The sequence below is a fragment of the Marinobacter sp. genome, from assembly GCF_041690455.1.
GTDB lineage: Bacteria > Pseudomonadota > Gammaproteobacteria > Pseudomonadales > Oleiphilaceae > Marinobacter.
Window position 1 is genome coordinate 1 of sequence record NZ_JAWLHI010000026.1, and the last position, 44,323, is coordinate 44,323.

Below are 44,323 nucleotides of genomic sequence, written 5' to 3' on the forward strand. Positions count from 1 at the left end.
CGTAAACTTCGGGCCGGGTGTAGTGCGGACAATCCAGCAATCCATCGGCAAAGGAATCCTGCTCTGCCGACTGCGCATGACCCAGCGCTCCGGGGATGAGGCGTGTCACCGCATCAACAACGACCATGGCCGCCAGTTCGCCACCGGAAAGAACAAAATCACCCAGTGACACTTCCCGATCGACTTCCGTCGAGATCAGGCGTTCATCAACACCCTCGTAGCGCCCCGAAACCAGAATCAGTTGCTGCTCCTCCGCAAGGGATTCAACAACAGACTGAGTCAGGGTTTCTCCCTGGGGCGACAGGTAAACCACACAGGCTTTACCAGGTGCCGCCTCCCGAGCCGCATGAATGGCATCCCGCAGGGGCTGTATTTTCATCAGCATACCGGGACCGCCACCGTATGGCCGGTCGTCTACCGTGCGGTGACGATCATGGGTAAATTCCCGGGGGTTCCAGCTCTCGAAGGTCAGCAGACCTTCCCGAACCGCCCTTCCGGTTATCCCGTAATCCGTAACCGCACGAAACATTTCCGGGAACAGACTGACAGCGCCAATCCACACCCGTCAGAACTCCGGATCCCAGTCAACAACCAGCCGGTTGCCAGCCAGATCCACTTCCCGGACGACCTGATCCGGCAGATAGGGAATCAGCCGCTCGCGCTGGTCTGCCGAGTCCCGGGTGGCGCGCACCACCAGGACATCGTTGGACCCTGTTTCCATAAGGTGATGAACCTTGCCCAGGTTCAACCCCTCAACCGTGAACACCTCCAGGCCTTCCAGCTGGAACCAGTAGTATTCGCCACTGGGCAGCTCCGGCAACTCTGCCGTCGGAACCAGGATTTCTGCGCCACTGTAGGTGCGCGCAACTTCACGGTCATCAATACCTTTAAGCCTGACGACGATCCCCTGCCCCTGGCGGCGACCCTCCTCAAGCCTGGCCGGAACCCTCTTACCGTCCAGGACCAGCGTCCAGTCCCGGTAGTTAAGGATTCCTTCCTTGGGGTCAGTGTAGGAAAAGACCTTTAGCCATCCCTTGACCCCAAACACCGAGGTAATCCGGCCGATCACAGTTTCCTGCGAATTCTGTGTCATGCCATAAACCCCGGCTTCAGTACTTCTTACTCAGCAGCCTTCAGCAGCTGGGCAACGCGCTCGCTGGTCTGTGCGCCCTGACCGAGCCAGAATTCGACACGATCACGATCAACACGCAGACGCTCTTCCTGGCCGCGTGCGACCGGGTTGAAGAAACCAACGCGCTCAATAAAACGACCGTCGCGGGATTTGCGGCTGTCGGTGACTGTCAGATGGTAGAACGGGCGCTTCTTGGAGCCGCCACGAGCCAAACGGATTATTACCATTTCGACCAATATCCTGTTCTGTTGTACGAACTTTGTACGATTCACGCCCGCCGGAGACGGCTGACGCGAAGACCCATACTCGAAAGGGGCGCTATTCTATGCTAAAAAAGCGCCAAAGAAAACAGGGAAACCAGCTGTTTCCCCGTTTTCGGCATAAGGCTTTTTACATACGGCCAAACGGGGGCATCCCGCCACCGCCGCCGGGCGGCATCATACCACCCATGCCACGCATCATGTTGGCCATTCCGCCTTTCTTGCCAAACTTTTTCATCATCTTCGACATCTGCTTGTGCTGCTTGAGCAGACGGTTCACATCCTGGATCTGGGTGCCGGAGCCCGCCGCAATACGACGCTTGCGGGAGTTATTGATGACATCCGGGTAGCGGCGCTCCTTCGGCGTCATCGAGCAGATGATGGCTTCCATCTGGCCCAGGGACTTGTCATTGACCTGCTGCTGGGCCATCTGGGCCATTTGCCCCATGCCCGGAAGCTTGTCGAGCAGACCGCCAATGCCGCCCATGTTCTTCATCTGCTGCAGCTGATCCCGGAAATCCTCGAGATCAAAGCCCTTACCCTTCTTGATCTTCTTGGTGAGCTTCTGGGCCTTCTTCTGGTCCAGCTTGCGCTCGGCCTCTTCAATAAGAGACAGCACATCGCCCATACCCAGAATCCGGGAAGCTACCCGATCCGGATAGAACGGCTCCAGGGCATCGGATTTTTCGCCGACACCAAGGAACTTGATCGGCTTACCGGTGATATGACGGACCGACAGGGCAGCACCACCCCGGGCATCGCCATCGGTCTTGGTCAGTACGACACCGGTGAGCGGCAGGGCGTCGTTGAAGGCCTTGGCGGTATTGGCCGCGTCCTGGCCGGTCATGGAGTCGACCACGAACAGGGTCTCGACCGGCTTGACCGCCCGATGCAGGCGACCGATCTCGTCCATCATCTGATCATCGACGTGCAGACGACCGGCAGTATCGAGAATCACTACATCTATATGCTTCTTGCGCGCGGCACCAATTGCACCCTCGGCAATATCCACCGGGTCCTGGTCGGCGCTGCTCGGGAAGAACTCGACCCCCACTTCGCCGGCCAGGGTCTCCAGCTGCTTGATCGCGGCCGGACGATAGATGTCGGCACTGACCACCATCACCGATTTCTTCTGGCGCTCTTTAAGGAAGCGGGAGAGTTTGGCCACCGTGGTGGTCTTACCCGCACCCTGCAAACCCGCCATCATGATCACGGCAGGCGGCTGAACCGAGAGATTGAGGGACTCGTTGCCCTCGCCCATCACCCGTTCGAGCTCCTGCTGGACAACCTTGACGAACACCTGACCCGGCGTCAGGCTGCGCTGGACTTCCTGGCCAACCGCCCGCTTGCGTACTCCCTCCACGAAGTCCTTGACCACTGGGAGAGCAACGTCCGCCTCGAGCAAGGCCATGCGCACTTCGCGCAGGGTATCCTTGATGTTGTCATCGGTCAGTCGCGCCTGACCGGTAATCTTGCGCAAACTGCCGGAAAGCCGGTCCTGGAGATTTTCAAACATGCGTCTCTTCCGTACCCCGGAAATAAAATGTATACCGAATCAAAGAGCCACACGGGCCTCCTTGATTCCTGTTGCATAATCGCGACATTATAACCAGACTATCGCCCTGAAACGACCAACCCGGTCAAATCGGCTGACAAACAGCCGCTTATCCAGCCAGTAGAGTAGTAATAAGGAAGTCATGGGAACGCTGATTCTCGCGGTCACCTCTCTCTTTTTATACAGCGTTGGTACCGCGCTGCAGGCGCTCCATTTCCGTGGACGGGTGCAAAGCAACCTGGCAATCACCACCCTCATCGGGATCCTGGCGCTGACCAGCCATGGCCTGCTGATTGCCCAGACGGTCTACTACGACGGAGGCTTTGACCTCAGCTTTTTCAAAAGCTCACTCCTGATCTCGTGGCTGATCGCCTTCCTTTTATTGGGACTGAATCTGAGAAAACCAGTCCAGAGCCTGTTTCTTGGCGTGTACCCGCTCGCAGCCCTGACCATCATTCTGGCTCTGATCACCCATACGCCGTCCCGACTGGTATCAGAACAAAGCTACGGCATGCTCTCCCATATCGCGTTATCCGTGACAGCCTACAGCCTGTTCACGCTGGCCGCCATCCAGGCCACGCTGCTGTATTTCCAGAACCGCCAGCTCAAGCACAATTACAACAGCCTGCTGGTCCGCAACCTGCCGCCGCTGCAAACCATGGAGTCGCTGCTGTTCGAGATGGTCTGGGCCGGCGTTGTCCTGCTGGTGCTGGCGATTGTCACCGGCGCCCTGTTCATCGAGGACCTCTTCGCCCAGGACCTCGCCCACAAGACGGTGTTTTCCCTGCTGTCACTGCTGGTCTTCGTGGCCCTGCTGATCGGCCGGTATACCCAGGGGTGGCGGGGCATGACCGCCAGCCGCTGGACCCTGGCCGGCTGCATTCTCCTGATGCTGGCCTTTTATGGCAGCAAATTTGTCCTTGAACTGGTGTTCCACCGCGGGGGCTGAAAGGCCAACCGGACTCACCCGCTTGACACCTGACCGGAACAAAACCTATTTTCCCAACTTGTCAGTAAAATAAGGACCTTATCCTTTGAACGAAACATCGCTTTCCGCGCTGTTTTTCCTCCTCGTTGCCCTCATCTGCCTGTCGGCTTTCTTCTCGAGTTCCGAGACCGGCATGATGTCGCTGAACCGGTACCGCCTGAAGCATATGGCCAAGACCGGCCACAAGGGTGCCAGGCGGGCCCAGGGACTGCTCCAGCGCACTGACCAGCTGATCGGGATCATCCTCATCGGCAACAACTTCGTCAATATCCTGGCGTCATCCATTGCCACCGTTATCGCGATCCGGATCTGGGGTGACGCGGGCATTGCCATCGCTACCGTGCTGCTGACCATCGTCATCCTGATTTTCGCCGAGGTAACCCCGAAAACCCTGGCGGCCCTGTTCCCCGAGAAGATCGCTTTCCCGGCCAGCTACATCCTTGGCCCGCTCCTAAAGGTACTCTACCCCATTGTCTGGGCGGTCAACCTCTTTACCGGGCTGATCCTGAAACTGCTCAAGGTGTCCCCGGAGGACGCCGCCTCCGAACACCTCAGCCGGGAAGAGCTCCGAACCCTCGTCAACGAGGCAGGCGCCCTGATTCCCGCCAAGCACAAGGATATGCTGGTCAGCATCCTTGATCTGGAAAAGGTGACCGTGAACGACATCATGGTACCCAGGAATGAAGTGATCGGTGTTGACCTGGACGATGACACCGACACCATCCTCCGGCAGCTCAGAAGCAGCCAGCATACCCGGCTGCCGGTCTTCAAGGGCGACATCAACAACATCCAGGGCATTCTGCACCTGCGCAGCGCCTCCAAGCTGGTCCAGCAGGAGGAAGTCAACAAGGCAATGATCATGCAGCTGTGCCAGGAGCCCTACTTCATCCCGGAGAGTACTCCGCTGAACACCCAGCTGATCAACTTCCAGAAAGGCAAGCGCCGGTTTGGTATCGTCGTGGATGAATACGGGGATGTGCTCGGGCTGGCGACGCTGGAAGACATCCTCGAGGAAATCGTCGGGGAGTTCACCACCGACTACGCGGCCACCAGCCCGGACATCATTCCCCAGGACGACGGCACCTTTATTATCGATGGTACGACCGCGGTCCGGACCATCAACAAGACCCTGGGCTGGAAACTGCCAATTGATGGGCCGAAAACCCTCAATGGCCTGATCACCGAAACCCTGGAAAACATCCCGGACACCAACGTGTGCCTGAAAGTGGACGGTCACCGGGTGGAAGTGCTCCAGATCAAGGACAACGTAGTGAAGGCCGCTATAGTGCACCCCCGCAAGCGGAAGAAGCGGTCTCTGCACCTCGGCAGCCGCTGATTTTTTTGACAAGGCTCTCAGGATGGCTTTTATTCATGTTAATGTACGGCAAATTGCGGTAAATTTAATCAACAACGAGAACACATGGAGTTCCAGCTCGGTCATGTATCCGGTTAAGGCGTAGACAGGAGAAGGCCATGAATAAGCAGTCCGGCATACATTACCTCCGCGACCCCAAGCAAGCAGCCAGCAGCAAACCGGTTCCTGCAGAGGTTACGCGTATTCGTGACACGGTGGTCGCCGGACTGGGCGATCTGCTGCAGGGAGCCTTTGACGCTGTCGACGACTCCCTGTTCGAACTGGCGAACAACGCCCGCAGTAACAACGAGCAGAATCGCTACTTCGAGGCGATGCGGGAAATCCGTATCAAGCGCAAGGGTGTGGAGCGCCAGTTCCAGAATTCAGTCGCCGGATTGTTTGCCGATCCCCCTCGCACCGGCCAGACCCAGGGGGAAACCCCGGCCTACAGCACCAGTGCCGATACGCTGTCACTGGTCGGTGACGAAGACCTGGAAGAGCAGGTTGCCCTCAATGCCATGATCGGCAAGGCCAAAGCCCACTTCCAGGGTCCGCTGCTTCAGCTTCAGGCCCGCTTCAGCCAGGTCTATCCCGACGCCAGCGATGAGGCCCCGGTCAACCCCATGGCCCCGGAACATCTTTGCGGTGCCTTTATCGAGGCCATCCACGCGCTGGAAATCCAGATCCGGGAACGGCTCATCCTGCTCAAGCAGTTCGACCGCTACGTGGTATCGAACCTGGGCATGCTCCTGGACGAGGCCAACCGTATCCTGATCCAGGCGGGCATCATTCCCAATTTCCGGTACCACGGAAAGTCCGGCCAACAGGCGGAAAAGAAAAGTACCCAGGCATCGACCACGGCCTCGCAGTCGGCAGCAGAAAAACCCGGCACTGGCGGAGCAGCCGCTGGCGAGGAAGCCAGCCCCGTTTTCGAGCAGATCCGGCAGATGCTGGCCGTGCAGCGGGCTAACGCAGGCATTCCTTCCCGTTCATCCAACACCCAGATCCGGGTTGTGGGCCACGCCGAGCTGGCCAGCCTTCTGAGCGCTCTACCGCTTGCCGACTCCTATTCACCGGATGGCGACCTGAGCGAGGGCGAACCGGTGACCGTGGACCTCCGCGCCATCGTCGAGCAACTGCTGGCCCGGACAGAATCGAAGGACGGCCGCAAGCCCGCCCTTAACGAGGTAGACGAGGATCTCATCAACCTCGTGTCGATGTTGTTCGAATTCATTCTGGACGACTACAACCTGTCGGCACCGGTCCAGGTGCTGATCAGCCGCCTGCAGATCCCGATCCTGAAAGTGGTAATCCGGGACAAATCGTTCTTCAGCCAGGCCTCTCACCCGGCCAGGAAACTGCTCAACTCGCTGGCCCGGGCCGGCATCGGCTGGAGCAAGAGCGACGAAAAGGCCAAGGACAAGCTCTACAACCAGATCCACGAGACGGTCCAGAGAATCCTCAACGAGTTTGACGGTGATATAAGCCTGTTCGACACCCTGAACCGGGAGTTTGAACAGTTCCTCGAACGGGAGAACCGCAAGGCGTCCCTGGTCGAGCAGCGTACCCGGGAGTCCGAGCGCGGACGGATCAAATCCCAGCAGGCACAACAGACCGTCGACACTATCCTCCGGAAGAAACTCGCCCGGCACAGACTGCCGGACGTCGCCCGTGACCTCCTCATCAATGGCTGGAGTCGCTTCATGTTCCTCGCTTACCTGCGGGACGATGTGGAGCACCGCTGGCAGGAGTCGGTCAAGGTAGTCGACGACCTGATCTGGTGCCTTCACCCCCATAACGGGGATGACGAAAGGGACCAGTGGGTCCGGGTCGTTCCGGGCCTGCTCAAAACCTTGCGCGCCGGCCTTGAGGAAGTTTCCTACAACTCGTCGCGACTTGACGAAACCATGGCCCAGCTGAAACACGAACTGGCAGAAGCGTTTCGCACCAATGCGGTCGCGGAGACCGTGCAGGAATCGCCCGAGGCGGCCGCCGAAACCGGGGAAGAAGACGAACTCTCCGGCACCCAGAAGAGCGCGGTGGAACGCCAGCAGGAACTGGAGGAAGCAGCCATCGCCGAATTCGTCTCCCAGATCGACAGCATCGAAATCGGCGACTGGGTGGAATTCCGCCTGGTCAACGGCGCCAGCTTCCGGTGCAAGCTCTCGGCCATTATCGAAGAGGCGGATTCGTTTGTCTTCGTGAACCGCATGGGCCTCAAGGTGATCGAGAAGACCCGCCTGGAACTGGCCCATGAGATGCGTCGCGGGCGGCTCACCCTGCTGGAACAGGGTGCCCTGATTGACCGGGCACTCGACGCCGTTGTCGGCTCACTGCGGAGCAAGACCGCCTGACGCCAATGTCAGTGCCCTACCCTTCGGCAAAAGGGCTACCGGACAGCTACCGGATAGCCCTGGCGTTGTCCATCGCAATCCTCCTGCATACACTGTTCCTTTCCGGGCTCCCGTTCCCGCAACCGGATGCCCGGGAACACCATCACCGCCTGACGCTTGAGCTGCTGGCTCCCGGCTCTACCCCGACCACATCCAGCCAGCCGGCGGCACCCGCCAACACACAGGCCCGGGAGCAACCTGGAGAGCGAAATCCCCGGTTCGAAATTCCAGAACCTGCCGAAACAACACCTACAGCGCCCGCCCCGGTCACTTCGACATCGTCGCCCCGGACTGTCTCCGAATCTTCACAGGGGAACAACCCGGCGGCGCCCGACAAGGCCCGACCCGAACCAGTCGAACAGCAGGCCGAGCCTTCGAAGCCCGCCAGTGTCGCGAGTCAGGCCGGCGAGCCCGGGGAGATACAGGAAGAGGCTGAACACACGGAGCTGACCCGGATCACCCGGTCACCAAGCCAGCAGGATCCCTACCTGATCCGGCTCGCGGCACACCTGGCCGAGGAACTGGAACGACTTCGGGTACCGGCCGTTGCCAAACTGACAGACACCGCCAGAATGGAAATTGAGCTGCAGCTTATGGGAAATGGAGCCCTGACCCGGGCCAGAGTGGTGAAATCGACGGGGATTCAGACGGTGGATGACGCCGCTTATCGCGCGGCTCTTGCGGCAAGCCCCTACCCGGAGCCTCCTGCGTACAGTGAAACCGGGGACCGCTTCGAGGTGGAACTGGTGTTCTCCCCGAAGCGTCTCTGAGTTCCCTGGTGGAAATCAGGCCTCGGCTTGCTTGGCCGCTTCCTTGACCATCTTGGCCAGTTCACCGCTTTCGGACATCTCCAGAACGATGTCACAACCGCCCACCAGCTCGCCGTTGATATAGAGCTGCGGGTAGGTCGGCCAGCTGGAGTAGACCTTCAGCCCTTCACGCAATTCCTGGTTGTCCAGGATGTTGACGAATGCGAAACGCTCGCCACAGGCCATCAGCGCCTGCACGGTCTTGGCGGAGAAACCGCATTGCGGAGCCTGCGGAGTGCCCTTCATGTACAGAATGATCGGGTTTTCTTCGAGCTGGCTCTTGATGGTTTCATTGATGTCCATGAACATTCACCTCTGATTGAAAACGGAATCGCCCTCGGGCAATCTGCTGGCCTTATTGTACACGTGTCCGGGACCGGCCACCAAACACCCGGATGGGGTAGGCAGCGTTGTCATCCCTCCCCCGAAGGGCTAGACTTGATGCCCCGTTTTTTCCGGCACAGCTTTCCATCAACCAGACATCAGGAACCCCGCGAGTCGCGGTTTCATTGAGGTAAGGGCCATTTCATGGCGGCACGACATTTTCTGACACTGAATGACATGTCCACCGGCGAGCTGGAGCAGCTTCTGGACCATGCGAGCAAGCTTCGTAACGAGTGGCGGCAGGGCAAGGTACGCGATTCCCTGAAAAACCGCGTGCTGGCCATGATCTTCGAGAAGTCCTCGACCCGTACCCGAGTGTCGTTTGAGGCCGGCATGACCCAGCTCGGTGGTTCGGCCCTGTTCCTGTCTCCCCGGGACACCCAGCTTGGGCGCGGCGAACCCATCGAGGACTCCGCGATCGTCATCTCCAGCATGGTCGACGCGGTGATGATCCGCACCTTCGCCCATGACACCGTCGAACGCTTTGCGGCGGCCTCCCGGGTGCCGGTGATCAATGCCCTTACCGATGATTTCCATCCGTGCCAGCTGCTGGCTGACATGCAGACCTATCGCGAGCACCGCGGCAGCATTCGCGGCGCAACGGTGGCGTGGATCGGCGATGGCAACAACATGTGCCATTCCTACATCAACGCAGCCACCCGTTTCGACTTTCACCTGAACGTGGCCTGCCCGGAGGGCTATGAGCCCAGCGAAGCCCTGATGAAGGAACACGGGGACCGTGTCACCATCGTCCGGGATCCGGCCGAGGCCGCCAACGGCGCCCACCTGCTGGTCACTGACGTCTGGGCCTCCATGGGCCAGGAAGACGAGCAGAAAGCCAGGGAAAAGGCCTTCCGGGACTACCAGATCAACCCGGATCTGATGGCCGTGGCGGACAAGGATGCCCTGTTCATGCATTGCCTGCCGGCCCATCGCGGCGAGGAGATTTCCGTCGACATGATGGAGCATCCCGGCTCGGTGGTTTGGGATGAGGCAGAAAACCGCCTCCATGCCCAGAAGGCCCTGCTCGAGTTCCTTATTCTCAACCGGTTGGACTGATCTATGGGCGTGCCCGCTTCCCCCACCGGGGACTGGTTACTGGAAGTCAACAACCTGTCCTGTGGCTACGGCGCCGACTCCGTGGTCAAGGGCGTCAATCTTGCACTGAGCCATGGCGATATCGGCTGCCTGCTCGGCCCCAGTGGCTGCGGCAAGAGCACCATCCTGCGGGCGCTGGCCGGCTTTCTGCCCCTGAACAGCGGAGAGATCCGTCTGGAATCGCAGACCATCAGCCTGCCCGGTCGCACCCTGGCACCGGAGAAGCGCAGGATCGGTATGGTGTTCCAGGACTACGCCCTGTTTCCCCACCTGACCATCGCCGACAACGTCGGTTTTGGTCTGAAGGGCATGGGCAAGACGGAACGGCACCAGAAAGTCATGGAGCTGCTGGAGGTGGTGCATCTGCAGGACCTGGCAGACAGCTATCCCCACGAACTCTCGGGCGGCCAGCAGCAACGGGTGGCACTGGCGCGGGCACTGGCGCCCGAGCCAACCCTGATCCTGCTGGATGAGCCCTTCTCCAACCTGGATGCGGACCTGCGCCGGCGCCTGAGTCTGGATGTACGCGAGATCCTCAAGACCCTGGGCATCAGCGCCATCCTGGTCACCCATGATCAGCAGGAAGCCTTTGCCATGTGTGATCAGGTCGCGGTACTGAAAGACGGCCAGCTACTCCAGTGGGATGTTCCCTACAACCTGTATCATGAGCCGGCGAACCGGTTTGTGGCCAGTTTCGTAGGCCAGGGCGGGTTCATACCAGGCAAGGCCCTCGGGCCGGACACCATCGAATCCGAGCTGGGCATCATCCACGGCAACCGGGCCTATAAATGGGAACCGGGAACCCTGGTGGATGTGCTGATCCGGCCGGACGACATCGTCTACGACGAAGCATCGGACCTGCGCCCGAAAGTGGTGGAAAAGACCTTTGCCGGTACCTCGACCCTTTACCGCTTCCGCTGTTCCGAGGAAACCGAGTTCGAAGCCCTGTTCCGGAGCCACCTGGACTTCCACCTTGGTGAGCAGGTGCCCGTCCGGGTCGAAGCCGACCACCTGATTGCCTTCGAACGCACAGGCTGAAGCTCCTCAGCGGTTACACACCCGGTCAACCGCATCCAGCCAGCCGGCGTAGAGGGACTCCCGCAGAGACGGCCTCATGTCGGAACGGAACTGTCGCTCGCACTCCCATAGACGGGAAATCTCCTCCAGGCTGCCGTAGACCCCGGTCTGCAAACCCGCCAGATAGGCGACCCCAAGTGCGGTGGTTTCGGTAATCCGGGGCCGGTCCACGGTGACATTGAGAATGTCCGCCAGGAACTGCATCACCCAGTCGTTCACCGCCATGCCGCCATCCACCCGCAGGGATTCCAGGCGGGCGCCGTCATTCTGGATGGCCCGCACCAGATCCTTGGTCTGGTAGCACACGGACTGCAATCCCGCCGTCACGATCTCCCCGATTCCGGTATCGCGGGTCAGCCCCATGATCGCCCCGCGGGCGTGGGGATCCCAGTGGGGAGCACCCAGCCCGGTGAAAGCCGGGACGAGGTAAACGGCGTTCTCCACACCCACGCGCTCGGCGTGGGCCAGGGACTCTCCGGCATGACGAATCAGACCAAGACCGTCCCGCAACCACTGCATGGCGGCGCCGGCCACGAAAATACTGCCCTCCACCGCGTAGGTCGGCTGGCCGTCGAGCCGGTACGACATGGTGGTCAATAACCGGTTCTCGGACCGCAGTGCCCTGTCACCGGTATTCAACATCAGGAAGCAACCCGTGCCATAAGTACTCTTGGCCATACCGGGCTCGAAACAGGCCTGGCCGATCAGGGCCGCGTGCTGGTCGCCGGCAATGCCCGCCACCTGAAGCTCCGCGCCCAGCCACTCCCTATCGGTTGTGCCAAAGTCCGCGGCACAGTCCAGCACCTCGGGCAGCAGTTGACGGGGAACACGGAACAGGTCCAGCAGGGTGTCGTCCCAGTTCTGGGTGTGGATATTGAACAGGGCGGTACGGGAGGCATTGGTGGCATCCGTGTAATGGGAGCGGCCGCCGGTCAGGTTCCAGAGCAGCCAGCTGTCCACCGTCCCGAAGGCCAGTTCGCCAGCTTCTGCCCGATCCCGCGCCCCTTCCACATGATCGAGGATCCAGGAGATCTTGGTGGCGGAAAAATAGGGATCAATCAGCAGTCCCGTCCGCTCGACCACCGCATTCTCAAAGCCATCCTCCTTGAGCTTGGTGCACCAGGAAGCGGTCCGGCGATCCTGCCAGACAATGGCGTGGTGAATGGGCTTACCGCTCGCCCGTTCCCAGATAACCGTGGTCTCGCGCTGATTGGTGATTCCGATGCCTGCAACATCTGTCGCGTTGATCGCGGCCTTTTCCAGGGCTGCCCGGCAAACTGTCAGGGTGCTGTCCCAGATCTCGACCGCGTCGTGCTCGACCCAGCCGTCGCGGGGAAAGTACTGGTGGAATTCCTGCTGGGCCACGCCCACGATGGTGCCCGTTGGATCGAAGACAATCGCGCGCGAACTGGTTGTTCCCTGGTCAATCGCAAGCAGGTAGCGGGTCATGGCAAGCCTCCTTTGTTTTCCGCAAGTCTAACAGCAGAAAGCATTGAAGGAGAGGCGCGGGAGCCGGAAACGGGAGGAAGGGCATAAAAAAAGGGCCGGAAAAACCGGCCCTTAAATGACGAATGAAACAAGGAAAGTTCGTAAGAACTACAACCTCAAAAGTCATCCCTTACACTTTCAATTATGGGCATCCAGGCAAAAACCGTCAGTTGGCGTTATGTAGCAGCTTTGTTACATCAGGTGAGGCAGTGAGGCCTGGTTCACAAAACGGAGTCCGCCGGCTTCCGCCTCGGCCAGACCAGGCTGAAGCGCGCGCCGCCGAGCTCCTCGCTCCGGCTGACGAAGGCCTGGCCACCATGCCAATAAAGGATTCGCCGAACAATGGACAAACCCAGTCCATAACCTCCGGAGGTCCGCGTCCGGCTGTCGTCGAGCCGGGCAAACGCGGTAAAGACCTTTTCCCAGTCCTCTTCGGGAACCCCCGGACCGTCATCCTCAACATCCACCCGGCAGTTGTCCTCATCAATCCGGCAACGAACCAGTACGCGGCCATTGGCATAACGCCCGGCATTACCGACCAGGTTCTGTATCGCCCGGTGGATGTATCTTGGTTCGATATCCGACAGGGACCATCGCTCCGTGTCTTCGTCTATATCACTCTCGATGGTCAGGTTCGGGCGAATCAGCCGTTGTTCGGACACCACCTGGCGCACAACCTCCGTGACCGAGTGCTCCCGCAACGAGAACACCGGTCCACCCTGCTCCAGGCGGGCATAGGTGAGAATCTCGTCAATCAGCTCATCAAGCTCCTGGATGTCGCCATCAATCCCCTCCAGCTGTTTCTGCAGCATGTCCTGGTCCTGACAATCCTCGATCATCTGGACCCCGAAACGAATCCGGGCAACCGGCGTGCGCAGCTCATGGGAGACCGCATGAATCATCTCCCGCTGTACCTGGACCAGGCGTTGGATATGCTCCGCCATGCCATTGAAGGCCGCCGCCAGCCGGCTCACCAGGGTGCCGGTGCCTGCATCCACGCGAGCTCCCATCTCACCCCGGGCAATCCGGATGGCAACCGATTCCACCTGTCGCAGATTGTTGTCCACAGCCTTGATCGCCAGCCACAGAGCCAGCGCCAGAACACCGCCAACGAGTAACACCAGGAGAGTGATCACCGGCCATCCATAGGGCGAGAACGGCCCGGGCAGCCCGACGTTCACCAGGGCGCCGTCGCTCAGTCTCAACAAGGCGTCGTGCCGATCTCCGTGTTCCGGACCATACAGCACCACATCCCGTTCAGTGATCTGCTGTAACACCGGATCAGGGGGCAACATCCCGGCTTCATCCAACCAGGCGATGGACACTCCCAGGTGGCTGGCAAGGCGTACTGCCGTGTCTTCCCGCCCCGCCCTGTTCACCGACTCCAGGTGCCAGCGCACAACCAGGGCCAGGGCCCTGGAAACACCGAGGTATGGCTCCTCAAAGCGCATCTGCAGGATGGTCCCAGCCGGGGTCTCGACCATCAGCCGGTAACCGATCGGAGCTTCTTCCGCCACGACCTGTCCATATGCCAGGCGCTCGCGGATCACCGGCGATAATTCCATTTCTTCGGGGGGGAGATCTTTCAGGTCATACCAGGCCGCCAGCCAGTGATACTGTTGCTCCGGAGACGGTGTCGCGGCCAGCCATCGCATCAGCGGCTCGGGGAAACGTTCCAGCCAGAACTGCTGCCGGACCGAATTGAGTCCATTGAACAGGACAATACACAGGAAAACCACCAGTGCGGCCACACCGGCAAGACGGGCGTACAGTTTGAGGAAAAGCTTCAGGGACATGTCAGGAATCCTGGCAGGCCCGCCCCGCCCCCTTTACTGCCCGGGGAGCCGGAGCCGGCAACAGGAACGTCAGGCTTCCTTCACAAACAGGTAGCCTTTGCTGCGAACGGTCTTGATCCGACGCGGATGGATAGGATCATCGCCGATTTTCGGGCGGATCCGCGACACCCGTACATCAATGGAACGGTCCTGACCATCGTATTCAATACCCCGGAGGGCGGTAAAGATTTCTTCTCGACTCAGCACGCGACCGGCGTTACTGGCCAGTAACCAGAGCAGATCGAATTCAGCGCTGGTCAGGTCAATGCTCTGGTCGTTGAGCCAGGCTTCGCGCATGGAGCGGTCCACGATCAGATCATTGAACTGGAGTCGAACGGGCTCCTCACCGGCAGCCTCTTCACCACCACCCTGACCGGACTCGGTCACCCGTCTCAGCATGGCACGGATACGAGCCAGCAGGACCCGGGGCTTGACCGGCTTGCTGATATAGTCATCCGCGCCCATCTCCAGCCCGAGAACCTGGTCCAGGTCATCGGTACGGGCAGTGAGCATGATGATCGGGCCGCTGTAGAACGGACGCACCTTGCGACAAACCGACAGACCGTCTTCACCGGGCAACATCAGGTCCAGAACAACCAGATCCGGCTTTTCGCTCCGGATCCGCTCGACAGCAGCTGAACCGTTTGCCTCCAGGCTCACGATCAGTCCGTTGCTTTCCAGATATTCACGGGTCAGCTCAGCGAGCCGTTCGTCGTCCTCAACAATGAGAATTCGCCAACTTTCGTTCGTCTGTTCCACGCCATCCATCTCTGGTTTTGTTATTCCGGTTTCGGGTGCTTTCGACCCCTGACAATACAGGCAACCTGCTGTAACAGCAATTATACATGCAATTCAGAAATATACATGGAAGCGCCTCGCTGTTACAGCCCGTGACAAATCGACCCGTAGTGATAGCCCCTGTCATACAGCGGTCATTGGACGGTCACCCCAGTGTCACAGCCGGTTCATAGCCTTGTCGGTAAATGGACACAAAGAGACCAGGCCATGACTGCACAAACCGCGAAAGCCAGGCAAAGCTCACGACAGCTCCGGACCGCCATAACCCGTGACCCGGCCACAATCGAGCAGGCTCAGCGCCTTCGTTACGAGGTTTTCTCCGCAGAGTACGGCAGTGACCTCGGCGCCACCACACCCGGCCTTGACGCCGACGCCTACGACTCCCTCTGCGACCACCTGATCGTGACCGACAGCCGGACCGGCAACCTGATTGCCACCACCCGGGTACTGCCCCAGAGCCGGATCAGGGACGTCAGTGAATTCTACTCGGCGGGGGAATTCGATCTGTCTGCGCTGGCCTCCCTGTCCGGCAGCGTGGCTGAGCTGGGACGCACCTGCGTCCATCCCGACTACCGTAACGGTGCCACCATCAGCCTGCTCTGGGCCACCCTGGCGGAGTACCTGATCAAGCACCGCATCGACTACCTGATTGGCTGCGCCAGCATCGGCATGTCTGACGGAGGCCACAAGGCCTGGCGAATTGCCAATCACCTGCAGGACACTTACCTGGCCGACGAGTCTTTCCGGGTAACGCCACTGAGGGAGTTGCCGCACCTGACGAACACCCCGGCCACGGACCGGCCGGTCGATGTTCCACCGCTGATCCGCGCCTACATGCGACTGGGCGCGAGGGTGTGTGGTGCGCCCTGCTGGGATCCGGAATTCCGGTGTGCTGACCTGCTGGTACTGCTGGAAGTGGACAGCCTCGCCGCCCGTTACAGCCGCCATTTCATGGGCAGGGCGTCGTGAGCGTGGCAAGGCCATTCCGATGATCGGCTCGTTGCGACTGGCCATTCGCTTGGCCAGCTTCATCCTGTTTCTGGCGGCCATAGCCGTCCTCGCCCTGGCACTCAGGGCCGGGGATATCGTCACTGGGAAGAAACTGGACCGAACGCCCTGGGCCGGCCGCTGTTTCCGGGGCGCCTGCCGTTGCCTGGGGCTGCACATCCGTTGGCATGGGCGGACACCGCAGGCCAACTCCCTGGTGGTCAGCAACCACATCAGCTGGTGCGACATCCCCATCCTGGGCGGGCTGGCGCCGGTCCGATTCCTGTCCAAGGCCGAGGTGGCGGAATGGCCCCTGATCGGCTGGCTGGCCAGACAGGCCGGCACCCTGTTCATTCGGCGAGGCGGAGGACAGGCACGGCAGGTGAAATCCGCCATCCGCTCTGCCCTGGCGTCCGGGGAATCGGTGCTGATCTTCCCGGAGGGCACAACCAGTGCCGGCCTGACCGTACTTCCGTTTCACGGGCTGTTACTGAGCGCTGCCCGGGAGGCAAACGTCATGGTCCAGCCGGCGACCATCTGCTACCGGCGGGAGGGCAGGCCCGACCATGTGGCTCCGTTCATCGGGGATGATGCCTTCCACAGCCACCTGATCCGGTTACTGAAAAACCCGGCATCCCGGGTGGATGTCCTGTTCCATGAGCCGGTGCCAACCACCGGAGAACTGAAGCCGTCGGAACTGGCCCGCCAGCTTCAGGAGACGGTTCTGGACGGCCTGCGCCGGTTGCAGGCCGGCGAAGCGGACCCGGCGCCGGTGCCGGTCAGAACAGGGGCCGGCCCTGGGCTATCTCGTCTTCGGTAGCCTCGCGGCGGCCGACAATTTCCAGATCGAAATACAGGGTGAAGCCCGCCAGGGGGTGATTGGCATCCACCTTCACCAGGTTGCCGTCGATACCAACCACCTGCACCACCTGGGCCTCATCCCCGGTGTTGGTCTGGAACTTCATGCCGACCTGGAGATTCTCGACGCCCTCGAACAGTGAGCGCGGCACCTTGCGCACCAGATCTTCCCGATGTTCTCCGTAGGCCATGGCGGGTGGGATGGTGACCTCAAGGCAATCTCCCACATTCCGGTCTTTCACGGCCTCCTGGATGCCCTTGATGATCTCGGGGCTGCCATAGAGAAAATGCAGGGGTTCACTGCCCTCGGAGGTATCGACCAGCTCTCCGGCCTTGTTTTTCAGGACATAGTGAACGGTAAAGACATCGGGCTTGGTATCGGGTTCTTGCATCAGGTTTCCGAGTTTCCTGTATCCGGTGGTGTTTCAAGCTGCTGCAGGCCGTAAATGACCAGTCGCTGGTCCAGCTTTTCCCGCAGGCCACGGGGATTTCGCAATCCCATTCGCTCCAGCAGGGGCTGGTACCGCCCCCCCTCATCATTGGCCCGGGCAGCCTGCCAAAGGGTCGACAGTTTACCACGGCGGGTGGCCGTTGCGGCCTTGAGCCCTTTAAGGGCTTTCCCTAACGTCAATTCCTCGTCCGTGAAATCCCGACCAAACGGGAAGGCGGAGAACCGGTCGCCGTTGCCCGCGGCGGCCAAGGCCGACCGTACAGCCTGCGGCGTGTTATTACACCAGGAGGCTGGCAGGCTGAATGAGGGGTCCACCTTACCCGCCTTCTGGGCCTGCTTGAGCAACTCCTGCTGGAATCGGGAGTCGGCAATGCGGATCAGGCGCAGGTAGACCTGCTCGTCGGACTGGCCCCGGAGATCGGCAATGCCGTACTCGGTCACCACGATGTCCCGCAGGTGGCGGGGGATGGTGCAGTGGGCGTAGTTGAAGACGATATTGGAAACGGTCTTTCCTTTGGAGCTACGGGTTGCCCGCATGGTCAGGATGGAACGCGCGCCAGGCAGCTCATGGGCCATCGCGACAAAGTTGTACTGACCACCAACACCACTGACCACGCGGCCATCATCCAGGCCGTCGGAGACCGCCGCGCCGCTGAGCGTGTACATCATGGCCGAGTTCACAAACCGGCCATGCCGGCGCTGTGCCGCTTTCAGCCGCTGCCTGCCGAACGGGTGATCGTAGAGATGGTTGATGTAATTGACACTGGTCATGCAGATCCGGTCGCGCTGATGCTGCGGCATATCCCGCAACGACTGATAGAAGCTTTCCGGCCCCACGTAGAAGCCGCCATGCATGCTGATGCCCCCTTTCAGAGCGTCGCCCAGCATCCGTGATTCGATCAGCCGGCGGGTATCGGGATGGTTCAGGTCACCATCCACGGATTGCCCGGAGGCCAGCAGACGCCCGCCCTTGAACTCGACCTCCGGTGCTAAAATTCCCCAGCGGACAAGCCAGTTCACATCCCTGGCCCTGAGCGGGGAGTCAATCAGCTCCGCCTCTCTCAGGGTGTCCAGCATGGCCAGACTCGGGGTGGTATCGATGTCGCCCTGGTTGATCAACTCTTGCAGGCCGGCGTGATCAAACACCTGGCGGGACAGGATGCCGGCTTCCATCAGGTACAGGAAGCCATCCACCATCATCTCACTGCAGCCGTAGATTCCCTCATCGAAGGGGCCGGTGCCGCCATACTCGTTTACCACCGGAAACTCGTCGCCGACCCGTAGGTGGTCGAACAGGGCTCGCCAGTCATCGTTGTGCTTGTGACGCAGAATGGCACTGTAGACAAAGGCGGCGCCCAGTGAGCCGATCCCCACCTGCAGGGTTCCGCCATCTTTCAGCAGGCAACTGGCGTAGAATCCGATCATGTGATCTTCCGGACTGATCGCCATTTGTGGTGCCGAGAACAGGGGATAGTCGGTGGAGGGCTGATCCAGGACCACGTCGAAACTGCTCTCATCAATGGCAGCATGATGGCCCATGAAGGGCAGATTGGCGTTCAGTTCAGCCACCAGCGCCACTGGCGTGCCGCCGGCTTCCATCGCCCGCATCAGGGGAATGAGATCCAGGGTCAGGTCCGGATTGCAGCTCAGGCTCACTTTGCCCGGCGCGCCGTGGCTGTCGCCCGGCGACACCAGTTGCCCCAATACATTCACGCCCAGCGCCATCAGATCCCGGATGGCATGGGTGTAATTGGTGCAGACGTAATTACGTTGCTGACCCCGATTGTTCAGGTGGGAACCAGCCTTGAAGTAGAACTCCGAAACCGTGACATTCGCCGGCAGCCGGTTCTGTGCAACATCCCGGGCAAAGGCAAGATCCGGAATACGCCCGTAAAGGCGTTCGGCGAAGGGGCCCATGAACCGCTGCTCCAGGGATGAACTCCCCCGCGGCGCCAGCAGTGACAGCGCCGTGAAAATGTGCAGCTGAATGTCCGGGTCCTGCTTCGCCCGCTCATACAAGGCGTTCACGAATCGAATCGGCTTGCCAAGCCCCAGGGGCAGCCCGAGGGTAATCTCCTTGCCGACCCGGCGAATCACCTCATCCACACAGGCATCCACGTCTTGCAGGCGTTGACTGCTTTCCGACATCACCAAGCTCCTTCTTGCTTTCCGGACCACGACAGGGTTATGGGCAGATAATCACACGGGAGGGCCGCCCAGACAATGCGCCAGATCAGTAACCAGACTAGTTGGAATTGGAAAGGTGGGACAGGCAGGGAGGGTAAAAACAGGACAAGCGGGAATTCAGGAGTGGGTCAGATTCAGAAGTTCCACTTCAGGTTGAGGCAGGCACCCTCATTCAGCAGGGCGATGCCATGGTCCGCCTGCGCAGGATCAGAGGCGTATTGCTTATCGTCCGAACGGGACCGGGTGAGCGAGAGACTGAGCAGCCGGGAGCCGATTTCAGTGATGGCCTCAGAACTGTCATCCTCGAAGTTTCCCACCATCCGCTCCTGAATCTGATAGAGCTCCTGAACGGTATTTACCGGCTCCGGATCCTCGCCAAAAGGACGCTCCGCCGCATCGGCGCGGACGACAAAAGCGACGAGATTGAGAGCAAGCAGGGCAACAAAAATTCGAATAATCATGACACTGACAAAGACCTGTAAACCGGGATAGAAGATGCTCGATGACCTAGGCCAAAGTCTAATGAATGATCCCGGAAAAGATGTGACTTTGCACACAATCGCGCCGACTTTTTGTCAGTTTTTAGCCACTCTTTTGTCAAAAAATAATCCCCAGTTTTTCAGAACGTAACAACAGCTTTGAGCCCGACCTCAGTCCGGCCCAAAACTGCCGTTCTCCGACCCGGAAAATCAGGGACAGGGGTAGGTAAACTCCCGGTGGATCTCCTCGATCGCCTCCAGCACCGATTCACCCAACGTAATATTGGCAGAGCCGATATTCTCCCGGAGCTGATCCATCGTGGTCGCACCGATGATGTTGCTGGTGACGAAACTCCGGCTGTTTACGTAGGCAAGGGCCAGCTCGGTCGGCGTCAGGCCGTGCTGGCCGGCCAGCTCGACATAGGCGCGGGTTGCATCCATTCCGCGGTCCGACGTGTAACGACTGAAGCGTTCGTAGAGGGTAAGCCTCCCCTTCTCCGGCCACTTGCCGCCGAGATACTTGCCCGACAGCATGCCAAAAGCCAGGGGCGAATAGGCCAGCAGGCCGGTCTGCTCACGATGGGCGAACTCTGCCAGCCCCGCCTCGAACGAGCGGTTCAGCAGGTTATAGGGATTCTGGATACTGACCACCCGGGGCCAGCCTTTTTCCCGGGACAGACGCAGGTACTCGGAGGTCCCCCAGGGCGTCTCGTTGGACAGGCCGATGTGACGAACCTTTCCTTCCCGGACCAGTTCATCCAGCGCTGACAGGGTTTCCTCGATTGGCGTGGCGTCTTCATCCTGCTTGTGAACATAACCGAGTTTGCCGAAAAAATTGGCATTCCGGTCCGGCCAGTGGACCTGGTACAGATCGATGTAATCCGTCTGCAGACGCTTGAGACTGTCTTCGCAGGCTTGACGGATATGGTCCCGGGTCAGCCTCGGGCCGTTGCGCAGGTAGCTCAGGCCATTCCCCGGCCCCGCCACCTTGGAGGCGATCACCAAATCGTCCCGGCGGCCGCGCCGGGCCAGCCAGTTACCCAGGTAGGTTTCTGTCAGCCCCTGGGTGTCCGGTTTCGGAGGCACCGGGTACATTTCCGCCGCGTCGATGAAGTTGATCCCCTCACCCGTCGCATAATCCAGCTGTTCGAAGGCTTCCTGCTCGGTGTTCTGCTCGCCCCAGGTCATGGTGCCCAGGCAGATCAGGCTCACATCAATGTCGGTATTACCTAACTTTCGCGTCTGCATATCGTCTCCGCTTCAGTTCATTGCACGGGTAAAAGGAATGTCACGGGAGTGTCGCATAACTGTCATGTGCGCTTCCCATAGTGAAGGCATGTTAGAGGAACCACAGGAAACACCGTGACCCAGACCACCCAGCCCAGCCGGCGCCAGCAACACATTACCATTGTTTCCGAGACTTTTCCGCCGGAAATCAATGGCGTGGCCAATACGCTGAGACACCTGTGCCAGGGGCTGATGCAGCGGGGCCACCGGGTAACTGTGGTCAGGCCCCGCCAGCGTCATGAGCTCACCGGCTCCGTGGCCAGTGCCGGTGATGCCCTGTTCAATGAAGAGCTCGTGGTTCCGGGGCTGCCGCTGCCCGGCTATGCCGACCTCCGTTTCGGCATCACCAGCGTCCGGCGCCTGACGCGCCTCTGGAAAGAGGAACGCCCGGACGCGGTCTATGTTGCTACCCAGGGGCCGCTGGGCGTGGCGGCGGTCAGCGCGGCAAGACGGATCGGTATCCCGGTCAGCTCCGGTTTTCACACCAACTTCCACCAGTACAGCCGCTACTACGGCATCGGCGCCCTGGAACGGGTGCTTTGCGCCTACGGCCGCTGGTTCCATAACCGTACGGATGTAACCCTCGTACCCACCCGCAAGATGCAGCAGGTGACCCGTGCCATGGGGATTCCGGCCACCGGCCTGTGGAGCCGGGGCATCGACTGCAACCGGTTCTCCCCCCACAAGCGGGATAACGAGCTTCGCAAGCAATGGGGACTGGCGCCAAATGACCGGGCGGTGATCTATGTCGGTCGCCTGGCCCCGGAGAAAAACCTCCGGCTGGCGGTGGCCTGCTATGAACGGATCCGGGGACTGCACCCCAATTCCCGGTTCATCCTCGTTGGCGACGGCCCCCTGCGTCGCGAACTGAGCGAACGCCATCCCGAGTACCTGTTCTGCGGTATCCGTCGCGGTGAGGAGCTAGCGAAATTCTACGCATCCGGGGACCTGTTCCTGTTCCCGAGCAAAACCGACACGTTCGGCAACGTGGTGCTGGAAGCCATGGCAAGCGGCCTGGCGGTGGTGGCGTTTGACGATGGCGCGGCCAGTGAACACCTCCGGAACGAGGAGAACGGCCTGAAAGTCGCCCTCGAGGATGACGAGGGCTTTGTCGACTGCGCCCTGAGGCTGGCTGACCAGCCGACGCTGCTTGGCCGTCTGCGTAACCAGGCCCGGCTCGATGCACTGGAACTCAACTGGTCAGCCCAGATCGAACAGTTCGAACAGCTGGTCCTGAACCCGGAAAACAAGGCGGGGTACCATGCCCTCAACAAGCAAAGCATCTCGATTCTTTGAGCGGGCCGACCAGCGGGAATTCCTGCTGTGCCAGGCCATCAACCGGTCGGCCCGGTTCCGGCCGCTGCTGGGCTACTTCCGCACGGTCAGCCGGCTGGGCGATGGCTGGTTCTGGTACGCGCTGATCCTGACACTGCCGCTGCTCGAACCAGCTACCGGACCCGGCCTGGCCCTGTTAATGGCCATAACGGGGCTGACCTGCACAATCACCTACAAGCTGCTGAAACGGTGGCTGATCCGGGAACGGCCGTTCATATCCTTCCCGTCCATCAACTGTGGCACGCCGCCCCTGGACCGCTACAGCTTTCCCTCCGGCCATACCCTCCATGCCGTCTGCTTCCAGGTCATGCTGATGGCCGCGCTACCCGGGCTGGCGCTATATATCCTGCCTTTCACCCTGAGCGTTGCCGCCTCGCGGGTGGTCCTCGGCCTGCATTATCCCAGCGATGTGGTTGCCGGCGCGCTGATCGGGGGCACCATCGGCTACCTGTCGATCCACCAGTTACTCGGGATTGCCATCGCGATTATCGCCGGCTGATCAGTCGAACAGCCTAAGCTGGGTCACAGGCGCGTCATCATTGCGGAACCGCACCCCCACCCCGAGCAACCGGACCGGGCGCTCCGTGTTCGTGACCAGTTCATCCAGCAGGGGCTGATAATCGGCGACCCCGGGCTCGGCTAAGTGCTCACGGACCCGCTCCAGGGTGTGGGTGGAAAAATCACTGTACCGGATCTTGATAAACAGCTTGTGGATCGGCTTGCTGCGGCCCTTGCGGCTGAGCCGGAGGTTGAGGTCGGCCACCAGTGCGGGCATGACCGACTCGCAAGCGCTCTTGTCCGGCAGATCCTGGGAAAAGGTACGCTCGACACTCACCGACTTGGCGATACGGGACACCACCACCGGCCGGTCGTCCCGGCCATGGGCCATCTCGTGCAGGCGATAGCCCTGCTTGCCAAACCGGTCCAGCAGCACATCCGCCCCCAGCGCCTGCATGTCACCGCAGGTCTTTACCCCCAGGGCATGGAGCTTGGAGGCGGTCACCTGCCCCACTCCGAACAGCTTTTCCACGGGCAGGTCACGGACAAACTCCTGCACCCGGTCCGGGGTGATGACAAAGAGGCCGTCGGGTTTCTGCCAGTCGCTGGCAATCTTGGCGAGGAACTTGTTGGGCGCCACCCCGGCGGAAACGGTGATTCCCACCTCACGGTGGATGCGCTCCCTCAGATAACGGGCCATGAGGGTACCGCTGCCTTTATGGTCGGAGACATCAGACACATCCAGGAAGGCCTCATCCAGGGACAGGGGCTCCACCAGGTCAGTCAGCTCCCGCAGGATATCCATCACCTGGCGCGAGACCGCCCGGTACTTGCCCATGTCCGGCGGTACCGTCACCAGACCGGGGCACAGCCGGCGGGCTTCGCTACCGGGCATGGCCGAACGGACGCCGAAGGCGCGGGCCCGGTAATTACAGGTGGTTACCACGCCCCGGCCACCCTCGCCACCCACGGCCAAGGGAACATCCCGCAGGCTGGGGTCGTCTCGCATTTCCACGGCGGCGTAGAAGCAATCACAATCCACATGGATGATCTTGCGCTGGGGCATGGTCAGGGGGCTCGCGTCCACACTCTGTACATATATACAGCCTTGTATATTACGCTAACATGCCGAGAATGTCAGGGAACTCCAACAACACTACCCAGGACTACCGCGAGGCCCCATGAGCAACCCGATCCCCGAATCCGAACGCACTGAAATTGAAGCGGCGGCCTTCCGCCGTCTGGTCAAGCACCTGCGGGACAACACCGAGGTACAAAACATCGATCTGATGAACCTGTCTGGGTTCTGCCGCAACTGCCTGTCAAAATGGTACCGGGCCGAGGCCCAGGAGCGCGGTTTCGAGCTTTCCGATCCGGATGCCCGGGAAGAAATCTACGGCATGCCCTACGAAGAATGGAAAGAGCGCTACCAGATCGGCCCGAAGCAGGATCACAAGTAATGAACGTGAACGAGGCGGTGCGAATCCATCTGGCGGCGCTGGAAGCCGGCCACAGCGATTTCGATGACACCCTGGCGTTGATCGAACGCTACTTCGAGTACCAGCCGACCGGCTTTCACAACGGCCCCCTGTTCAATGCCGCCGGAGAGAACGCCGGTTCCTGCCGGGTGTTCGGGCTCGGGCGTCACTGCAATCTCGGTGAATCCGAAACCCTGCGCCTGTTTGCCCAGCATTACCAGCAGGTCCTGGATGAGCCCGCCGGCGACAGCCACGGCAATATCCGCCAGTTCATCAGCACCGGCTGGTCCGGCATCCGCTTCGACGGCGAACCACTGCGACCTCACACTGCGCCCGATACCAAGGAAGAGACACCTTCATGACCGATACCGCCAGCACCGGGGTACAACAGAGTTTCCAGTTCAAGAGCGCGAACATCTCGCTGACAGCCCTTGAACTCTATTACTTTGATAACGACGAGTTCGAGACCAACCTCCGGGAGAAGATCAACCAGGCGCCGGGGTTCTTCAAGGACATCCCGCTGATCATCAGCCTGGAGCGGTACGAAGGTCTGGACAGCGAACTGGATTTCTTCAAGATCATCGGTACCTGCCGACGGCACAACATCCAGGTGATCGGCGTGCGTGGCGGTAATGAAGACCAGCGCCGGTTGGCCCGGGGGGCGTCACTGGCACTGCTGCCAGGCTCCAGCCAGCGGGAGAAGCCCCAGGAGCCGGAGGCGGCAGCCGAACCGGAGAGCGAGCCGCAGACCGGTCAGCCCGGCGGCCCGGCACCGGCCCGGATCATCAGCAACCCCGTCCGTTCAGGCCAACAGATCCATGCGCCGGAAGGCGACGTGATCGTGCTCGGTCCGGTGCAGGCAGGTGCGGAAATCCTGGCGGCGGGCAACATTCATGTCTACGGCCCGCTTCGGGGTCGGGCCCTGGCCGGAATCCACGGCGGCGAATCCGCCCGGATTTTCTGTCAGTCACTGGAAGCAGAGCTTGTGTCCATCGCCGGACACTATAAAATCTCCGAAGATCTTCAGGACAACGGCTGGAAAAACGCTGTGCAGATCCAGCTCAGGGACGACCTGCTGGTGGTAACGCCACTGGACAAGGCCTGATGTTTACAACCAACAATAACGACCAAGAAGACACGACGAATCCACCGCGAAACAGGAACTGAACCTTGGCTAAAATCATTGTCGTAACCTCAGGAAAAGGCGGCGTTGGCAAGACCACCACCAGCGCCTCAATCAGCACCGGCCTTGCCAAGCACGGTCACAAGACCGTCGTTATCGATTTCGACGTGGGACTGCGCAACCTGGATCTGATCATGAATTGCGAACGCCGGGTCGTGTATGACTTCGTCAACGTTATCCAGGGCGAAGCCTCACTGAACCAGGCCCTGATCCGGGACAAGCGGGTAGATACGCTCTACATCCTCCCCGCCTCCCAGACCCGGGAAAAAGAAGCCCTGACCCGCGAAGGCGTGCAAAGGGTCATCAACGAGTTGTCGGAAACCTTCGACTACATCGTCTGCGACTCCCCGGCCGGTATTGAGCACGGCGCCCTCATGGCCCTGTACCATGCCGACGAGGCCATCGTGGTGACCAACCCGGAAGTCTCCTCCGTGCGTGACTCCGACCGCATCCTGGGCATTCTCCAGAGCAAGTCCCGGCGGGCGGAAATGGGTATGGACCCGGTGAAGGAGCACCTGTTGCTGACCCGTTACAACCCGGACCGGGTTTCCAAGGGCGAAATGCTGTCCGTGGGTGATGTGGAAGAAATCCTGGCCATCCCGTTGCTGGGCGTGATTCCCGAAAGCCAGGTGGTGCTCAATGCCTCCAACCAGGGCTTGCCGGTCATTCTCGAAGAAGACAGTGATGCCGGCCAGGCCTATGAAGACGCCGTGGCCCGCCTGTTGGGGGAGGAGCGGGAGCATCGCTTCATGAACGCCCAGAAGAAAGGGTTCTTCACGCGGATGTTCAAGGGAGGCTAAGGGATGAGTTTCCTCGATTATTTCAGGAGCAAGAAGAACGCAAGCGCCAGTGTCGCCAAGGAGCGTCTGCAGATTATCGTGGCCCATGAGCGGGGCCAGCGGGAGCAGCCGGACTACCTGCCCCAGCTCCAGCAGGAGCTGCTGCAGGTCATCCGCAAATATGTGCAGATTTCCGATGACATGGTGCAGGTCGAAGTGGACCGCAATGAACGATGTTCGGTACTGGAGCTCAACGTCACGCTACCGGAAAAATAGCCCGGCCCCGCTACCAGCGGGCGAAGTGATCCTCCATCAGTCCCCGTAGTCCTGCTACGGGGATTTTCGTTCCCGCCTCATCAGTAACCGTGCCGTTGAAGGTGCCCACGTACTGGCGAAAATTCGATGCCACGATGCCCGCATTGAGCTTCTCCTTGCGCACCCCCGCCGGCACAAAATTCAGATCCACCCGACCATCCGTCGTCGTTACATGCCAGTCGCTGCCCAGCCGGTAACGGTCAAAGGAAAACCTCGCCGCCTCCAGCTTCGAACAGACGCCGTCCAGCCATAGGGCGTTTTCCGTCATTCCGGTTTCGTTGACACCGGCGGCCAGGTTCAGCCCGAATGACCGGCCGTCCTCCAGCACACCCGCGATGGCTGCCCAGTTCCAGGCGGTTTCCCGGCGCATGAAGCCGCAACTCCAGTCGATGGAACCCCGGACCTTGTCATCGCAACGCCAGATCTGGTGGTCCCAGCGGACTTCACCTTCCACTTTCAGGCCGGCGGACTTGCGGGTAAACACCCAGCCGTTGTAGCCCGCCGGGCATACCAGGCGCAGCGGATCGTGATCTTCCCGCAGCTCCAGATCGATGCGGATTCCGCCCGGCGCCGACACCGAAACATTGCGCCCGCCGGTCGCCGGCGCAATGTGCAGGTCCACCTCCCCCTTTTGGAAACGGGCCAGGCCATGCTCGGGGTAGGGCTCAAGATGTGTTCCCATGGCCAGCGGCTGCAGGAATGACCGTTCCAGCATGGTTCCGGATTCGAAATCGTACAGATAGAAGAAGCCATTTCCGAGCAGCTTCAGATCCACCAGGGCCATACCGAACACCCAGCCAGGGCCCATGGCACTGACGAACTGGAACTGGTTGAACCGCCACCGGCGCGCCAGTCGCGAGCGGGGCCGGTCCATGACCGAACGCAGGTCATAGTCCAGGTAGTTGATGGTATCTACCGGTTCACTGAGCACCCCGGCAGGAACTCGTCCCTTGTCGTCAATCAGCTTTTTCATGGTCATAGCGGTCGTCAGATCGGGCCAATTCGCGGAACCATCAGCCAGTGGAGTTACCTGGTTCACAATCCCCTGTGTTCGTGCCTTTGCCGGCCTTTACCCCATGCTAGACTCGGCGGCATCGTCTTCAAGGAAGTGTACTCTATGAGAAGTTCAAGAGCCCATGGGTTTGCAGGCCGGGGCGTTGTCTTTGCGGGGATGGTCTGCACCTGGATGCTCGCTGCCCTGCCCAGTGCTGCGATGGCGGCAGAACTGCCCGATGAGCAGAACGCTGACTGGGAGCTGCGCACGGAAACCGACAACATCCGGATCTATACCACCGGGCAGCCCGATTCGAAATTCAAGGCCTTCAAGGCGGTTGCGATGCTTGATGTCCCGATCGAGAACCTGATGGCGGTGATGATCAACCCGGCCTCCTGCACCGAATGGGTCCACAACTGCAGCGAATCCTATGCTTTCGGCGAGGGCGACTTCCATGACCGCTACGCCTACTCGGTGAACGATATGCCCTGGCCGGTGGCGGACCGGGATTACGTCCTGCGGATCCGCACCCGGGGTGACCGTGCCAGTGGCGAGGTCATCATGGACCTGAATGCCACCCCCGACCTGCGGGCCGAAAGCAGCAACCGTATCCGGGTCGACCGTTCGGATACCCTGTACCGTTTCATCCCCGAGGGCGACAGCACCCGGATGATCTGGGTTCAACACACGGATCCCAACGGTGCCCTGCCCGGATGGCTAGTCAATTCCCTGCTGGTGGACATTCCGGTGCGCTCCATGCAGGCCCTTGAAGACGTTGCCCGCGCGCCCCGGTACCAGGGATTCGAGCTGGTCTGGGACGAACAAGGCAAGCTGAAGGATGTGGTGCGTTCGGATTCGTGAGGGATGACGCCCCCCGAAACACGCGCTAAGCTTTACGGAAAAGGACAGCAACAAGAGGCAGGCCTCACCCGATGACCGTTCTCGCCCACGAGATCATGACCCCCAGCATCAAAGCCGTACCCCAGAACTGGACGATGGACCGTCTGGCCCGCTTCCTCACCGATAACGAAATCACCGGCAGCCCCGTTACCGACGACAACGGGGAAATCGTCGGCATTGCCACCCTCAAGGACATCACCGAATTCCGCTGGAATGCGAGCCGATCGGACACCGGCTCCCGCCTGACCCCGGAGGAGGAAATCGAGGCACGGCGCCTGCGCATGGCCATTTTCGAGGAGATGGGCAAGGTCCCGGTGGAAGTCCGCGATATCATGACCCCGATCGTATTATCCGTTGACGAGCAGACGCCGGTGCGAGACATTGCCAATATCATGATGCGTGAGCACCTGCACCGGATCTTTGTCACCAGCGATTCAAGAATTACCGGTATCATCACGACCTACGACATGCTCAAGCTGATATCGGACAAGGAACTGACGCAGCGCTGCGCCGAGAACGACTGAGCCACCAAAAAGGTAGCCTCCCCTATGCCAAGAGCACCGCAAGCTCGGAAAAAGATGTACGTCCTCGACACCAATGTCCTGATCCACGACCCCAACGCCCTCCTCAACTTCGAAGAACACGATGTCATTATCCCGATGACCGTCCTGGAAGAGCTGGACAGCCTCAAGTCCGGCAAGCAGACGGTCGCCGCCGATTGCCGCCAGGCCATCCGGAACATCGACAAGGTCCTGGGCGATGCCAGCCCGAAAGAAATCGAGAAAGGTGTGCCGATCGTGCGGGGCAAGAAAGCCGCTCCCCTGGGCAAGCTGCTGATCCTGATGAGCACCGAGCATCTGGACTCCCATTCACTGCCCGAGCACCTGAACGACAACAAGATCATCAATACCCTGGCCGCGCTCCAGAACCGCCACAAGTCCCGGGATATCATCCTGGTGAGCAAGGACATCAACATGCGCCTGAAGGCGCGCGGATTCGGGGTCGAAGCCCAGGATTACCACAATGACCAGTTGCTCGATGATATCGACCTGTTGCCCAAGGGCTATCACGAGTTCAGCAACTCCTTCTGGGACAACATCGAGAAGGTGGAAACCGTGCAACGGGAAGGGGTCACCGAGCACATCCTGCGCCGGGAAGGACCTCTGGCCAAGATCAACATCAACGAGTTCGTACTCGATGAGCAGGGTTTTGTCGGCAAGGCGGTGGATCTGGACGAGGAACGCATCATCATCCGGGACCTGCACCAGCATGACCTGATGAACGAGGAAGTCTGGGGACTGGTACCCCGGGACATCTACCAGGCCATCGCCCTGAACCTGCTGCTGGACCCGGATGTCCACATGGTTAACCTGACCGGCTCTGCCGGCTCGGGCAAGACCATCCTGGCCCTGGCCGCGTGCATCGAGATGACCGTTGCCAGCAAGCTGTACAAGCGCATCATTGCCACCCGCTCCACCCAGGGCCTGGACGAGGACATCGGTTTCCTGCCCGGCACCGAAGCGGAGAAGATGGAGCCCTGGCTGGGCGCCATCGTGGACAACCTGGAGGCGCTGCACGAGGACGACGAGAACATGACCGCCTCGGTGGACTACATCCTCAGCAAGGTCCCGCTGCACTTCAAGTCCATGAACTACATCCGCGGCCGCAGCTTCCAGCACAGCCTGATCATCATCGACGAGTGCCAGAACCTGACGCCGCACCAGATCAAGACCATCATTACCCGGGCCGGCAACGGCTCCAAGGTGATCTGCCTGGGCAACCTGGCTCAGATCGATACGCCGTACCTGAGCGCCCTCAGTTCCGGCCTCACCTACATGACCGAACGCTTCAAGGGCTTCCGCCATGGCGCCCACGTTCACCTGCAGGGTGTTCCCCGTTCGGTCCTCGCGGAGTATGCCGAAGCCAATCTCTGACCCACGGCCCTGTTGACCCTGGCGACATGCGCCAGGGTCGATCCTGCCATCGCCGGCCGTTTGTTATCGAACTAATGTGATCCCTATCCCAAACGTGACACATCGTAATAACAAATGACAAAGGCGATACCATGCGAAACCTCATCCTGTTCACCCTTGCCGGGCTATCGGCCGCAGCCCTCAGTGGCTGCGGTGGCGATTCTTCCGGGAATGCCACAACCGACGTCCAGAGCCAACAGAAAGAGCCGGTTGTCAGCAGCGCCAGCCCCAGCCACTACAAGCGCCCACTGCCGGACAGCGACGCGGAACTTGCGGCCGCCTCCTGCTCCGAAGGCACCGACCTGACCGGTGGTCGCAGCTACCGGGTGCAGATGCCCTCCCGGGTTGATGGCGCCGCCATCGTGTTCCAGGTGTTCGAACCAACCCAGTTTGACTGCCAGACCCATCACCCCCTGATCCTGCAGGGACACGGTTTCAGTGGTTCCCGCTCGACCGAAGCGGGCAGCGATCCGCTGGCCCCCATAGAACCCCTCATTGATGCGGGCTATGCGGTCATCAGCATCGACCAGCGCGGTCACGGGGAAAGCGGCGGTACCATCCGGGTGATGGACCCGGACCTGGAGGGACAGGACCTGGTGCAGATCGTGGACTGGGCCGAGGCCAACCTGGATTACCTGAAATACGAGCGGGACAACCTGCTGCTGGGTGGCGTCGGTGGCAGTTACGGTGGGGGCTTCCAGTACCTGCTGTACAACGTCGATCCGGACCAGCGCATGGATGCCATGGTGCCCCACATCACCTGGCATGACCTCACCTACAGCCTGAACCCGGGAGACGTCACCAAGAACTACTGGCTGGCCTTCCTGTCGGTGATGGGAGACAGCCAGACCGGCCTGTCCATGGACCCGTACCTGCGCAGCTCCCTGGTCGACGGCATTGCCACCGGCTTGTTCCCGGACAGCGCCCTGGACTTCCTCCACTACCACAGCCCGAGCTACTTCTGGCAGAACGAGCGCGATCTTGCCCTGCTGGACAGCGGCAACACCGACGATTACCTGCTGGAGTCGATCACCGGGCAGCTCCCTCTGACCAGCGACGGCCGCTACATCGTCAAGACACCGCCCCGTGCCCCCTACCCGGTGGACGTGCTGATGTTCCAGGGCATGCGTGACAGCCTGTTCCCGTTCAACGAGGCGGCGGAGAATTACCGGATCCTCAAGGCCGCCGGCGGTGACGTCCGGCTGCTGACCTACCCGTTCAGCCACCATTACCTGGCCCCGAACGTCGGCCTGATCCAGGAAACCCTGGCCAACCTCACCTTCTACAGCGGTGAGCTGCCGACCCTGGCCACCGGCGACCTCAATGCCCTTGCCCGATGCGGTGACATCAGCGCCAACCAGGCCGCGGTGGCCTGGTTCAATGAGAAACTGCTTGGCCGTGGCAACGCCAACAATGTCATCACCACCGGTGACCAGATCTGCTACACCCTGGCTCCGGGCGACGCCATCTCGGCGCCGGGGATCACCACCGGCGGCACCACCTTCGAGGTCGGCTTTGATCTGCTGGGCACTCCCCTGCCTGCGACGGTAATGCTTGGTGCCGCAGGCCTTGCACCGACGGTGGTACCGCTGGAAACCCTGGAATCGGAGGCAGTTGTTGCCGGCATTCCCACGGCGGATCTGAGCATCGGCACCGGACTGCCGGATCTGGATAGCCAGTGCCTGGAGAGTTCCGACCCGATCCTGCATGCAGGCACCTGCGACAGCATTGTCTTTGCCGGTATCGGCGTGATTCGCCAGAACCAGCTGGCGCCGGAGCTGATCGATGAACAGGTGCATCCCCTGCGCGGCCTGGGCCAGCATACCGTGGAGCTAACCGGCATTGCCGAGCGGCTCAACCCCGGGGATCAGCTGGTACTGATGCTGTATGGTCAGCACCCGACCTTTGCCGGCGCGTTCTCCCGGGATCCGGTGGTGCCGGCGGTGCAGGTGACCGGCGAGGTGGCGCTGCCGCTGCTCAGCGCAGATGGCCAGTCACCCCTGGCGGAAGCCCAAAACGACTGAGGTCACCGCCCCGGACAGGGCTCAGTCCTTGAACTGGGCCTTGTCCAGGCCGTGCTTTTTCATCTTGTCGTAGAGAGTCTTGCGGGCAATGCCAAGCTGAACCATGGTGTCCTTGATGCTGCCGTGGCAGGCGTTGAGGGCACTGACTATCGCCGTGCGCTCGAAACTGTCCATCATCTCGGCCAGAGTCTGGCGGCCTGAGATATCGCCCTCGCTGCCGGGCTCATTCTCATCCAGGGCGGCCGGTCCAAGCAGGACGTAACGTTCCGCCAGGTTCCGCAGTTCCCTGACATTCCCCGGCCAGGACCGCTGCATCAGGCGGGCCGCCTGGCCGGCATCCAGGGGCACGCTCTCCCGGTCATAGCGGGCGGCGGCAATCAGCACGAAGTGGTGGAACAGCAAAGGGATGTCCTCCTTGCGTTCCCGCAACGGCGGGATATCCACCTTCACCACGTTCAGCCGGTAATACAGGTCGGCGCGGAACTCCCCGTCATCACTGAGTTTTTTCAGGTCTGCCTTGGTCGCGGCAATGATGCGCACATCCACATCCTGCACCTGGTTGCTGCCCAGGCGCTCGACCTTCTGCTCCTCCAGCACCCTCAGCAACTTGATCTGCAGGGGCATGGGCATGCTTTCCACCTCGTCCAGGAACAGGGTGCCTTTGTGCGCGTGCTCGATCTTGCCGATCCGCCGCTTGTCCGCCCCGGTGAAGGCGCCGGCTTCATGGCCGAACAGCTCGCTCTCGATCAGGTTCTCCGGCACCGCACCGCAATTGATGGCGACGAAATTGTGGGCGCTACGCGGGCTGTTTTCGTGGATGTAACGGGCCATGGCATCCTTTCCGGAACCGGTCTCACCGTGCAGCAGGATGTTGGCGGAGATATCCAGGATGGGATCGATGGTCGCCATCACCTTCTGCATGGACGGCGAATCCCCGAGGATCCGCGGTCCCGGTTTGGCCATCTGCCGCAGCTGGGCTTTCAGCCGCCGGTTTTCCAGCGCCAGGTGTCGTTTTTCCAGGGCGTGGCGCAGCAGCTCGATCAACTCCTCATGATCAAAGGGCTTCTCGATGAAGTCGTAGGCGCCCTGCTGCATGGCGGTGACCGCGGTACTGATGTCGCCCTGACCGGTGAGGATGATGACCGGAATGCTGTCATCCACCGCCCGGACCTGCTCCAGCATTTGCAGGCCATCCATGCCGGGCATGTTGTAGTCGCACAGGACGATGCCCTCGAAGTCCGCCGTGATGGTTTTCAGGGCCTCCGCCGCGCCTTCGAAACAGGACACTGGCAAATCCTCGAGGGTCAGGGTCTGGGCCATGGCCTGGAGAATGTGCGGGTCATCATCCACAAAGATTACCGAGGGTTGTGTCATTCCGTTGCCTCCCGCTGTTGCAAGGTCAGTACAAATTCCGCGCCGGGGCCGTCCGGGCGGTTCCGCCCGGTAAGGGTGCCACCCAGGGCGTCGACGATCTGCCGAGAAATGGACAGGCCAAGCCCCAGTCCCTGCTTGACCGACTTGGTGGTAAAGAAAGGTTCAAAAATCTGCTCGGTGTTTCCCGGCAGCCCGTAACCGTTATCCCGCACCGTACAGCGCCAGTGGCCGTCGACCACTTCCACATCGATGGTGATCACCGGCGCCTCGCGCTCTTCCACGGCCTGTGCCGCATTGGCCAGCAGGTTCACCATCACCTGCTCGATCCGTATCAGGTCGCCGTGGCACATCACCGGCTGTTCCGGACGGTTCCACCGGATATCGATACCGGCACTGTTCTTCTGGGCCTTGATGATTTTCAGGGCCGCATCCACCGACAGGCGCAGATCCACCACCGACGGCGGCCCTTCCGACTTGCGGGCAAACACCTTGAACTGCCGGGTGAGCTCCGCCATCTTGTCGCACAGGGTGATAATTTCAGACAAGTTGGCGTCCACCATATCCGTGGCCCCCTTCTCCAGAAAACGGCGGCTGTTGCGGGCATAGGTCTGGATGGCCGTCAGCGGCTGGTTCATTTCGTGGTTCAGTCCCGCCGACATCTGCCCCAGCACCGCCAGTTTGGCGGCCTGGATCAGCTCCTGCTGGGTTTCCCGAAGCTCGCTCTGGGTCCGTTCCCGTTCACTGATTTCCTCCAGCAACTGCTGATTGGAGTGCTCCAGATCCCGGGTGCGCTCGGCCACCCGGCGCTCCAGCTGTTCTCCCCGCAGGGCCAGCTCTGCTTCCCGCCGGTAACGCTCCCGCAGATACAGCCAGGCCAGCAGGACACCGACGTAGATGGCAAAGCCGGCAACCAGAAAGCCCAGCCGGGTCCACAGCACCGGAGCAGTCGACACCATGACCTGCAGCGTCCAGTCCAGTCTTGGTAACGGGGTCCGGACACTCAGGTATTCCTGGTTGCCCTCGGGAGTGCGGAACCGGATTTTCGACGATTGCTCTGACACCCCCCAGGGCCGCCCCAGTTCCACAATCTGCATGGGGTTCAGTTCGCGCTCCGGATAACGCTGCCGAGTTTCCAGCGGCAACGCGCCGTTGCTTCCCCCGGAAAAGTCCCGGTACAGCCAGGCAGGCCGACTGGCCAGGAAGCTGACACCGAACTGGTCCAGCACCACCATTTCCGCCTCGCTCAGGGACGCCGGCCGATGCCACTGGGACTCCAGTTCATGCACCAGCACCTTGACCGCAATGACACCGGCGATCTCGCCACCGTCGCTGCGCACGGGATGGGAAAAGTACAGGCCACGGACCCCGGACATCAGCCCGAGGGCAAAATAGATTGCCGAGTCACCGCTGGCCATGGCATCCGAGAAGTAGGGCCGGAAATCGAATCTCCGGCCGACAAAGCTGTCTTCCTGCTGGTAGTTATTGGCGGCGATGGTCAGGCCACTGGTATCCATCAGGTAGACATCGGAACTGCCAACGATCGTCGCCATCCTCTGCATTTCCTCATTGGCATCGAGAATGGTCCGGGGATCCTCCGGATTCTGCAGCGCCCGCGCCATCAGCGGATGCTCGGCCATCAGTTCCGGAATGGGGAGGTAGCGATTGAGCTCATTGGCCACCAGCTGTCGGTAGCGAAAGGATTCTTCCAGGCTCTCCTGCTCCACCTGACGATAGCCGGCCCAGCCACCCAGCACCCAGGACAGGCCGAGGGTGATCAGCAAGAGCAGGACAGCACCGATTCGCAAAGGCATGGCAGAGAGTTCCGAAAAAAGCGCTAGCCTAGCGCTCCGACCGGACCGGCACAACCGGGGCTGTGCCGGCCGGTCAGAATGCGGCTCAGGCCATCAGGATACCGCGGGCGCGAGCCGGGCCCGGCGCTGACGCTGCATCAGGAAGGCCAGCACCGCTGCGGCCACACCGCCAAGGTCGGTCCAGAGCCCGCCCTCGATCATCAGCAAGGCCGCACCGATCAGCAGCAGACGGGTGAACCAGGGCGCAGCCACCTTGGCGAACCAGCCCATGACACCACCGGAGAGCAGGTAAACACCGAAAGTGGCCGTGACCAGGGCGCGGGCGATCTCGAACCAGCCAGCTTCCATCAACAGTGCGTCGTTGTAGAAGAACATGAACGGCACGATGAACGCGGCAATACCAATCCGGAACGAGGCGACCGACGTTTCCATGGCGTTAGCGCCGGAGATACCGGCTGCAGCGTAGGACGCCAGGGCCACCGGCGGCGTGATGGCAGAAACCACCGCGAAATAGAACACGAAGAAGTGGGCGGTGAGCGGCTCGATGCCCAGCTGCACCAGACCCGGTGCCACTACCGACGCGGCCACCGCATAGGCAGCGGTCGTGGGCATGCCCATGCCCAGCAGAATGGAGATGAACATCGCAAAGATCAGCGCCAGCAGGTTACTGTGCTCAGCTACGTCCAGCAGCAGCACCGAGAAACGCGCACCGACACCGGTCAGGGAGATGACCCCGACGATGATACCGGCGGCGGCACAGACCACGATGATCTGGATCGCCATGATCGACGCTATATCCAGCGCATTCAGGATGGAACGCAGCCCCATCTTGTTCGGGGAAATCCAGCTCACCACCGCCGCAGAGACAGTCGCCAGGGTACCGGCCCGGATCACCGAATAGCCCATGAACAGGGCAACGATGAGGATAATGATCGGAACGAACAGGTAGCACTGCTTCATCAGGCGGCCGAGCTTGGGCAGCTCGTCCTCACGCATGCCGCGCATTCCGGTCTTGGCCGCTTCAAAATCCACCATGAAATAAACGGAAGCGAAATACAGGATGGCCGGGATGATCGCTGCAATGGCAATCTCGGTGTACGGAATGCCGGTGATCTCCGCCATGATGAAGGCACCCGCCCCCATGATCGGCGGCATGATCTGGCCACCGGTGGAGGCAGCGGCTTCCACCGCGCCGGCGGAGGTCTTCTTGTAGCCCACCTTCTTCATCAGCGGGATGGTCAGGGAACCGGTGGACACCACGTTGCCGGCGCTGGTGCCGTTGATCATGCCCATCAGGCCGGATGCGAAAATCGACACCTTGGCGGGGCCACCGCGGGAGCGGCCGGCCGCGGCAAACGCGAAGTTGACGAAGTAATCACCAACCTTGGATGCCTGAAGGAAGGCAGCAAAGATGATGAACAGAATAATGTAGGTGGAGGATACCGCCGTGGTCGGGCCGAGGATACCGGCGTCGGTATACACTTGACTGAAGAAGCGCTTCACACTCAGTCCGGGATAGCCCAGGAAGCCGGGCAGGTAAGGGCCGGCAAACACATAGGCCAGGAACACCAGGCCGATAATCACCAGCGCCATGCCCGCCACGCGGCGGGTCAGCTCAAGAATGAGAGCGGAACCGGCTACAGCCGCAAAAGAAATCCCCACCGGCGAGAACGGCGTACCCGTGGACATCCGGATCGGGGTATTGAACACAACCAGCAGATAGGCCGCCACCGCGACCGAGCACACCATCAGCACCAGGTCCGGCAGGCTGAAACGCCCCCGTCCGCGCTGATGGAACCAGCTCATGACAATGCCTACAGCCGTTGCCGCAATCAGCGGCCAGCCGTAGTGCCAGGTCTCCAGTTCCGGTGCGATGCGCAGCGCGCCATCGTTGAGCATCTGGTGGAAGGCAAAGCTCTGGTAGACCGCGTACAGGGCGGGCAGCATGGCCACGCCGGCGATCCAGGTGGTCCAACGGTGGCGCACCTCGCCTTCCTCTGCCGAAGCAAAACGGGCCCCTGCATACAGCATGAAGCCCAGGAAAAGGGCACCCGCGACGTGGATGATCCGGAAGGACCAGGTCTCCAGCGGCGAAATATTCAGCGTGTACAGATGGAATGACGAGTAGGCAATGGTCAGCAGTGTGACGAGTTTGAGCAGCCCGCCGTCGAACATGCGACGGTTGGCCTCAACGGGCTCTTCGTCGACGTTATGGGCCAGGACATGGTCTTCGTCCTCGGTAATCCGGGGCGAATGCTGGATTTCGTGTTCAGTGGACATTTTGCAACCTGCTATCGGAAAAGCCGGGCCGGTTCAGAACCGGAAATTGGGGGGCCGTCATGCGGCCCCCTCAGACACAACGGTTACTTGCCGATCTTGCTTTCCGGAATCTCGTAGCCGTTCTCGTTGAACCAGCGTGCTGCGCCCGGATGCCAGGACAGTACGTTGTTCTTGGTGTAGTTCTCCGGGATGGTGGTCCGTGCCGCCTTGTGGATGGAGACCATCTTGTCGTTGTTCTCCATGGTCAGCTTGACCATCTCATACACCAGGCTTTCCGGTGCATCGCAGTTCGCGATGGCGAAGTTCCACATGGATACCACCCTGGACGGCTCTTCCAGGGACTGGTAAGTGCTGGCCGGAATCACGAACTCGGAGACCGGAAACGCCTCGGTGATGGTCTTGGCCTGCTCGTCGGACATGCCGATGATGTTGACGTCGGTCTGGACTTCCAGCTGGCTGACCGCAGGAATGGGGATACCGGCGGCAAAGGCCACCACGTCGATCAGACCATCCTGCAGCTGACCACCCAGATCGGACCAGCTGCCATTACGGCGCTCGAAGTCCACTCCCAGGGTTTCCATCATGCGCGGGAAGTAGGTGTCAGAGGTGGAACCGGAGGGACCGAAACCGATGGTGGCACCGTCCGGAATCTCGTCGATGGAGGTGATGCCGGAACTGGCCAGGGTGGTGATGGAGAACGGTGTTTCATACATCGGGAACATGGCACAGACGTTGTCCATCGCCATGCCCGGAGCCAGCGGGCTCTTGCCTTCCAGTGATTCACGGGCCGGCCCCATGGTGGTCAGGCCGAAGCTCAGGTCGCCGGTGTGTACCAGGGCCATGTTCTGCATCGGGCCACCGGTAATCTCGGCGCCACCGGAGATGCCCAGGTTCTCGGCCATGAAGTTGGCCCAGCCTGAACCGTAAGCGAAGTAAGTACCGCCCTGGCTGGCTGTACCAATGGTGAAGCTTTCGGGCCAGTCAGATTTGTCCTGGGCCATGGCCGGGCTGGCGATGGCGGCGGAGGCAACGGCTGCTGCCAGAATGGCTTGGATCTTCATAGAGGATGCTCCCCATATCATTTTGGTTGTCGGGTGCTTGACGCGGCCGTCAAAGGCCACGGTGAGTTCTAGTATCAGCAAGGACCGGACCAGCTTCGGAAAATACCTATAAAACATAGTCTTATTGGTCCGGCGCTGAAATGAACGACTCAAGAATGTGTGGATATCCACCCATTACCGGGAGGCAATGGGTGGATATCCATACCTGAGTGTAGACAGTGGAAGGAGGCTCGAAAGGAATTTGACGTAAAGCGGGTCTCTTACCACCGCCCCTGAAGCGTGGCGACAATCCGGCGGCTGCCGGCCCGGTCCCGGTGTTCGCAGAGATAGATTCCCTGCCAGGTACCGAGGGCAAGATGGCCCCGGGACACCGGCAAAGTGAGCGAAGGACCGATCAGCACGCTCTTGATATGGGCCGGCATATCGTCGGGGCCCTCCATGACATGCTCATAGTGAGGCGCATTCTCCGGCACCATGACATTGAAGTGGCGCTCCAGATCCCCGCGCACATCCGGGTCGGCATTCTCGTTGACTGCCAGGGAGGCCGAAGTGTGCTGGATAAACAGGTGCAGCAACCCCATCTCGCAGTTATTCAGGCTCGGGCCCTGGGCCAGCACCTCGTTGGTGACCAGGTGGAAGCCCCGCGGGAGCGGGGCCAGTTCAATGATGGTTTGATCCCAGATCATGGTAACTCCCGAGTTGCGGCCTATTTCTGAAGTTCGTCCCAGGGATGGACCGGCACCACCGCCTCACTGACCTCGGCTTCAAAGGAGCTGCGGAAATAGTCCATGGCCTTCTCGGCTTCGCTGAGTTCGTCGAAGCGGGCGATGTGGTAAATGGCTTCTCCCTCGTTCACCAGCGGCAGGTTATTCACGCAGATCACAATGCCGGAACAGGGCGAGGTAATGGCCACTTCGGTTTCGCCGAAGGGGTCAGCCACCATGGCCAGCTTCTGGCCTTTACGCACCTTCTGCCCGAGACGGGCCACTGGGCGCATGATGCCGTCAAGGTCCGCCCTCACCCACTGGGAGTTGGCAGCAGTTTCCGAACGCTTCTTCGGAGCCTTGGGCCCCTTCTTCGCCGGCACCATTTCCAGTTCCCGCATGACCCGGATCACACCCTTGACGCCGCTGGTGATGACCACGTCATCAAAGCGCAGCGCCTCGCCGCCCTCGAAGGTGATAACCGGTATATCCTGGGAATCGGCGTAGGCCCGCAGGCTACCCTCCCGAAGACTGGCATTGATGATGATCGGGGCACCGAAGGCTTCGGCCATGCGCACGGTTTCGGGGTTCTTCAGCTCCGCCCGGATCTGGGGCAGGTTGAACCGGTGGATGGCGCCGGTGTGCAGGTCAATGATGTGGGTGACCCGCTCCATCAACAAGGTACGCAGCAAATAGGCAATGCGCCCGCCCAGGGACCCGGTTTCACTGCCCGGGAAGCACCGGTTCAGATCCCGGCGATCCGGCAGATAGCGGGTACGCTGGACAAACCCGAAGATATTGACGATCGGCACGGCCACCAGGGTACCGCGCAGGTGCCGCAACGCGGAGTTGGTCAGCACCCGCCGGATAATCTCCACCCCATTGATCTCGTCACCGTGGATGGCACCACACACCATCAGCACCGGACCATCCCGGCGGCCGTGCACTACCTCAACAGGAATGTGCAGCGGCGTGTGGGTATAGAGCTTGGCCACTGGTACCTCAACGGTTTCCCGTGTACCCGCTTTGATCTGGGTGCCCGCAATCTCGAACGGTGCCCGCGCCATGGTTCAGCCCCTTCCCTTGGTTCTGGTTTTCCAGGGCTTCTGGTTCTTTTCGGTCCAGTTGATGATCATGCCCGCCACATTCTTGCCGGTGGCATTCTCGATGCCCTCCAGACCCGGCGAGGAGTTCACTTCCATGACCAGGGGACCGCGACTTGAACGCAACAGGTCGACACCGGCCACGTTCAGACCCATGGACTTGGCCGCCATGATCGCGGTCCGACGCTCCTCCGGCGTGATGCGCACCAGGGAGGCAGTGCCTCCGCGATGCAGGTTGGAACGGAATTCGCCCTCGGCACCCTGTCGCTTCATGGCGGCAATCACCTTTTCACCGATGACAAAGCACCGGATATCGGCACCGCCGGCTTCCTTGATAAACTCCTGAACGAGGATATCCGCTTTCAGGCCCATGAACGCCTCAATGACGCTCTCCGCGGCCTTGCGGGTTTCCGCCAGTACCACCCCGATACCCTGGGTACCCTGCAGCAGCTTGATCACCACCGGTGCGCCACCCACCATTTTTAGCAGCTCAGGCACGTTGTCCGGCTTGTTGGCAAAACCGGTTACCGGCATGCCCAAACCCTTGCGCGCGAGCAACTGCAGCGAGCGCAACTTGTCCCTGCTACGGGTGATTGCCACCGACTCATTGACCGGAAACACACCCATCATCTCGAACTGCCGCAACACTGCCGTGCCATAGAAGGTCACCGACGCGCCAATCCGCGGAATGACCACGTCAAAGCCCTCAAGGAGCTCCTCGTGGTAGCTGATCTGGGGTTTGGCGGAGGTAATGTTCATGGAACAGTGCAGACAATCGATAACCCGCACTTCGTGGCCGCGGTTGATACCCTCTTCCACCAGGCGCCGGGTGGAGTAAAGGTTCTTGTTCCGCGACAGTACCGCTATTTTCATTTATCAGTCCTTATAACCGGCTCACCGGCAAGATAGGAAGCTTCAGGAAGTACCACCGAGCGACCGTCCATGGCGGTGCGCCCCAGTAACATGCGAAATCTCATGGAGTCCCGGTTGGTAAGGGTCATTTCAATGGGCCAGCTCTGATCACCCACCACCACTGTGGTTTGAATGACCAGACGCAGCTCCCGGTGGCCACCGGAATCGGAAACGTTACGCTCGTCCAGAACCTTCGCGTCACACTCCACCACCTGATGCATATCGTTCTGAACCGGATGCACCCAGAAACGGACCCGTCGTTCGCCGTTCTCGGTATAGGGCTCGGTTCGGAACGTGTGCAGGCACGAAGTGCGGGCCCCTGTATCCACCTTGGCCTTGATGCGGGAAATATCCAGGTCCGGCAGCGCAACCCATTCCCGCCAGCCCAGGCTGACCCTTTCCTCCACCGGGACGGACTGCGCCTTATCGGGGGCACCACTTGCTTTTTTTGACATCCGGTAAGTCCCTTTTTTCTTTAGGCAAATCAGACTTAACTATAATCCAAACCTGCCACCCCGGCGAATATCCAAGTCGGTGATTTCATTGCAACAGGGACCGTGATTACCCTTACAGGAGCGTCCCGGAAGAACAGGATACCCAATGACACAGCTGGTCTGGTTCAGAAACGATCTCCGCACGGCCGACAACCCGGCACTCACCGCCGCGTGCAAGACTGACGATACCGTCCGCGCCTGCTACATCCTCACACCGGATCAATGGCAGGAACACGACTGGTCTCCGGCCCGGGTGGCATTCGTGATCGAGCACGCCAACGCCCTGGCCCAAACCCTGGCAAGCCTCGGCATCCCGATGACCTTCCTCTACGGGAACCGCTTCGACGACAGCCTGGACCTCCTGCTGGACCACTGCCGGGAGCACGACGTCACACAAATCCACTGTAACGAGGAATACGGCATCAACGAGCGCCGCCGGGACAAATCCCTGAAACAGCGCCTCGCCGACCTGCCGGTTGAACTGTGCAAATACCGCGACCAGACCGTCGCCCCGGTGGGCGACATCCGCACCGGACAAGGTGACCCCTACTCGGTTTTCACCCCCTTCGCCCGCCGCTGGCGGAGCTGGATCGAGGAAAACTCGCCACAACTGTTCCCGATCCCGGCCGCCCGGGGCGATGCGATCAACCCGGAACGGATTGCAGGTATACCGGAGGAATTCCGGGGCGCTCCGCCCGCCCTGGTGAAGACCGGCGAGGATGCCGCCCACGACCAGCTCGAAAACTTCCTGCAGGAACGGGCAGGCGCCTACAAGGACCAGCGGGACTTCCCCGCCATCGACGGCACCAGCCAGCTGTCGCCCTACCTGGCCAACGGCGTATTGTCCGGCCGCCAGTGCCTGCTGGCCGCACGACAATCCCAGGGTATGGGCGGCAACCAGGAGGGACTCGCCACCTGGACCAACGAAATCGCCTGGCGGGACTTCTACATCCACATCCTCTACCACTATCCGCGGGTCAGCATGCATCGGGCATTCAAGCCGGAAACCGAAGCCCTGGAGTGGAACACTCCCGGTGACAAGTTTGATGCCTGGAAAGAAGGGCGCACCGGCATACCCATCGTCGACGCCGCCATGCGACAGCTCAACGAAACCGGCTGGATGCACAACCGCCTGCGCATGGTCACCGCCATGTTCCTCACCAAGAACCTGTTCATCGACTGGCGCCTGGGCGAGGCCTATTTCATGTCAAAACTGGTGGACGGCTTCCTGGCCTCCAACAACGGCGGCTGGCAATGGAGTGCCTCCACCGGCACCGACGCGGCGCCCTACTTCCGGGTATTCAACCCGGTGACCCAGAGCGAACGCTTCGACCCGGACGGTGACTTTATCCGGCAATGGGTGCCGGAACTGGCAAAGCTGGACGGCAAACGGATCCACGATCCCGGTGCAAAGGGGGGTGTCATTCCAAAAGGGTATCTGAGACCGATTGTCGATCTGAAGGAAAGCAGAAAAGAGGCAATCGCAAAGTTTCAGGCATTAAAAGACTGACTCACAGGTGCGGGCAGTGTTGGCCGAGGCCTGCCCAAAACCCTGCGGAGCCATGGATGGCGGAGCGGAGCCTACAGGGACGTATTCACGGCGTGTTTTGGAAAGCTCAACCCCACGGTGTGCGGGCGGTGAACGAGAGTGGAGCGTACAGGGATGTATTCACAGCGTGTTTTGG

Annotated in this window: 42 protein-coding genes; 20 read left to right on the top strand and 22 right to left on the bottom strand. The window is 60.7% G+C overall.

Annotated elements, in window-relative coordinates:
* From trmD to ffh, 4 genes are all read right to left on the bottom strand, one after another.
* Positions 1 to 562 (bottom strand): tRNA (guanosine(37)-N1)-methyltransferase TrmD (gene trmD / locus ACESMW_RS08070; protein ID WP_372986536.1); only part of this gene is annotated, 562 nt, incomplete at its 3' end.
* Between the two features lie 3 nt (positions 563 to 565).
* Positions 566 to 1,093, bottom strand: a complete 528-nt coding sequence (gene rimM / locus ACESMW_RS08075) for a ribosome maturation factor RimM (protein WP_372986537.1) — start codon at positions 1,091 to 1,093, stop codon at positions 566 to 568.
* A gap of 26 nt (positions 1,094 to 1,119) precedes the next feature.
* Positions 1,120 to 1,359 carry a 30S ribosomal protein S16 gene (gene rpsP, locus ACESMW_RS08080; protein ID WP_343815390.1) on the bottom strand — a complete coding sequence of 80 codons (240 nt, stop codon included), beginning with the start codon at positions 1,357 to 1,359 and terminating at the stop codon, positions 1,120 to 1,122.
* 163 nt (positions 1,360 to 1,522) lie between these two features.
* Positions 1,523 to 2,908 carry a signal recognition particle protein gene (gene ffh / locus ACESMW_RS08085; protein WP_372986538.1) on the bottom strand — a complete coding sequence of 462 codons (1,386 nt, stop codon included), beginning with the start codon at positions 2,906 to 2,908 and terminating at the stop codon, positions 1,523 to 1,525.
* Positions 2,909 to 3,089: 181 nt separating this feature from the next.
* Between ffh and ACESMW_RS08090 the strand changes: the two genes are divergently transcribed.
* The 4 genes from ACESMW_RS08090 (at position 3,090) to ACESMW_RS08105 (ending at position 8,452) form a co-directional block, all read left to right on the top strand.
* A complete protein-coding gene (locus ACESMW_RS08090; RefSeq protein ID WP_372986539.1) occupies positions 3,090 to 3,896 on the top strand; it encodes an inner membrane protein YpjD in 807 nt (268 codons plus the stop codon).
* 85 nt (positions 3,897 to 3,981) lie between these two features.
* Positions 3,982 to 5,271, top strand: a complete 1,290-nt coding sequence (locus ACESMW_RS08095; RefSeq protein ID WP_372986540.1) for an HlyC/CorC family transporter — start codon at positions 3,982 to 3,984, stop codon at positions 5,269 to 5,271.
* A 137-nt stretch (positions 5,272 to 5,408) separates the two neighbouring features.
* Complete coding sequence (locus tag ACESMW_RS08100) at positions 5,409 to 7,643, top strand: DUF1631 domain-containing protein (RefSeq protein ID WP_372986541.1); 2,235 nt, start codon at positions 5,409 to 5,411, stop codon at positions 7,641 to 7,643.
* A gap of 5 nt (positions 7,644 to 7,648) precedes the next feature.
* A complete protein-coding gene (locus ACESMW_RS08105; RefSeq protein WP_372986542.1) occupies positions 7,649 to 8,452 on the top strand; it encodes a TonB family protein in 804 nt (267 codons plus the stop codon).
* 15 nt (positions 8,453 to 8,467) lie between these two features.
* Here the strand turns inward: ACESMW_RS08105 and grxD are convergent, their stop codons facing one another.
* Positions 8,468 to 8,794, bottom strand: coding sequence for a Grx4 family monothiol glutaredoxin (grxD, locus tag ACESMW_RS08110; protein WP_113861021.1), 327 nt, complete (start codon positions 8,792 to 8,794; stop codon positions 8,468 to 8,470).
* A 225-nt stretch (positions 8,795 to 9,019) separates the two neighbouring features.
* On the opposite strand from grxD, the gene argF reads away from it, so the two are divergent.
* On the top strand, positions 9,020 to 9,934 hold the full coding sequence (gene argF / locus ACESMW_RS08115) for an ornithine carbamoyltransferase (RefSeq protein ID WP_372986543.1): 915 nt from the start codon (positions 9,020 to 9,022) through the stop codon (positions 9,932 to 9,934).
* A gap of 3 nt (positions 9,935 to 9,937) precedes the next feature.
* On the top strand, positions 9,938 to 11,011 hold the full coding sequence (locus ACESMW_RS08120; RefSeq protein WP_372986544.1) for an ABC transporter ATP-binding protein: 1,074 nt from the start codon (positions 9,938 to 9,940) through the stop codon (positions 11,009 to 11,011).
* A 6-nt stretch (positions 11,012 to 11,017) separates the two neighbouring features.
* Here ACESMW_RS08120 and glpK read toward each other — a convergent pair whose 3' ends face one another.
* From glpK to ACESMW_RS08135, 3 genes are all read right to left on the bottom strand, one after another.
* Complete coding sequence (gene glpK, locus ACESMW_RS08125; RefSeq protein ID WP_372986545.1) at positions 11,018 to 12,499, bottom strand: glycerol kinase GlpK; 1,482 nt, start codon at positions 12,497 to 12,499, stop codon at positions 11,018 to 11,020.
* A gap of 260 nt (positions 12,500 to 12,759) precedes the next feature.
* A complete protein-coding gene (locus tag ACESMW_RS08130) occupies positions 12,760 to 14,334 on the bottom strand; it encodes an ATP-binding protein (protein WP_372986546.1) in 1,575 nt (524 codons plus the stop codon).
* Between the two features lie 69 nt (positions 14,335 to 14,403).
* Positions 14,404 to 15,141 carry a response regulator gene (locus ACESMW_RS08135; protein ID WP_372986547.1) on the bottom strand — a complete coding sequence of 246 codons (738 nt, stop codon included), beginning with the start codon at positions 15,139 to 15,141 and terminating at the stop codon, positions 14,404 to 14,406.
* A gap of 237 nt (positions 15,142 to 15,378) precedes the next feature.
* Here ACESMW_RS08135 and ACESMW_RS08140 point away from each other — a divergent pair, with 237 nt between their 5' ends.
* Both ACESMW_RS08140 and ACESMW_RS08145 read left to right on the top strand, forming a co-directional pair.
* Positions 15,379 to 16,140: a GNAT family N-acetyltransferase gene (locus ACESMW_RS08140; protein WP_372986548.1), complete on the top strand. Its 762-nt coding sequence runs from the start codon at positions 15,379 to 15,381 to the stop codon at positions 16,138 to 16,140.
* Positions 16,061 to 16,978, top strand: coding sequence for a lysophospholipid acyltransferase family protein (locus tag ACESMW_RS08145; RefSeq protein WP_372986549.1), 918 nt, complete (start codon positions 16,061 to 16,063; stop codon positions 16,976 to 16,978). The genes ACESMW_RS08140 and ACESMW_RS08145 overlap by 80 nt, the downstream gene beginning before the upstream one ends.
* Here the strand turns inward: ACESMW_RS08145 and ACESMW_RS08150 are convergent.
* The 4 genes from ACESMW_RS08150 to ACESMW_RS08165 form a co-directional block, all read right to left on the bottom strand.
* Positions 16,938 to 17,408, bottom strand: coding sequence for a peptidylprolyl isomerase (locus tag ACESMW_RS08150; protein WP_372986550.1), 471 nt, complete (start codon positions 17,406 to 17,408; stop codon positions 16,938 to 16,940). The two genes, ACESMW_RS08145 and ACESMW_RS08150, sit on opposite strands and share 41 nt — an antisense overlap.
* On the bottom strand, positions 17,408 to 19,615 hold the full coding sequence (locus ACESMW_RS08155; protein WP_372986551.1) for an acetyl-CoA hydrolase/transferase C-terminal domain-containing protein: 2,208 nt from the start codon (positions 19,613 to 19,615) through the stop codon (positions 17,408 to 17,410). The genes ACESMW_RS08150 and ACESMW_RS08155 overlap by 1 nt, the downstream gene beginning before the upstream one ends.
* Positions 19,616 to 19,788: 173 nt before the next feature.
* Positions 19,789 to 20,115, bottom strand: coding sequence for a hypothetical protein (locus ACESMW_RS08160; RefSeq protein WP_372986552.1), 327 nt, complete (start codon positions 20,113 to 20,115; stop codon positions 19,789 to 19,791).
* Between the two features lie 228 nt (positions 20,116 to 20,343).
* Positions 20,344 to 21,381: an NADP(H)-dependent aldo-keto reductase gene (locus ACESMW_RS08165; protein WP_372986553.1), complete on the bottom strand. Its 1,038-nt coding sequence runs from the start codon at positions 21,379 to 21,381 to the stop codon at positions 20,344 to 20,346.
* A gap of 114 nt (positions 21,382 to 21,495) precedes the next feature.
* On the opposite strand from ACESMW_RS08165, the gene ACESMW_RS08170 reads away from it, so the two are divergent.
* The gene (locus ACESMW_RS08170) at positions 21,496 to 22,716 is read left to right on the top strand and encodes a glycosyltransferase family 4 protein (RefSeq protein WP_372986554.1); all 1,221 of its coding nucleotides are present in this window, start codon (positions 21,496 to 21,498) and stop codon (positions 22,714 to 22,716) included.
* Positions 22,682 to 23,254: a phosphatase PAP2 family protein gene (locus tag ACESMW_RS08175; protein ID WP_372986555.1), complete on the top strand. Its 573-nt coding sequence runs from the start codon at positions 22,682 to 22,684 to the stop codon at positions 23,252 to 23,254. Before ACESMW_RS08170 ends, ACESMW_RS08175 begins: the two co-directional genes overlap by 35 nt.
* Here the strand turns inward: ACESMW_RS08175 and dinB are convergent, their stop codons facing one another.
* Entirely contained in the window at positions 23,255 to 24,319 is a 1,065-nt protein-coding gene (gene dinB / locus ACESMW_RS08180) for a DNA polymerase IV (protein WP_372986580.1), read from the bottom strand.
* Between the two features lie 115 nt (positions 24,320 to 24,434).
* On the opposite strand from dinB, the gene ACESMW_RS08185 reads away from it, so the two are divergent.
* From ACESMW_RS08185 to minE, 5 genes are all read left to right on the top strand, one after another.
* On the top strand, positions 24,435 to 24,713 hold the full coding sequence (locus ACESMW_RS08185; protein ID WP_372986556.1) for a DUF1244 domain-containing protein: 279 nt from the start codon (positions 24,435 to 24,437) through the stop codon (positions 24,711 to 24,713).
* Entirely contained in the window at positions 24,713 to 25,093 is a 381-nt protein-coding gene (locus ACESMW_RS08190) for a HopJ type III effector protein (protein ID WP_372986557.1), read from the top strand. The genes ACESMW_RS08185 and ACESMW_RS08190 overlap by 1 nt, the downstream gene beginning before the upstream one ends.
* Positions 25,090 to 25,836, top strand: coding sequence for a septum site-determining protein MinC (minC, locus tag ACESMW_RS08195; RefSeq protein ID WP_372986558.1), 747 nt, complete (start codon positions 25,090 to 25,092; stop codon positions 25,834 to 25,836). The genes ACESMW_RS08190 and minC overlap by 4 nt, the downstream gene beginning before the upstream one ends.
* A 65-nt stretch (positions 25,837 to 25,901) precedes the next feature.
* Entirely contained in the window at positions 25,902 to 26,714 is an 813-nt protein-coding gene (minD, locus tag ACESMW_RS08200; protein WP_372986559.1) for a septum site-determining protein MinD, read from the top strand.
* A 3-nt stretch (positions 26,715 to 26,717) separates the two neighbouring features.
* Positions 26,718 to 26,969 (top strand): cell division topological specificity factor MinE, encoded by a 252-nt coding sequence (gene minE, locus ACESMW_RS08205; protein WP_372986560.1) that lies wholly within the window; start codon positions 26,718 to 26,720, stop codon positions 26,967 to 26,969.
* 10 nt (positions 26,970 to 26,979) lie between these two features.
* Here minE and ACESMW_RS08210 read toward each other — a convergent pair whose 3' ends face one another.
* A complete protein-coding gene (locus ACESMW_RS08210; protein WP_372986561.1) occupies positions 26,980 to 27,987 on the bottom strand; it encodes a DUF2804 domain-containing protein in 1,008 nt (335 codons plus the stop codon).
* Positions 27,988 to 28,125: 138 nt separating this feature from the next.
* Between ACESMW_RS08210 and ACESMW_RS08215 the strand changes: the two genes are divergently transcribed.
* The 4 genes from ACESMW_RS08215 (at position 28,126) to ACESMW_RS08230 (ending at position 32,899) form a co-directional block, all read left to right on the top strand.
* A complete protein-coding gene (locus ACESMW_RS08215) occupies positions 28,126 to 28,863 on the top strand; it encodes an START domain-containing protein (protein ID WP_372986562.1) in 738 nt (245 codons plus the stop codon).
* Positions 28,864 to 28,934: 71 nt separating this feature from the next.
* Positions 28,935 to 29,426: an HPP family protein gene (locus ACESMW_RS08220; RefSeq protein ID WP_113861006.1), complete on the top strand. Its 492-nt coding sequence runs from the start codon at positions 28,935 to 28,937 to the stop codon at positions 29,424 to 29,426.
* 54 nt (positions 29,427 to 29,480) lie between these two features.
* Positions 29,481 to 30,836, top strand: a complete 1,356-nt coding sequence (locus ACESMW_RS08225; protein WP_092004976.1) for a PhoH family protein — start codon at positions 29,481 to 29,483, stop codon at positions 30,834 to 30,836.
* Between the two features lie 131 nt (positions 30,837 to 30,967).
* Positions 30,968 to 32,899 (top strand): CocE/NonD family hydrolase, encoded by a 1,932-nt coding sequence (locus ACESMW_RS08230; RefSeq protein ID WP_372986563.1) that lies wholly within the window; start codon positions 30,968 to 30,970, stop codon positions 32,897 to 32,899.
* Between the two features lie 21 nt (positions 32,900 to 32,920).
* Here the strand turns inward: ACESMW_RS08230 and ACESMW_RS08235 are convergent, their stop codons facing one another.
* The 8 genes from ACESMW_RS08235 to ACESMW_RS08270 all read right to left on the bottom strand — a co-directional run bounded on the left by ACESMW_RS08235 (position 32,921) and on the right by ACESMW_RS08270 (position 42,599).
* Positions 32,921 to 34,273 (bottom strand): sigma-54-dependent transcriptional regulator, encoded by a 1,353-nt coding sequence (locus tag ACESMW_RS08235; RefSeq protein WP_372986564.1) that lies wholly within the window; start codon positions 34,271 to 34,273, stop codon positions 32,921 to 32,923.
* Entirely contained in the window at positions 34,270 to 36,084 is a 1,815-nt protein-coding gene (locus ACESMW_RS08240) for an ATP-binding protein (protein WP_372986565.1), read from the bottom strand. Before ACESMW_RS08240 ends, ACESMW_RS08235 begins: the two co-directional genes overlap by 4 nt.
* 93 nt (positions 36,085 to 36,177) lie before the next feature.
* Complete coding sequence (locus tag ACESMW_RS08245) at positions 36,178 to 38,364, bottom strand: TRAP transporter permease (protein WP_372986566.1); 2,187 nt, start codon at positions 38,362 to 38,364, stop codon at positions 36,178 to 36,180.
* Positions 38,365 to 38,447: 83 nt separating this feature from the next.
* The gene (locus tag ACESMW_RS08250; protein WP_372986567.1) at positions 38,448 to 39,425 is read right to left on the bottom strand and encodes a TAXI family TRAP transporter solute-binding subunit; all 978 of its coding nucleotides are present in this window, start codon (positions 39,423 to 39,425) and stop codon (positions 38,448 to 38,450) included.
* Positions 39,426 to 39,685: 260 nt separating this feature from the next.
* Positions 39,686 to 40,111 carry a secondary thiamine-phosphate synthase enzyme YjbQ gene (locus ACESMW_RS08255; RefSeq protein WP_372986568.1) on the bottom strand — a complete coding sequence of 142 codons (426 nt, stop codon included), beginning with the start codon at positions 40,109 to 40,111 and terminating at the stop codon, positions 39,686 to 39,688.
* A gap of 20 nt (positions 40,112 to 40,131) precedes the next feature.
* Complete coding sequence (locus tag ACESMW_RS08260) at positions 40,132 to 41,196, bottom strand: succinylglutamate desuccinylase/aspartoacylase family protein (RefSeq protein ID WP_372986569.1); 1,065 nt, start codon at positions 41,194 to 41,196, stop codon at positions 40,132 to 40,134.
* 3 nt (positions 41,197 to 41,199) lie between these two features.
* Positions 41,200 to 42,105, bottom strand: a complete 906-nt coding sequence (gene rimK, locus ACESMW_RS08265; RefSeq protein WP_372986570.1) for a 30S ribosomal protein S6--L-glutamate ligase — start codon at positions 42,103 to 42,105, stop codon at positions 41,200 to 41,202.
* The gene (locus ACESMW_RS08270; RefSeq protein ID WP_372986571.1) at positions 42,102 to 42,599 is read right to left on the bottom strand and encodes an ATP-dependent zinc protease; all 498 of its coding nucleotides are present in this window, start codon (positions 42,597 to 42,599) and stop codon (positions 42,102 to 42,104) included. Before ACESMW_RS08270 ends, rimK begins: the two co-directional genes overlap by 4 nt.
* Positions 42,600 to 42,744: 145 nt before the next feature.
* Between ACESMW_RS08270 and phrB the strand changes: the two genes are divergently transcribed.
* Entirely contained in the window at positions 42,745 to 44,148 is a 1,404-nt protein-coding gene (gene phrB, locus ACESMW_RS08275; protein ID WP_372986572.1) for a deoxyribodipyrimidine photo-lyase, read from the top strand.
* Positions 44,149 to 44,323 lie beyond the last annotated feature (175 nt).

Bases quoted from the DNA above. Each gene is read 5' to 3' on its own strand.
- rimM (WP_372986537.1), bottom strand. From the start codon at position 1,093: ATGACACAGAATTCGCAGGAAACTGTGATCGGCCGGATTACCTCGGTG.
- rpsP (WP_343815390.1), bottom strand. From the start codon at position 1,359: ATGGTAATAATCCGTTTGGCTCGTGGCGGCTCCAAGAAGCGCCCGTTC.
- ffh (WP_372986538.1), bottom strand. From the start codon at position 2,908: ATGTTTGAAAATCTCCAGGACCGGCTTTCCGGCAGTTTGCGCAAGATT.
- ACESMW_RS08090 (WP_372986539.1), top strand. From the start codon at position 3,090: ATGGGAACGCTGATTCTCGCGGTCACCTCTCTCTTTTTATACAGCGTT.
- ACESMW_RS08100 (WP_372986541.1), top strand. From the start codon at position 5,409: ATGAATAAGCAGTCCGGCATACATTACCTCCGCGACCCCAAGCAAGCA.
- ACESMW_RS08105 (WP_372986542.1), top strand. From the start codon at position 7,649: ATGTCAGTGCCCTACCCTTCGGCAAAAGGGCTACCGGACAGCTACCGG.
- grxD (WP_113861021.1), bottom strand. From the start codon at position 8,794: ATGGACATCAATGAAACCATCAAGAGCCAGCTCGAAGAAAACCCGATC.
- argF (WP_372986543.1), top strand. From the start codon at position 9,020: ATGGCGGCACGACATTTTCTGACACTGAATGACATGTCCACCGGCGAG.
- ACESMW_RS08120 (WP_372986544.1), top strand. From the start codon at position 9,938: ATGGGCGTGCCCGCTTCCCCCACCGGGGACTGGTTACTGGAAGTCAAC.
- glpK (WP_372986545.1), bottom strand. From the start codon at position 12,499: ATGACCCGCTACCTGCTTGCGATTGACCAGGGAACAACCAGTTCGCGC.
- ACESMW_RS08130 (WP_372986546.1), bottom strand. From the start codon at position 14,334: ATGTCCCTGAAGCTTTTCCTCAAACTGTACGCCCGTCTTGCCGGTGTG.
- ACESMW_RS08135 (WP_372986547.1), bottom strand. From the start codon at position 15,141: ATGGATGGCGTGGAACAGACGAACGAAAGTTGGCGAATTCTCATTGTT.
- ACESMW_RS08140 (WP_372986548.1), top strand. From the start codon at position 15,379: ATGACTGCACAAACCGCGAAAGCCAGGCAAAGCTCACGACAGCTCCGG.
- ACESMW_RS08150 (WP_372986550.1), bottom strand. From the start codon at position 17,408: ATGCAAGAACCCGATACCAAGCCCGATGTCTTTACCGTTCACTATGTC.
- ACESMW_RS08155 (WP_372986551.1), bottom strand. From the start codon at position 19,615: ATGTCGGAAAGCAGTCAACGCCTGCAAGACGTGGATGCCTGTGTGGAT.
- ACESMW_RS08160 (WP_372986552.1), bottom strand. From the start codon at position 20,115: ATGATTATTCGAATTTTTGTTGCCCTGCTTGCTCTCAATCTCGTCGCT.
- ACESMW_RS08165 (WP_372986553.1), bottom strand. From the start codon at position 21,381: ATGCAGACGCGAAAGTTAGGTAATACCGACATTGATGTGAGCCTGATC.
- ACESMW_RS08175 (WP_372986555.1), top strand. From the start codon at position 22,682: ATGCCCTCAACAAGCAAAGCATCTCGATTCTTTGAGCGGGCCGACCAG.
- dinB (WP_372986580.1), bottom strand. From the start codon at position 24,319: ATGCCCCAGCGCAAGATCATCCATGTGGATTGTGATTGCTTCTACGCC.
- ACESMW_RS08185 (WP_372986556.1), top strand. From the start codon at position 24,435: ATGAGCAACCCGATCCCCGAATCCGAACGCACTGAAATTGAAGCGGCG.
- ACESMW_RS08190 (WP_372986557.1), top strand. From the start codon at position 24,713: ATGAACGTGAACGAGGCGGTGCGAATCCATCTGGCGGCGCTGGAAGCC.
- minC (WP_372986558.1), top strand. From the start codon at position 25,090: ATGACCGATACCGCCAGCACCGGGGTACAACAGAGTTTCCAGTTCAAG.
- minE (WP_372986560.1), top strand. From the start codon at position 26,718: ATGAGTTTCCTCGATTATTTCAGGAGCAAGAAGAACGCAAGCGCCAGT.
- ACESMW_RS08210 (WP_372986561.1), bottom strand. From the start codon at position 27,987: ATGACCATGAAAAAGCTGATTGACGACAAGGGACGAGTTCCTGCCGGG.
- ACESMW_RS08215 (WP_372986562.1), top strand. From the start codon at position 28,126: ATGAGAAGTTCAAGAGCCCATGGGTTTGCAGGCCGGGGCGTTGTCTTT.
- ACESMW_RS08220 (WP_113861006.1), top strand. From the start codon at position 28,935: ATGACCGTTCTCGCCCACGAGATCATGACCCCCAGCATCAAAGCCGTA.
- ACESMW_RS08225 (WP_092004976.1), top strand. From the start codon at position 29,481: ATGTACGTCCTCGACACCAATGTCCTGATCCACGACCCCAACGCCCTC.
- ACESMW_RS08230 (WP_372986563.1), top strand. From the start codon at position 30,968: ATGCGAAACCTCATCCTGTTCACCCTTGCCGGGCTATCGGCCGCAGCC.
- ACESMW_RS08235 (WP_372986564.1), bottom strand. From the start codon at position 34,273: ATGACACAACCCTCGGTAATCTTTGTGGATGATGACCCGCACATTCTC.
- ACESMW_RS08240 (WP_372986565.1), bottom strand. From the start codon at position 36,084: ATGCCTTTGCGAATCGGTGCTGTCCTGCTCTTGCTGATCACCCTCGGC.
- ACESMW_RS08245 (WP_372986566.1), bottom strand. From the start codon at position 38,364: ATGTCCACTGAACACGAAATCCAGCATTCGCCCCGGATTACCGAGGAC.
- ACESMW_RS08250 (WP_372986567.1), bottom strand. From the start codon at position 39,425: ATGAAGATCCAAGCCATTCTGGCAGCAGCCGTTGCCTCCGCCGCCATC.
- ACESMW_RS08255 (WP_372986568.1), bottom strand. From the start codon at position 40,111: ATGATCTGGGATCAAACCATCATTGAACTGGCCCCGCTCCCGCGGGGC.
- ACESMW_RS08260 (WP_372986569.1), bottom strand. From the start codon at position 41,196: ATGGCGCGGGCACCGTTCGAGATTGCGGGCACCCAGATCAAAGCGGGT.
- rimK (WP_372986570.1), bottom strand. From the start codon at position 42,105: ATGAAAATAGCGGTACTGTCGCGGAACAAGAACCTTTACTCCACCCGG.
- ACESMW_RS08270 (WP_372986571.1), bottom strand. From the start codon at position 42,599: ATGTCAAAAAAAGCAAGTGGTGCCCCCGATAAGGCGCAGTCCGTCCCG.
- phrB (WP_372986572.1), top strand. From the start codon at position 42,745: ATGACACAGCTGGTCTGGTTCAGAAACGATCTCCGCACGGCCGACAAC.